49 protein-coding genes and 7 pseudogenes are annotated in these 56401 nt (G+C 71.0%); 29 read left to right on the top strand and 27 right to left on the bottom strand.

The genetic code is table 11. The annotated features are described in order from the left end of the window. The first annotated feature begins 65 nt into the window (after nt 1-65). From IEZ19_RS36045 to IEZ19_RS36030, 4 genes are read left to right on the top strand one after another with little or no spacing between them, the layout of a single operon-like run. A complete protein-coding gene (locus IEZ19_RS36045; protein WP_189315601.1) occupies nt 66-1382 on the top strand; it encodes an ABC transporter substrate-binding protein in 1317 nt (438 codons plus the stop codon). Nucleotides 1383-1387: 5 nt separating this feature from the next. Further along, nucleotides 1388-2374, top strand: a complete 987-nt coding sequence (locus IEZ19_RS36040) for a carbohydrate ABC transporter permease (protein WP_189315600.1) — start codon at nt 1388-1390, stop codon at nt 2372-2374. Between the two features lie 16 nt (nt 2375-2390). Then, nucleotides 2391-3230, top strand: a complete 840-nt coding sequence (locus IEZ19_RS36035; RefSeq protein WP_189315609.1) for a carbohydrate ABC transporter permease — start codon at nt 2391-2393, stop codon at nt 3228-3230. Beyond that, entirely contained in the window at nt 3227-4642 is a 1416-nt protein-coding gene (locus IEZ19_RS36030) for a GH1 family beta-glucosidase (RefSeq protein WP_189315599.1), read from the top strand. Before IEZ19_RS36035 ends, IEZ19_RS36030 begins: the two co-directional genes overlap by 4 nt. Nucleotides 4643-4794: 152 nt before the next feature. Here the strand turns inward: IEZ19_RS36030 and IEZ19_RS36025 are convergent, their stop codons facing one another. Next, a complete protein-coding gene (locus IEZ19_RS36025; protein WP_189315598.1) occupies nt 4795-5559 on the bottom strand; it encodes a CDP-alcohol phosphatidyltransferase family protein in 765 nt (254 codons plus the stop codon). Nucleotides 5560-5666: 107 nt separating this feature from the next. On the opposite strand from IEZ19_RS36025, the gene IEZ19_RS36020 reads away from it, so the two are divergent. The 5 genes and pseudogenes from IEZ19_RS36020 to IEZ19_RS51430 all read left to right on the top strand — a co-directional run. Further along, complete coding sequence (locus IEZ19_RS36020) at nt 5667-6650, top strand: zinc-dependent alcohol dehydrogenase (protein ID WP_189315597.1); 984 nt, start codon at nt 5667-5669, stop codon at nt 6648-6650. A gap of 183 nt (nt 6651-6833) precedes the next feature. Beyond that, nucleotides 6834-7232, top strand: coding sequence for a 6-pyruvoyl trahydropterin synthase family protein (locus IEZ19_RS36015; RefSeq protein ID WP_189315596.1), 399 nt, complete (start codon nt 6834-6836; stop codon nt 7230-7232). Continuing rightward, nucleotides 7229-8422 carry a glycosyltransferase family 4 protein gene (locus IEZ19_RS36010; protein ID WP_189315595.1) on the top strand — a complete coding sequence of 398 codons (1194 nt, stop codon included), beginning with the start codon at nt 7229-7231 and terminating at the stop codon, nt 8420-8422. The genes IEZ19_RS36015 and IEZ19_RS36010 overlap by 4 nt, the downstream gene beginning before the upstream one ends. Then, nucleotides 8419-9459: a trans-aconitate methyltransferase gene (locus tag IEZ19_RS36005; RefSeq protein WP_189315594.1), complete on the top strand. Its 1041-nt coding sequence runs from the start codon at nt 8419-8421 to the stop codon at nt 9457-9459. The genes IEZ19_RS36010 and IEZ19_RS36005 overlap by 4 nt, the downstream gene beginning before the upstream one ends. Next, nucleotides 9456-10424, top strand: a pseudogene (locus IEZ19_RS51430) (lysylphosphatidylglycerol synthase transmembrane domain-containing protein); the annotation flags it as partial. The gene IEZ19_RS36005 and the pseudogene IEZ19_RS51430, both read left to right, overlap by 4 nt. Nucleotides 10425-10495: 71 nt before the next feature. Here IEZ19_RS51430 and IEZ19_RS36000 read toward each other — a convergent pair. Further along, entirely contained in the window at nt 10496-11284 is a 789-nt protein-coding gene (locus IEZ19_RS36000; RefSeq protein ID WP_189315593.1) for a creatininase family protein, read from the bottom strand. A gap of 38 nt (nt 11285-11322) precedes the next feature. Between IEZ19_RS36000 and ribA the strand changes: the two genes are divergently transcribed. Then, the gene (gene ribA, locus IEZ19_RS35995; protein WP_189315592.1) at nt 11323-11997 is read left to right on the top strand and encodes a GTP cyclohydrolase II; all 675 of its coding nucleotides are present in this window, start codon (nt 11323-11325) and stop codon (nt 11995-11997) included. Nucleotides 11998-12058: 61 nt separating this feature from the next. Here the strand turns inward: ribA and IEZ19_RS35990 are convergent, their stop codons facing one another. Next, a complete protein-coding gene (locus IEZ19_RS35990) occupies nt 12059-13282 on the bottom strand; it encodes a serine hydrolase domain-containing protein (RefSeq protein ID WP_189315591.1) in 1224 nt (407 codons plus the stop codon). A 206-nt stretch (nt 13283-13488) separates the two neighbouring features. Here IEZ19_RS35990 and IEZ19_RS35985 point away from each other — a divergent pair, with 206 nt between their 5' ends. After that, the gene (locus tag IEZ19_RS35985) at nt 13489-13914 is read left to right on the top strand and encodes a PPOX class F420-dependent oxidoreductase (protein ID WP_189315590.1); all 426 of its coding nucleotides are present in this window, start codon (nt 13489-13491) and stop codon (nt 13912-13914) included. Here IEZ19_RS35985 and IEZ19_RS51425 read toward each other — a convergent pair. After that, nucleotides 13915-14028 (bottom strand): annotated as a pseudogene (locus IEZ19_RS51425) (NAD(P)-dependent oxidoreductase); the annotation flags it as partial. On the opposite strand from IEZ19_RS51425, the pseudogene IEZ19_RS51420 reads away from it, so the two are divergent. Next, a pseudogene (locus tag IEZ19_RS51420) lies at nt 14027-14341 on the top strand (LmrA/YxaF family transcription factor); the annotation flags it as partial. The pseudogenes IEZ19_RS51425 and IEZ19_RS51420 sit on opposite strands and share 2 nt — an antisense overlap. A gap of 19 nt (nt 14342-14360) precedes the next feature. Here IEZ19_RS51420 and IEZ19_RS35975 read toward each other — a convergent pair. Then, nucleotides 14361-16433 carry a glycoside hydrolase family 31 protein gene (locus tag IEZ19_RS35975; protein ID WP_189315588.1) on the bottom strand — a complete coding sequence of 691 codons (2073 nt, stop codon included), beginning with the start codon at nt 16431-16433 and terminating at the stop codon, nt 14361-14363. A 231-nt stretch (nt 16434-16664) separates the two neighbouring features. On the opposite strand from IEZ19_RS35975, the gene IEZ19_RS35970 reads away from it, so the two are divergent. The 3 genes from IEZ19_RS35970 to IEZ19_RS35960 all read left to right on the top strand — a co-directional run bounded on the left by IEZ19_RS35970 (nt 16665) and on the right by IEZ19_RS35960 (nt 17933). Further along, nucleotides 16665-17075: a VOC family protein gene (locus IEZ19_RS35970; protein ID WP_189315587.1), complete on the top strand. Its 411-nt coding sequence runs from the start codon at nt 16665-16667 to the stop codon at nt 17073-17075. A 51-nt stretch (nt 17076-17126) separates the two neighbouring features. Continuing rightward, entirely contained in the window at nt 17127-17468 is a 342-nt protein-coding gene (locus tag IEZ19_RS35965) for a VOC family protein (RefSeq protein ID WP_189315586.1), read from the top strand. A gap of 327 nt (nt 17469-17795) precedes the next feature. Beyond that, nucleotides 17796-17933, top strand: a complete 138-nt coding sequence (locus IEZ19_RS35960; RefSeq protein WP_189315585.1) for a hypothetical protein — start codon at nt 17796-17798, stop codon at nt 17931-17933. A gap of 63 nt (nt 17934-17996) precedes the next feature. On the opposite strand, the pseudogene IEZ19_RS35955 reads toward IEZ19_RS35960, so the two are convergent. Both IEZ19_RS35955 and IEZ19_RS35950 read right to left on the bottom strand, forming a co-directional pair. Further along, nucleotides 17997-19317: pseudogene (locus IEZ19_RS35955) on the bottom strand (MFS transporter). A 154-nt stretch (nt 19318-19471) separates the two neighbouring features. Next, complete coding sequence (locus IEZ19_RS35950) at nt 19472-20137, bottom strand: TetR/AcrR family transcriptional regulator (protein WP_189315584.1); 666 nt, start codon at nt 20135-20137, stop codon at nt 19472-19474. Between the two features lie 128 nt (nt 20138-20265). Here IEZ19_RS35950 and IEZ19_RS35945 point away from each other — a divergent pair, with 128 nt between their 5' ends. Together IEZ19_RS35945 and IEZ19_RS35940 are read left to right on the top strand one after the other, a co-directional pair. Continuing rightward, entirely contained in the window at nt 20266-21141 is an 876-nt protein-coding gene (locus IEZ19_RS35945; protein WP_189315583.1) for a shikimate dehydrogenase, read from the top strand. A 17-nt stretch (nt 21142-21158) separates the two neighbouring features. Beyond that, nucleotides 21159-22985 (top strand): bifunctional sugar phosphate isomerase/epimerase/4-hydroxyphenylpyruvate dioxygenase family protein, encoded by a 1827-nt coding sequence (locus tag IEZ19_RS35940; protein WP_189315582.1) that lies wholly within the window; start codon nt 21159-21161, stop codon nt 22983-22985. Nucleotides 22986-23093: 108 nt separating this feature from the next. On the opposite strand, the gene IEZ19_RS35935 is transcribed toward IEZ19_RS35940, so the two are convergent. From IEZ19_RS35935 to tkt, 7 genes are read right to left on the bottom strand one after another with little or no spacing between them, the layout of a single operon-like run. Further along, a complete protein-coding gene (locus IEZ19_RS35935; protein WP_189315581.1) occupies nt 23094-23687 on the bottom strand; it encodes a histidine phosphatase family protein in 594 nt (197 codons plus the stop codon). A gap of 6 nt (nt 23688-23693) precedes the next feature. Continuing rightward, entirely contained in the window at nt 23694-24575 is an 882-nt protein-coding gene (gene gnd / locus IEZ19_RS35930; RefSeq protein ID WP_189315580.1) for a phosphogluconate dehydrogenase (NAD(+)-dependent, decarboxylating), read from the bottom strand. 7 nt (nt 24576-24582) lie between these two features. Next, complete coding sequence (gene pgi / locus IEZ19_RS35925; RefSeq protein ID WP_189315579.1) at nt 24583-26235, bottom strand: glucose-6-phosphate isomerase; 1653 nt, start codon at nt 26233-26235, stop codon at nt 24583-24585. A 1-nt stretch (nt 26236) separates the two neighbouring features. Further along, on the bottom strand, nt 26237-27163 hold the full coding sequence (gene opcA / locus IEZ19_RS35920) for a glucose-6-phosphate dehydrogenase assembly protein OpcA (RefSeq protein ID WP_189315578.1): 927 nt from the start codon (nt 27161-27163) through the stop codon (nt 26237-26239). Further along, nucleotides 27160-28827 carry a glucose-6-phosphate dehydrogenase gene (gene zwf, locus IEZ19_RS35915; RefSeq protein WP_229841222.1) on the bottom strand — a complete coding sequence of 556 codons (1668 nt, stop codon included), beginning with the start codon at nt 28825-28827 and terminating at the stop codon, nt 27160-27162. The genes opcA and zwf overlap by 4 nt, the downstream gene beginning before the upstream one ends. Beyond that, nucleotides 28824-30029: a transaldolase gene (gene tal / locus IEZ19_RS35910; protein WP_189315577.1), complete on the bottom strand. Its 1206-nt coding sequence runs from the start codon at nt 30027-30029 to the stop codon at nt 28824-28826. The genes zwf and tal overlap by 4 nt, the downstream gene beginning before the upstream one ends. 19 nt (nt 30030-30048) lie before the next feature. Then, nucleotides 30049-32124: a transketolase gene (gene tkt, locus IEZ19_RS35905; protein ID WP_189315576.1), complete on the bottom strand. Its 2076-nt coding sequence runs from the start codon at nt 32122-32124 to the stop codon at nt 30049-30051. 146 nt (nt 32125-32270) lie between these two features. Here tkt and IEZ19_RS35900 point away from each other — a divergent pair, with 146 nt between their 5' ends. Further along, on the top strand, nt 32271-33158 hold the full coding sequence (locus IEZ19_RS35900) for a helix-turn-helix domain-containing protein (RefSeq protein WP_189315575.1): 888 nt from the start codon (nt 32271-32273) through the stop codon (nt 33156-33158). A gap of 50 nt (nt 33159-33208) precedes the next feature. After that, complete coding sequence (locus IEZ19_RS35895) at nt 33209-33940, top strand: type 1 glutamine amidotransferase (protein WP_189315574.1); 732 nt, start codon at nt 33209-33211, stop codon at nt 33938-33940. Here the strand turns inward: IEZ19_RS35895 and IEZ19_RS35890 are convergent. From IEZ19_RS35890 to IEZ19_RS35865, 6 genes and pseudogenes are all read right to left on the bottom strand, one after another. Then, a pseudogene (locus IEZ19_RS35890) lies at nt 33915-34358 on the bottom strand (carbohydrate-binding protein); the annotation flags it as partial. The gene IEZ19_RS35895 and the pseudogene IEZ19_RS35890 sit on opposite strands and share 26 nt — an antisense overlap. Next, a pseudogene (locus IEZ19_RS35885) lies at nt 34339-34728 on the bottom strand (MMPL family transporter); the annotation flags it as partial. The pseudogenes IEZ19_RS35885 and IEZ19_RS35890, both read right to left, overlap by 20 nt. Continuing rightward, a complete protein-coding gene (locus IEZ19_RS35880; protein ID WP_189315573.1) occupies nt 34713-35474 on the bottom strand; it encodes an IclR family transcriptional regulator in 762 nt (253 codons plus the stop codon). The pseudogene IEZ19_RS35885 and the gene IEZ19_RS35880, both read right to left, overlap by 16 nt. Before the next feature lie 67 nt (nt 35475-35541). Continuing rightward, on the bottom strand, nt 35542-36393 hold the full coding sequence (locus IEZ19_RS35875) for a hypothetical protein (protein ID WP_189315572.1): 852 nt from the start codon (nt 36391-36393) through the stop codon (nt 35542-35544). Nucleotides 36394-36501: 108 nt separating this feature from the next. Further along, nucleotides 36502-38343, bottom strand: a complete 1842-nt coding sequence (locus IEZ19_RS35870) for a LamG-like jellyroll fold domain-containing protein (RefSeq protein ID WP_189315571.1) — start codon at nt 38341-38343, stop codon at nt 36502-36504. A 37-nt stretch (nt 38344-38380) separates the two neighbouring features. Continuing rightward, nucleotides 38381-39397: pseudogene (locus IEZ19_RS35865) on the bottom strand (DUF4981 domain-containing protein); the annotation flags it as partial. A gap of 89 nt (nt 39398-39486) precedes the next feature. On the opposite strand from IEZ19_RS35865, the gene IEZ19_RS35860 reads away from it, so the two are divergent. Further along, complete coding sequence (locus IEZ19_RS35860; protein WP_189315569.1) at nt 39487-40824, top strand: 6-phospho-beta-glucosidase; 1338 nt, start codon at nt 39487-39489, stop codon at nt 40822-40824. A 166-nt stretch (nt 40825-40990) separates the two neighbouring features. Further along, the gene (locus IEZ19_RS35855; RefSeq protein ID WP_189315607.1) at nt 40991-41866 is read left to right on the top strand and encodes a sulfotransferase family protein; all 876 of its coding nucleotides are present in this window, start codon (nt 40991-40993) and stop codon (nt 41864-41866) included. A 9-nt stretch (nt 41867-41875) separates the two neighbouring features. Here the strand turns inward: IEZ19_RS35855 and IEZ19_RS35850 are convergent, their stop codons facing one another. Then, on the bottom strand, nt 41876-43561 hold the full coding sequence (locus IEZ19_RS35850) for a carbohydrate binding domain-containing protein (protein WP_189315568.1): 1686 nt from the start codon (nt 43559-43561) through the stop codon (nt 41876-41878). Nucleotides 43562-43714: 153 nt separating this feature from the next. Then, nucleotides 43715-44854 carry an ATP-grasp domain-containing protein gene (locus IEZ19_RS35845; protein ID WP_189315567.1) on the bottom strand — a complete coding sequence of 380 codons (1140 nt, stop codon included), beginning with the start codon at nt 44852-44854 and terminating at the stop codon, nt 43715-43717. Between the two features lie 458 nt (nt 44855-45312). Between IEZ19_RS35845 and IEZ19_RS35840 the strand changes: the two genes are divergently transcribed. Together IEZ19_RS35840 and IEZ19_RS35835 are read left to right on the top strand one after the other, a co-directional pair. Next, a complete protein-coding gene (locus tag IEZ19_RS35840; protein WP_189315566.1) occupies nt 45313-46221 on the top strand; it encodes a metallophosphoesterase family protein in 909 nt (302 codons plus the stop codon). Next, entirely contained in the window at nt 46169-46846 is a 678-nt protein-coding gene (locus IEZ19_RS35835; RefSeq protein WP_189315565.1) for a 4'-phosphopantetheinyl transferase family protein, read from the top strand. The genes IEZ19_RS35840 and IEZ19_RS35835 overlap by 53 nt, the downstream gene beginning before the upstream one ends. An 88-nt stretch (nt 46847-46934) precedes the next feature. On the opposite strand, the gene IEZ19_RS35830 is transcribed toward IEZ19_RS35835, so the two are convergent. Beyond that, complete coding sequence (locus tag IEZ19_RS35830) at nt 46935-47162, bottom strand: hypothetical protein (RefSeq protein WP_189315564.1); 228 nt, start codon at nt 47160-47162, stop codon at nt 46935-46937. A 257-nt stretch (nt 47163-47419) separates the two neighbouring features. Here IEZ19_RS35830 and IEZ19_RS35825 point away from each other — a divergent pair, with 257 nt between their 5' ends. Further along, nucleotides 47420-48418, top strand: coding sequence for an alpha/beta fold hydrolase (locus IEZ19_RS35825; protein WP_189315563.1), 999 nt, complete (start codon nt 47420-47422; stop codon nt 48416-48418). A 9-nt stretch (nt 48419-48427) separates the two neighbouring features. On the opposite strand, the gene IEZ19_RS35820 is transcribed toward IEZ19_RS35825, so the two are convergent. Continuing rightward, the gene (locus IEZ19_RS35820) at nt 48428-48979 is read right to left on the bottom strand and encodes a toxin-antitoxin system, toxin component (RefSeq protein WP_189315562.1); all 552 of its coding nucleotides are present in this window, start codon (nt 48977-48979) and stop codon (nt 48428-48430) included. 14 nt (nt 48980-48993) lie between these two features. After that, nucleotides 48994-49656 carry a helix-turn-helix domain-containing protein gene (locus IEZ19_RS35815; RefSeq protein ID WP_189315561.1) on the bottom strand — a complete coding sequence of 221 codons (663 nt, stop codon included), beginning with the start codon at nt 49654-49656 and terminating at the stop codon, nt 48994-48996. A 240-nt stretch (nt 49657-49896) separates the two neighbouring features. On the opposite strand from IEZ19_RS35815, the gene IEZ19_RS35810 reads away from it, so the two are divergent. Then, a complete protein-coding gene (locus tag IEZ19_RS35810; protein WP_189315560.1) occupies nt 49897-50568 on the top strand; it encodes an MmyB family transcriptional regulator in 672 nt (223 codons plus the stop codon). A 74-nt stretch (nt 50569-50642) separates the two neighbouring features. Here the strand turns inward: IEZ19_RS35810 and IEZ19_RS35805 are convergent, their stop codons facing one another. Both IEZ19_RS35805 and IEZ19_RS35800 read right to left on the bottom strand, forming a co-directional pair. Then, nucleotides 50643-51461 carry a cache domain-containing protein gene (locus IEZ19_RS35805; RefSeq protein WP_189315559.1) on the bottom strand — a complete coding sequence of 273 codons (819 nt, stop codon included), beginning with the start codon at nt 51459-51461 and terminating at the stop codon, nt 50643-50645. A 38-nt stretch (nt 51462-51499) separates the two neighbouring features. Continuing rightward, on the bottom strand, nt 51500-52255 hold the full coding sequence (locus tag IEZ19_RS35800; RefSeq protein ID WP_189315558.1) for a FadR/GntR family transcriptional regulator: 756 nt from the start codon (nt 52253-52255) through the stop codon (nt 51500-51502). Between the two features lie 95 nt (nt 52256-52350). On the opposite strand from IEZ19_RS35800, the gene IEZ19_RS35795 reads away from it, so the two are divergent. From IEZ19_RS35795 to IEZ19_RS35780, 4 genes are read left to right on the top strand one after another with little or no spacing between them, the layout of a single operon-like run. After that, nucleotides 52351-53391, top strand: a complete 1041-nt coding sequence (locus tag IEZ19_RS35795; RefSeq protein WP_189315557.1) for an ABC transporter ATP-binding protein — start codon at nt 52351-52353, stop codon at nt 53389-53391. A gap of 27 nt (nt 53392-53418) precedes the next feature. After that, a complete protein-coding gene (locus IEZ19_RS35790; RefSeq protein WP_308429044.1) occupies nt 53419-54615 on the top strand; it encodes an ABC transporter substrate-binding protein in 1197 nt (398 codons plus the stop codon). Between the two features lie 3 nt (nt 54616-54618). Then, nucleotides 54619-55518, top strand: coding sequence for an ABC transporter permease (locus IEZ19_RS35785; RefSeq protein WP_189315555.1), 900 nt, complete (start codon nt 54619-54621; stop codon nt 55516-55518). Between the two features lie 11 nt (nt 55519-55529). After that, the gene (locus IEZ19_RS35780; protein ID WP_189315554.1) at nt 55530-56345 is read left to right on the top strand and encodes an ABC transporter permease; all 816 of its coding nucleotides are present in this window, start codon (nt 55530-55532) and stop codon (nt 56343-56345) included. Nucleotides 56346-56401: the final 56 nt, after the last annotated feature.

The following is a 56401-nucleotide window of genomic DNA, read 5'->3' as shown; positions in this document are numbered from 1 at the left end:
ACGGGGTGTCGCCGCCCGCAAGCCGCCCTCGGGGTCTCGACTCCCGGAAAGGGACACCAGGAGCCATGCGCAGCATCCGAGCCGCGGCCGTAGGCGCCGTCACCATGTCGTTCGCCCTTGCCCTCACGGCCTGCGGAGGCGGTTCGTCCAGCGGCGGCGGGTCCAACGACTCGCCGAAGACGCTGACGTACTGGGCCTCCAACCAGGGCGCGAGCATCGCCGTCGACAAGCAGGTCCTCCAGCCCGAACTCGACAAGTTCGAGAAGCAGGCGGGCATCAAGGTGAAGCTGGAGGTCGTGCCCTGGTCCGATCTGCTCAACCGGATCCTCACCGCGACCACGTCGGGCCAGGGTCCCGACGTCCTGAACATAGGCAACACCTGGAGCGCCTCGCTGCAGGCGACCGGCGCGTTGCTGCCGTGGGACGCCAAGAACTTCGACAAGATCGGCGGCAAGGACCGCTTCGTCGACTCGGCGCTGGGCTCCACGGGCGCGGAGGGCAAGGACCCGGCCGCCGTACCGCTGTACTCGATGGCGTACGCGCTCTACTACAACAAGCAGATCCTCGCCGACGCCGGCATCTCCAAGCCCCCGGCCACCTGGCACGAGCTGACCGCCGACGGCAAGAAGATCCAGGCCAAGGGCAAGACGACCCTCGGCGCCGAGGGCTCGAACCTCTCGGAGAACATCCACCACGTGTTCGTCTTCGCCAAGCAGCACGGCGCCGACTTCTTCACGTCCGACGGCAAGCCCGACTTCACCAACGACAACGTGGTGGCCGCCGTCAAGCAGTACGTCGACCTCATGGCCAAGGACAAGGTCGTCCCGACCGGCGACGCCGAGTACGCGCAGAACCAGTCCGTCAGCGACTTCGCCAAGGGCAAGCAGGCGTTCCTGCTGTGGCAGTCCGCCGCCGCCAACCTCAAGTCCCAGGGCATGAGCGAGGACGCGTACGGCATCGCCCCCGTCCCGGTCCAGTCCGGCACCCCCGGCACCGGCGCCCAGGTCAACTCCATGGTCGCGGGCATCAACATCTCGGTCTTCAAGAACACCAAGAACCTCGACGGCGCCACCCAGTTCGTGAAGTTCATGACCAGCGACGACGAGCAGAAGATCCTCAACAAGGCGTACAGTTCCATCCCGCCGGTCAAGGCCGCGCAGGAGGACGCCGCGTTCAACTCCCCGTCCAACGCGGTCCTGAAGAGCACCCTGGCCACCAGCGCCGCCGCGCTGCCTCAGGTCGCCTCCGAGTCGCAGTTCGAGACGGCGGTCGGTACGGCCGTGAAGGACCTGTTCGCCGACGCCGCCGCCGGACGCGCGGTCACCACCGACTCGGTGAAGGCCAAGCTGGAGAAGGCCCAGCAGCAGATGCCGGCGGCCTGAGCACGATGACCGCAACCGCTCTCGAGGAGCCGGTGCGCAAAACCTCCCCCGGTGCGGCGCGCGAACCCCGCCGCCGCCCCGGGCGGCTCCGCCGCATCGGACTGCCGTACCTGCTGCTCCTGCCCGCCCTGCTGCTCGAACTCCTGGTCCACCTGGTGCCGATGGTCATCGGCATCGTCATGAGCTTCAAGGAGCTCACCCAGTTCTACATCCGCGACTGGGGCACCGCGCCCTGGTCCGGACTCGACAACTACAAGGTGTCGGTGGACTTCGACGCCCCCGTCGGCGAAGCCCTCCTGCACTCCTTCTTCGTCACCGTCGGCTTCACCCTGCTGTCGGTCGCCCTGTGCTGGCTGATCGGCACCGCCGCCGCGATCTACATGCAGGACACCTTCCGCGGCCGCGGCTTCCTCCGGGCACTGTTCCTGGTGCCGTACGCGCTGCCCGTCTACGCGGCCGTCATCACCTGGGTGTTCATGTTCCAGCACGACAACGGCCTGGTGAACCACGTCCTGCACGACCAGCTGCACCTCACCGACAAGCCGTCCTTCTGGCTGATCGGCGACAACAGCTTCTACGCGCTGCTCACCGTGTCCGTGTGGAAGGGCTGGCCGTTCGCCTTCCTCATCGTCATGGCCGGCTTGCAGAACATCCCGCGCGAGCTGTACGAGGCGGCCGCGCTGGACGGCGCGGGGATGCTGCAGCAGATCCGCCGCATCACCCTGCCGTCCCTGCGCCCGGTCAACCAGGTACTGATCCTGGTGCTGTTCCTGTGGACGTTCAACGACTTCAACACGCCGTACGTCCTGTTCGGCAAGTCGGCACCGGCGGCCGCGGACCTCATCTCGGTTCACATCTACCAAGCCTCCTTCGTCACCTGGAACTTCGGCACCGGCTCGGCGATGTCCGTCCTGCTGCTGCTCTTCCTGCTCGTCGTGACGGGCGTGTACCTCCTGCTCACCTCGCGCGGACGGAGGACCGCCGATGCCTAGTACCCCGGCCTCCCCGATGGCCCCGCCGCGCTCCTTCCTGTGGTCCCGGCGGATCTTCCTCACCCTGCTCACGGGCTTCGTCCTGGTGCCCGTGTACGTCATGCTCTCCAGCTCGCTGAAGCCGCTCGCGGACGTCACGGGCAAGTTCCGCTGGCTGCCCAGCGGCCTGACGTTCCGGCCGTACATCGACATCTGGTCCACGGTCCCGCTGGCGAAGTACTTCATGAACTCGCTGATCGTGGCGGGCGCGGCGACGATCTGCTCCGTGGTGATCGCGGTGTTCGCGGCGTACGCGGTGAGCCGCTACAGCTTCCGCGGCAAACGCGTCTTCACGGTCACGGTCCTGTCGACGCAGATGTTCCCGGGCATCCTCTTCCTGCTCCCGCTGTTCCTCCTCTACGTCAACATCGGCAACGCCACGGGCATCGCCCTGTTCGGCTCGCGCGGCGGCCTGATCCTGACGTATCTGACCTTCTCGCTCCCGTTCTCGATCTGGATGCTGATCGGGTACTTCGACTCGGTGCCCCGCGACCTGGACGAGGCGGCACTGGTGGACGGCTGCGGCCCGCTGGGCGCGCTGTTCCGGGTCGTGGTCCCGGCCGCGATCCCCGGCATCGTCGCGGTGGCCGTCTACGCCTTCATGACGGCCTGGGGCGAGGTGCTGTTCGCATCGGTGATGACGAACGACACCACGCGCACGCTCGCCGTCGGCCTCCAGGGCTACTCGACCCTCAACGACGTCTACTGGAACCAGATCATGGCCGCCTCGCTGGTCGTCAGCGTGCCCGTGGTCGCAGGGTTCCTCCTCCTGCAGCGCTATCTCGTCGCCGGACTGACGGCGGGAGCCGTCAAATGACCTTCCTCCCGGCCGGCAACGCCTCCATTTCCGAAGGGACTTCCGTGTCGTCCGACCCCATCGACCTCGCCGCGCTTCCCCACGACTTCCTGTGGGGCACGGCCACAGCGGCCTACCAGATCGAGGGAGCCGTCACCGAGGACGGCCGTGCCCCGTCGATCTGGGACACCTTCTCGCACACCCCAGGGAAGATCGACAACGACGACAACGGCGACGTCGCGTGCGACCACTACCACCGCTGGCGCGAGGACATCGGCCTGATGCGCCGACTCGGCACGAACGCCTACCGCTTGTCGATCGCCTGGCCGCGTGTGCTGCCCGCCGGCGACGGCGAGGTCAACCCCAAGGGCCTCGCCTTCTACGACGAGTTGATCGACGGCCTGCTGGAGGCGGGCATCACCCCGACGGCCACCCTCTACCACTGGGACCTGCCCCAGGCACTCCAGGACCGCGGCGGCTGGCCCGAGCGTGACACGGCCGAGCACTTCGCCGCGTACGCCGCGGTGGTGGCGGAACGCCTGGGCGACCGGGTCAAGCACTGGGCGACGCTCAACGAGCCGTCCTGCTCGGCGTGGATCGGTCACCTGGAGGGCAAGATGGCCCCGGGCTGGACGGACCTGACGGCGGCGGTCCGCACGTCCTACCACCTCCTGCTGGGGCACGGCCTGGCGGTCCAGGCGATCCGCGCGGCCTGTCCCGACGCCCGTATCGGCATCGTGAACAACCTCTCGACGGTGTACGCGGCCACGGACCGCCCGGAGGACGAAGCTGCGGCCCGCCGCCACGACGGCCACGTGAACCGCTGGTGGCTGGACCCGGTGCACGGCCGAGGCTTCCCGGCGGACATGCGCGAGGTCTACGGCGTGGAACTCCCGGAACACCCGGGCGACTTGAAGACGATCGCCGCGCCACTGGACTGGCTGGGCCTGAACTACTACTTCCCGGCGTACGTGGAGGACGACCCCAACGGCCCGGCGCCGTACGTCCGTTCGGTCCGCCGCCCGGACGTCCCGCGCACGGGCATGGACTGGGAGATCGACGCGAGCGGCATCGAGACCCTGCTGCTGCGTCTGACGGACGAGTACGGCGCGCGCAAGCTGTATGTCACCGAGAACGGCTCGGCCTACCCGGACGTCGTACGCCCCGACGGCACGATCGACGACCCGGAGCGCCAGGCCTACTTGATCGAGCACCTGGCCGCGGTGGCCTCGGCGGCCCGCAAGGGCGCCCCGCTGGCGGGCTACTTCGCCTGGTCCCTCCTGGACAACTTCGAGTGGGCGTACGGCTACGACAAGCGCTTCGGCCTGGTCCACGTGGACTACGACACCCAGGCCCGCACGATCAAGGGCAGCGGCCACCGGTACGCGGACATCATCCGCACCCACCGGAACCGCGCAAGCCGGGCCGCCTGAGTCCGGCCCGGACGGTGGGCGCGGGCGAGGGGGCCGCGCCCACCGTGACGGGGAACTCGCTTTTCCCGGATGGCCCAGATGACACGAAGCAAGGATCACGGATCCGGATCAGTTCTCGATCCGAGCGCTGTCCTCAGCTGATGGAGCGCCAGTCACCGCCCCGCCAACTCCAGCGCGTCCTCTACCGGCGCCTCCGGCACCCTCACCCGCGAAGCCCCCCACAGCCACCCCACATCCCGCCCGAACGACCACACCAGCGCTGCCAGGGCCCCCAGCACCACCGTGAAGTTCACCAGCCCCGGCAGCAGCTGTGATGCCGCCAGCAGCAAGCACACACCCTGTATCGCCGCCACCGTCTTCCGGGCGAACGACGGGGGTAGCGGAGCGTTCAGCCACGGGGCCACCCGGGCCGCCGCCACGAACGCGTACCGCATTGCGCCGATCAGCAGCACCCACGCACCCAGCTGCATCGACACGTACACGCTCAGGACCAGGATCAGGAACGCGTCGACCTCCATGTCGAAGCGGGCGCCCAGGGGCGTCGACGTGCCCGTGCGGCGGGCCACCTTGCCGTCCACCCCGTCGAGGATCAGGGCGACCGCTGTGAGGCCCACGAAGAGCGTCACCGGCGGTGAGCTTTCGAAGGAGTCCGCCACCAGTGCCGTCACACCGCCCACCAGGACGGCCCGGCCCAGTGTGACCCGGTTCGCCGGGCCGAAGGTGCGCAGTCCGGAGCGGTGCAGGGCCCACGAGAGGACCGCCCAGGTGGCGAACGCGAAGGCCAGGCCCGTGAGCCAGCCCGCCGGGCCCATGCCGATCGCCGTGCCGAGCAGGGCGAGGAGCAGGATCTGGACGCCCGCTCCCACCGCCGTCTCCTGCTGGACCGGCCTCGCGTCGTACGTGTTGTTCAGGGCCACCGCACATCCTCCGGCCGAGTGACAGAGTCGATCAACGCCGCGTACTGTGCGCGGCCTGTGCACATCTCCGTACGTGAACCACTTCCCGATCGTTCAGGAGGATGCCGATGAACCGCTCCGCGCGCGCGTTCTGGCTCAGCTCACCGGGCCATGGCGAGCTCCGCGACGTCACCCTTCCGGACCCCGGCGAGGGCGATGTCGTGGTGCGTGCGCTTTTCTCGGGTGTGAGCCGGGGGACCGAGACACTCGTCTTCCGCGGGGGCGTTCCCGAGAGCCAATACGGCGTCATGCGGGCGCCGTTCCAGGACGGTGACTTTCCCGCGCCCGTGAAGTACGGGTACCTCAGTGTCGGCCAAGTGGAGGAAGGGCCTGGCTCGCTCGTCGGGCGTACCGTCTTCTGTCTCTATCCACATCAGAGCCGTTACGTCGTTCCGGTGAGTGCCGTGACCGTGGTGCCGGAGAGCGTGCCCTCGGCGCGGGCCGTTCTCGCCGGGACCGTGGAGACCGCCGTCAACGCCCTCTGGGACGCCGCGCCCCTCGTCGGGGACCGGATCGCCGTTGTGGGCGGGGGCATGGTCGGGTGTTCCGTCGCCGCGCTGCTCGCCCGCTTCCCCGGCGTGCGGCTCCAGCTCGTCGACGCCGACCCCGCCCGCGCCAGGACCGCCCACGCCCTCGGCGTCGACTTCGCCTCGCCCGCCGACGCCCTCGGCGACTGCGACCTGGTCGTGCACGCCAGCGCCAGCGAACAGGGCCTCGCCCGGTCGCTCGAACTCCTCGCCCCCGAGGGCACCGTCCTCGAACTGAGCTGGTACGGCGACCGGCGCGTGTCCCTCCCGCTCGGCGAGGCCTTCCACTCCCGGCGCCTGACCGTCCGCAGCAGCCAGGTCGGCTCCGTCTCCCCGGCCCGCCGCGCGAGCCGTACCTACGCAGACCGGCTCGCCCTCGCCCTCGACCTGCTCGGCGACCCGGCGCTGGACGCCCTGATCACCGGGGAGAGCGCGTTCGACGAGCTGCCGGACGTCATGCCCAAGCTGGCCTCCGGTGAGATTCCGGCCCTCTGCCACCGGGTCCGGTACGACACCGGCGAGTGACCGACGGTACGGCGAGACGGCGCGTCCCCTACGGCAAGACGGCCTGACCTGAGAAAAAGGGTGCGGGACGGCTGAACACAGGAATGCGAAGAGCCGTACTACACGGCATCCCCGGCAGGGAACAGACAGGCACAGACAAGGATCGGCCGGGGGCCAGACGCGCCGCACCTGGAGGGTCGTCCGTTGTTCAGCATCACCGTCCGTGATCACATCATGATCGCCCACAGCTTCCACGGCGAGGTGTTCGGGCCCGCGCAGCGGCTGCACGGCGCCACGTTCCTCGTGGACGCGACATTCCGCCGCGAGCAGCTGGACGACGACAACATCGTCGTCGACATCGGACTGGCCACGCAGGAACTCGGCGCGGTCGTCAGTGAGCTGAACTACCGGAACCTCGACAACGAGCCCGACTTCGCCGGCGTCAACACCTCCACGGAGTTCTTGGCCAAGGTCATCGCCGACCGCCTCGCCGAGCGGATCGAGAAGGGCGCGCTGGGCGAGGGCGCCAAAGGGCTCGCGGGCATCGCGGTCACCCTGCACGAGTCGCACGTCGCCTGGGCGAGTTACGAGCGTGCCCTGTGACCGACACGACCATCGGCCAGAGCTCGCCCGCGCGTTCCCTGACCTATGTGCCCGCCCAGCCCTCCGGCCTCGAGAACGTCGGGATCATCCCCATGTCCCTGCGCACCGTGCACTTCGTCATGCCGGGCGGCGTCGACGACCCGGCCACGCCGAGCGGCGGCAACGCCTACGACCGGCGGGTCTGCCTCGATCTGCCGGGATTCGGGTGGGAGGTCGTACGGCACGTCGTCGACGGGACCTGGCCCCGGCCCGCGCGCGCCGACCGTGACGAACTCGGCCGGACGTTACGGGAGTTGCCGGACGGGTCCGTGGTGCTGCTGGACGGCCTGGTCGCGTGCGGGGTCCCGGAGGCCGTCGTGCCGGAGGCCGGGCGGCTGCGCCTGGCCGTCCTCGTGCATCTTCCGCTCGGTGACGAGACCGGTCTCGATCCGTCGGTGGCGGCCGACCTCGACGCCAGGGAGCGGGCCGCCCTGCGGGCGGTGCCTGCCGTGGTCGCCACCAGCGACTGGGCCGTACGGCGCCTCGTCTCCCACCACGGCCTCGCGCCCGAGCGGGTCCATGTCGCCGCGCCGGGCGCCGACATCGCGCCTCTCGCGTCCGGCGGGGACGGCGTCTCGCACCTGCTGTGCGTGGCCGCCGTGACGCCGCGCAAGGGACAGCACCGGCTGGTGGAGGCCCTGGCGGCGGTGCGGGACCTGCCGTGGAGCTGCGTCTGCGTGGGCGGGCTCGGGCACGACCCCGAGTACGTCGCGCATCTGCGGTCGCTGATCGAGACGTACGGCCTGACGGACCGCCTGCACCTCGCGGGGCCCCGCTCCGGCGCCGACCTCGACGCCAGCTATGCCGCCGCCGACCTGATGGTGCTCACGTCGTACGCCGAGACGTACGGCATGGCGGTGACCGAGGCCCTCGCGCGCGGCATCCCGGTCCTCGCGACCGACGTCGGCGGGCTGCCCGAGGCCCTCGGCCGCGCGCCCGACGGCGGGGTGCCCGGCATCCTCGTCCCGCCGGAGGACCCCGCCGCGCTCGCGGCGGAACTGCGCGGCTGGTTCGGCGAGGCCGACGTACGCCGCCGCCTCAAGGCCGCCGCCCGCGGCCGTCGCGCGGCGCTCGACGGCTGGGCCACCACGGCCCGCAGCCTGGCCGGAGTCCTGCAGAGGCTCCCCGACGAACCCCGGAGGGCGGCATGAGGAAGACGACCACGAGGCGGGCGCTTCCCGCTCAGCCGGGGCCGAAGGACGTGACGGACGCGAAGACGAAGGGGGTGTCATACGTGACGGAGAGCGCGGCGGGGGGTTCCTCGGAGGTCATCGCCGGAGCCGGCCCCGCCCCCCGTCCCGGTGAGCGGCCCACCCTGCGGCTGCGGGAGAGCATGCCCGAGGAGCCGCCGCGGTACGCGCCCGAGTGGCTGGAGCTGCGGGAAGGAGCCGACGCCGCCGCCCGGTCACTCGATCTGCTCGACCCGTTGCGGATCCGGCTCGCCGATCTGCCACGGGGCGCGGGCCGTTCGGGTGGGATCGTCGTGCACGACCTGGGCTGCGGTACCGGCTCCATGGGCCGCTGGCTGGCGCCCCGTCTGGACGGCGCCCAGCACTGGGTCCTGCACGACCGCGATCCTTACCTGCTGCACTTCGCTGCCGTAGCCTCCCCGCGTGCCGCCGCCGACGGCAGCCGTGTCAGCGTGGAGACCCGGCGCGGTGACGTCGCCCGGCTGACCCCGGACGCGCTGGCCGGAGCCTCCCTGGTGACCGCCTCCGCACTGCTCGACGTCCTCACCCGCGCGGAGGTCGAGACGCTCGCCGGCGCCTGTGTGGGCGCCGGGTGCCCGGCCCTGCTGACGCTCTCCGTCGCCGGACGCGTCGAACTCACCCCGTCCGATCCGCTGGACGCCGAGATCACGGACGCGTTCAACGCCCACCAGCGGCGTACCGGAATGCTCGGCCCCGACGCGGTCACCGTGGCCTGCGAGGCCTTCGCCGACCGCGGGGCCACGGTCGAGGTCCATCCCAGTGCCTGGCACCTCGGGCCGGACGAAGCCGCGTTGACCGCCCAGTGGCTGCGCGGGTGGGTCGGAGCGGCCGTGGAACAGCGGCCGGAGCTACGGGAACCCGCCGACCGGTATGTCCGGGAGCGGCTGGCCGCGTGCGAGGCCGGCGAGTTGCACGTCGTCGTCCACCACAGCGACCTGCTCGCCCTGGTCCGGCCGACGGACGGGACGCCGTCATGAGCGCGCAGACGGTCGCGGCCGAGGCGAGGCCCGGTACGACCCGCACCGTCACCGCAGCAGCCCCGTCCACCTCCATGCGTATCCGCACCGCCCTCCGCCCCCTCCTCGACAACCGAGCCCTCCGCACCCACTTCGGCACCGTCACCGGAACCGCCATCCTCGCCCTCCTCCTCTGGCGCCTCGGTACCGGCGTCTTCCTGGACGGCCTCGCGCGGATCGACGTCCCAGTCCTGCTCGCGGCCGTCGGCACCGGCGTCGTCACCACCGTGTTCAGCGCCTGGCGCTGGCAGTTGGTGGCCCGCGGGCTGCGGCTCCGGCTGCCGATCGGGCCGGCCGTGGCCGACTACTACCGCGCGCTGTTCCTGAACGCTGCCCTGCCCGGTGGTGTTCTGGGCGACGTGCACCGGGCGGTGCGGCACGGGCAGAGCGCCGGTGACCTCGGGCGTGGCGTACGCGCCGTCGTGCTGGAGCGGGTCGCCGGACAGGTCGCGCTGACCGTCGTCGGCTCCGTGGTGCTGCTGTCCCTGCCGTCCCCGGTCCGGGACGACGCCCGCGACTTCGCCCCGTTGGCGGCGCTCGCCGCGGCGGGCGCGCTCGCCGTGTACCTCGCCGTCCGGATGAACCGCGCCCCCTCGGACCAGCGCGGTGGCGCCCTGAGCCGTACCCTCGCCGAGGCCCGTCGCGGGCTGCTGTCCCGCGCCAACTGGCCCGGTGTCACGCTGTCCTCGGCCGTCGTCCTGGCCGGGCACCTCTCGATGTTCGTCGTAGCGGCCCGGGTCGCCGGATCCAGCGCCGGAGTGTCGGCGCTGCTGCCGATCGCGGTCCTCGCCCTGGTCGCCATGGGACTGCCGCTGAACGTCGGGGGTTTCGGCCCGCGCGAGGGCGTCACGGCCTGGGCGTTCGCCGCCGCCGGCCTCGGCGCGAGCACCGGTCTCGCGACCGCCGTCGTGTACGGCGTGCTGAGCTTCGCGGCGAGCCTGCCCGGACTCGCGGTGCTCGTCGTCCGCTGGTACGGCGCGCTGCGCGCAAAGCCGGGTCAGTTCGTGGATTCCGCTACCGCACCCTCCCCGGAGGTGAGCAGGGTGAAATACGCTGCGAAGGATTCGGTGAGGCTCGCCAGCAGATGTTTTCCCTTTTCCGCCGATCCCAGGGAAGGACGGCCGATGACACCCGATTCGGTATAGGCGGACATTCCCAGGGTGAGCAGATGACGGCGGTCGTCCGCGGTGAAATCGGCGGACTCGTAACCAGGGCGGACGAATTCGGGATGAGCGTGCAGCAGAATCGAGGTCTCGATTTCCCCCGCGTGCATGTCGGTGAGCAGCGAGGTCACGACGCCCGCCCGCTGCCGCGCCGTCTCCCAGTCCTCCGGGGCCGGGAACAGCGCCATCCGCTCCCCGCGCGCGGACGCCTCCTGGACCACGTTGCCCAGCACGTAGTTGCCGCCGTGGCCGTTGACCACGACGAGCGCGTCCACGCCGGAGAAGCGCAGCGACGCGGCGATGTCCCGTACCACCCCATGAAGGGTCGCGGCGGAGATGCTGACGGTGCCCGGCCAGGCGGCATGTTCGTGCGAGCAGGCGATCGTCACAGGAGGAAGAAGGTGCACCGGGTGCGCCGCGGCGATCTCCCGGGCGATGGCACAGGCGACGAGCGTGTCGGTCGCGAGCGGAAGGAACGGGCCGTGCTGTTCGAAGCTCCCGACGGGAAGGACGGCGACCTGTGGTGAGACGCCCGCCCCCCGCGTCCGTACGTCCTCCGCGGTGTCCGCCGGCACCAGATGGTGCGTCGCCGTACGCGCCGTGCTCGCTCCCGAACCACTCATCTTTTCACGGCCTTTCGTCTCTGCTTAGGAATCAGATCATGACAGAAAAAGTTGGCGTACTGGGCGAGAAGCAGGCACCGCGCAAAGCGGCCCGGCGTACGGGTGTGGAACGCGTCGTGAATGCCCCGCTGCCCACCGTGTACGGGAAATTCCAGGCGATCGGCTACCTGGACCACGACCGCGGTGACGAGCAAGTGGCATTGGTGTACGGCGAGATCGGCAGCGAGGACGTACTGACCCGGCTGCACTCGGAGTGCCTCACCGGCGACGCCTTCGGCTCCCAGCACTGCGAGTGCGGCGACCAGCTGGCGTCGGCGCTGCGCGCGGTCGTCGCCGAAGGCAGCGGCATCGTCGTGTACTTGCGGGGGCACGAGGGCCGCGGCATCGGCCTGCTCGCCAAGCTGCGCGCGATGGCCCTGCAGGCGGAGGGCCTGGACACCGTCGAGGCGAACCTGGCGCTCGGGCTGCCGGTCGACGCCCGGGACTACGGCGTCGCCGCCGAGATCCTGCGCGACCTGGGTGTCCGCTCCGTACGGCTGATGTCCAACAACCCGCGCAAGCGTGAGGCGTTGCTCCGGCACGGCATCCAGGTCGCCGAGGAGGTGCCGCTGCTGATCCCGCCGTGCGAGAACAACATCAGGTACCTGCGGACCAAGCGGGAGCGCCTCGACCACCGCCTGCCGCATCTGGACGCGGTGGCGCACTGGTCCTGACGTCCGGCGGGCGGCTCCTCGGACCGATGGTTCCGCCCGCGCCCCGGCCGGCGAACGCGGGTCACTCCACGACGGCCTCGTGCACCAGCCGCTTCAGCTCCGGGAACACCTTCAGCGTCTTCGGCCGCACCTGGGTCATGAACTGCACGGTGAGGTCGCGGCCCGGGTCCACCCAGAACGTCGTCGTGGCCACACCGCTCCAGCCGTACGTGCCGAGTCCGGACGGGGCCGCGGTGCGCTCCGGGTCGATCACCACGGAGACGCCGAGGCCGAAGCCGACGCCGTCGTTGCCGGGTTCCTGATGGGCCGGGGCACCGAACGCACGCAGGTCGGCGCCGCCGGGCAGGTGGTTGCGGGTCATCAGGGCGACCGAGTCCCGGCTCAGCAGCCGGGTACCGTCCAACTCGCCGCCCCGGCGCAGCATTTCGGCGAAGCGGTGGTAGTCGTACGCCGTGGCGACCATGCCGCCGCTGCCGGACAGGAAGCGGGGCCGGCCGCGCAGGGGCAGCCCGGGGATCGGTTCGATGCCGCCGTCCTCGGTCTCGCCGTACAACTCCGAGAGCCTGCCTGCCTGTTCGGGCACGATGTGGAGGCCCGCGTCCGTCATGCCCAGCGGGCGGAAGATCCGCTCGGCGTAGAACTCGTCCAGGGGCTGCCCGGACACCACCTCCACGACCCGGCCCAGGACGTTGGAGGCGACCGAGTAGTTCCACTGCGTGCCCGGCTCGAACTGCAGCGGCAGCCGGGCGTACACGTCCATGGTCTCGGCGAGGTCCGCGCCGGGCGGCACGGACGACTCCAGGCCGGCGGCGCGGTAGAGGGCGTCGACGGGATGGGAGTAGTAGAAGCCGAAGGTCAGCCCGGACGTGTGCGTGAGCAGATGCCGGATCAGGATCGGCCCGTCGGCCGGTCTGGTCCGTACCTCACTCCCGGAACCGCTCTCGTACACCCGCGGCTCGGCGAAGACCGGCAGATACCGCTCGAGCGGGTCGTCCAGGGACAGCCTGCCCTCCTCCACCAGGATCAGCGCGGCGACCGAGGTGACCGGCTTGGTCATGGAGTAGATCCGCCACAGCGTGTCCGGCTCCACGGGCAGACCGGCCGCGCGGTCGCGGTGGCCGTGTGCGGTGAGGTGGGCGACCCGGCCGCCGCGTGCCACGGCCACCAGGTAGCCGGGCAGCCGCCCCGCGTCGACGTAGTGGGCGAAGTGCTGGTCGAGGCGGTCGAGCGCCTTCGCGTCCAGCCCTGCCTCGTCGGGGTCGACTTCCTGTCGCAGTCGTGCCATCGCTCTCCTCTGCTCGCCGCGTCGTACGCGGTGCGGTCCGGCCCCCACCGCTCCGGGACGGCCCGTCGTACCTCACTGACCTCATCGTCCCGCAGAAACACGCTGTCGGACCCGCACATCGGGGTGCGATGTGATCGACGCTACGGTCCGCCGGGGCAGCGCACGGGCCGGGAATGCGCGGCTCGGCCCGCCGGGTTGTTCTGGTCATGAGCGACGACGCACTGCTGAAGCTGCTCTCCGATGTCGACGGTGGGGTCCTGGTCACCCTCAAACAGGACGGCCGGCCCCAGTTGTCCAACGTGAACCACGCGTACTACCCCGACGAGCGGATCGTCCGCGTCTCGATCACGGACGACCGGGCCAAGACGCGCAACCTGCGCCGCGACCCCCGGGCCTCGTACCACGTCACCAGCGCCGACCGGTGGGCGTACACCGTGGCCGAGGGGACCGCCGACCTCTCGCCGGTCGCGCGGGATCCGTACGACGAGACGGTCGAGGAGCTGATCCGCCTCTATCGCGATGTCGTCGGCGAGCACCCTGACTGGGACGACTACCGGGCCGCCATGGTCCGGGACGGACGCCTGGTGCTTCGGCTGCGTGTCGACCGGGCGTACGGCATCCCGCGGCGTTAGTCAGAGGCCGGCCGTGGTGCGGGCCTCGATCGCCCGCAGTACCGCCACCATGTCCTCCCCGCCGTGCCCCTGCGCCACCGTCTCCTCGAAGAGGGCATGGCAGGCGTCGAGCACCGACGAGTACGAAACGACCGGCTTCGCCACGGGCTGCCCGGTCGCCGCCGCGACCGTGGACTGCGCCGCGAGCGGGACGTCCACCGGCCAGGCCGTGGCGACGGCGTTCGCGTCCTGGCGGAACGCCGTCGCCACGGCCCTGACGGACATGGGAGTGCCCGCCGAACGGGCCGCGCGCCTGGCCACCCTGATGATCAGCGCTCTGGAGGGGGCGATCCTCATGGCCCGCGCGGAACGCGATGTACGGCCGCTCACGACCGTCGCCCGGGAACTGGGCCCCCTCCTCGACGCCGAAGTACGTCCCGCGTCATAAGAAGACGAGCGGTGCCGATCTACCGCCCCCGCAGCGCCGTCAGCGCCTTCGCCGCGCCCTCTGCGTGCAGGTTCACGAAGGCCGGGGTGACCGCGAGCGGTGTCGCATACGCCTTCAGGGTCACCGGGCCCTTGACGGTCCTGCCGCGGTTGACGTCGTACCACGTGCCGGCCGGCAGCCGGACGTCCCGCGCGGCGGACGAGGTGAGGTTGGGCGCCGCGAGGACCGCCGGGCCCAGCATCCACTCGTCATCGATCGTGTAACTCGCCCTGTCCTCGGGGAAGTCGAAGAACAGCGGCCGGACGATCGGGTCACCGGTCTTGAGAGTGCTCCGCACCTGGTCCCACAGATACGGCGCCAGGCGTTCGTGGCGGGCGATCGCCGCCCGGTAGAGGTCGACCGTCTCCTTGTCGTAGTCCACCCTCTGCCCCGTCGTCACGTCCGTCGTGCCCAGCGGCGAGGTGGAGGCGTACATCAGTGGCATGTACGACGCCGACTGCGCCCAGCGGACCAGGACTTCCTTCGCCGGCGCGGGCTGGCCGCTGGAGCCGCCGATCATGTCCGTCTCGACGAACGGGTAACCGATCGTGGACAGCGCCAGGTTCTGCGAGACGGACGCCTTCAGGGAGTTCCAGCCGGTGCCCTTGTCGATCTGCCGGATGACGAAGCCGGCCTGGTGGGCGGTGGCGCCCCAGTGGACGCGGATGCCGGCGCCCTGAAGGTCGTAGCTGTCGGCGAGTTCGGAGCCCAGCCGCTGGTAGTCGGTGCGGGTGTGGCCCTCGCGCGGTGCGCAGTGGTCGTCGAAGAAGCGGGTGTCGAACTTGAGGCCGTCCACGTCGTAGGTGTCCATCAGCTTCTTCAGGTTGGCCTGGTACCAGGCCTTCGCCTCGGGGTTGGCCAGGTCGACGATCCCGGCGGTGCCGTTCCACCAGGACACCGTGCACGGCTTCGACGGGTCGGCGGCGTCGCGCAGCAGATAGTCGTGGTCGGCCGCGTACTGGTAGTTGGTGGAGTCGAGGTTGATCCACAGCGTGACCCACAGGCCGAAGTCGTCGCCGAGCGCGTGGATGCGCTCGGACAGGCTCTTCGGGTCGGGATAGGCCTTCGGGTCGAAGGTCAGATTGCCGTAGTTCGACTCCCACTTGTCGTCGAGCTGGATGGTGTGCCCGTCGACTCCGGCGTCGTGCAGGGCGGTTGCGTAGTCGAGCAGCTTCTGCTGGTCGACGGCGGTGTAGAACTGCGCCCAGGAGTTCCACAGCGGCTTCTCGTACTGCTCGTACGTCGCGTCGCTCTGGCGCGGTTTCCCGACGATGCCGATGTAGTCGCGGTAGACGTCCCGCGGGGTCGACTCGACGAACACGGTCGCCCGGTACGGCTGTCCCGACGCCACGGTGAACCGCCCGAGGCCGTCGCCGCCCGCGTTCAGCGAGACGTCCATGGGGTCGCCGGTGTCGACGTACAGCCCGGTCGAACTCTCCGTGTACCAGAACGGGTCGACCATCTGGTACGACGCCGGGCCGAAGTCGGCCTGCTCGACCTGTCCGGCGTCCAGCGGCCAGGGCTGGTCGGTGTAGGGGCCGCCGGAGGGGGTGCTGGTCTCGCCGTGGCCGTACCAGTGCCCGGCCGAGCCGAGGTCGTAGGACAGGCCGAGTTGTTCGGCCTCCACTCCCGTGACCTGCCAGTCGAGTTGATAGCGGTCGGTGGTGGGGGTGAGGCGGGCCTCGACGCGGGTGCCGGGGAGGGTGGTGCCGGTGGTCAGGGTCAGAGTGCCGTCCTGCCAGCGCCAGCCGGTGAGCGTCGTGGCGTGCTGCCAGGTGCCGCCGGCTCTGAAGCGGAGGGCGTCGGGGCCGGTGGACAGGACCGTGTGTCCCGACTTCCGTGTCGTCAGGGCGATCTGACGGTCCGTGGGAAGGGAGACGGAGTAGCCGGGGGAGCCATGGGCGCGGGGCACGTCGACGGTGAGCGTCCCGCCGGACTCGGAGACGGTCGGTCCGGGATCGTGGGCCTGGGAGCCATGGGCGGCCGTCGGCAGCAGTGCCACCGTCAGGGCCGCCGCCGGGAGACAGCCGAACTTGCGGGAAAAGATGCGCACCACTCATGCCCTTCTGGGGAGTCGGAAACCTCGGAGTTGTCCGTGCGGTACCGTCGCGCTGTTCTTTTCTGCTCGTTTCGGCCGATGTTCTCGCAGAAAACGTCACCTGTCCACGGTGTGCCGTGCGACCACGGTCCTAGGACGTCCGGTGCAGGACGGATGGCCGATGGCCGCCGGAGCGGGGATTTCCTAGGCTGCGGGCAGGATCAGCGACGACGAGGAGAGGTCCCGATGCCCGTCAACGGCCTTAGTCACATCCGCATCGCCCGCCCGTCCCGGGACCTGGCCGCGGCCGAGCGGTTCTGGGCCGATGGGCTCGGACTGAGCGTCGTGTGGCGGGCCGAGGGGGGTGGCGAACCCGGGGAGCACGACCTGCTCATGCTCGGGTGGCCCGACGCCGGCTGGCACCTCGAACTCGTCCACGAGGCCGCCCACCCGGTGGAGCCACGGCCCACCGAGGAGGACCTTCTGGTGGTCTATGTCGACGAGGCCGTCCCCGAGGACCTCGTCGCCCGGCTGGAGGCGCACGGCGGGAAGCGGGTTTCGTCTCCCAATCCCTACTGGAACCGGTGGGGGGTCACCGTCGAGGACCCGGACGGGTACCGCCTGGTGCTGTGCGAGCGGGGTTGGTCGAACGCCTGACGGGCGGTGGCGGTGCTTGTCCGGCACCCGGCCGCCCACTAGCCTCCGCGCGTGATCGATGGAGCCCATGTGGTGCTGTACAGCCGGGACGTGGAGGCCGACCGGGCGTTTCTGCGGGACGTGCTCGGGTGGGGGCACGTCGACGCCGGGCACGGCTGGCTGATCTTCCGGGCGCCTCCCACCGAGGTCGCCTTTCATCCGACGGACGGCGAGCCCTCGCACGAGCTGATGCTGATGTGCGACGACCTTGACGAAACCATGGCGGAACTGGCCGCCCGGGACGTCGAGTTCACCCGGGCCGTCGAGGAGGCCCGGTGGGGCCGGGTCACCGCGCTGCGGCTGCCGGGCGGTGGTGAGGTCAGCCTGTACCAGCCGCGGCACCCGCGGCCGTAGTCACGGCCTTCCCCTCCTTCGCCCAGGCCTCAAGCCGCCGTGGGAGTACTGGTGGAGCTGGAACAAGCCCGCGGAACGCGCCCACTACGACGCCGTGCTGCGCCGGATGCAGACCTCGCCGCTGCTCGAAGGCGCCGTCGTCTTCGACGCGTTCGGCGCGGACGTGGCGAGCTGGCTGCGCCGGGTCGGACACGTCCTGTCCACCAGCGACGACGAGAGCTTCCACCTCGCGCCCGCCGAGGGCATGGCCTCCGGTGCCGTACCGGCCCTGCTGCCCGCGCGGACGAGAGCTACGACCGGCGCTGGATCCACCAGCACCCCGCCGCGATGGCCGAGTCGATCGCGGTGCCCGGTGACGCGGAGGTCTGGCGGTCGGCGGGGGAGCCGGCCCGCACCCAGGTGCGGGAGTCCTTCTCCCTCGACGGGGTCGCGCGCACCTGGACCGAACTTCTGGTCTCCGGCTGACATGTGGGTGGCGGTGCCGACCACGGGGATCGGCACCGCCCGGCCCGCCAGGGCGGCGGAGTCTCAGGCCGTCACCGTCTCCCGCTGCGACACCGGTCGCCCCGCCCGCTCCCCGAGCAGTTCGGTCGGCACCCGGTGGGTCTCGCGGGCCGACAGCGCGGCGATCACCGGCGGGACGCACAGCGCCGCCGTGAACAGGGCCACCGCCATCCAGTCGTCGCCCCCGGGACCCGCGATCTGCGCCGCGGAGGTGACCGCGAACCCGGCCACCGCGAAACCGATCTGCGTGCCGATCGCCATGCCGGACAGCCGTACCCGGGTGGAGAACATCTCGCCGTAGAAGGACGGCCAGACGCCGTTCGCCGCGCTGTAGACGACACCGAAGGTGACGATGCCGAGGATCAGCGTCAGCGGGTACGAGCCGGTGGAGATCGCCCACAGGTAGCCGAACATCGCCACGGCGCTGCCCACCGCCCCGATCAGAAACACCGGGCGGCGGCCGATCCGGTCCGACAGCGTCGCCCACAGCGGGATCGCGGCCAGCGCCACCAGGTTGGCCAGCGCGCCCACCCACAGCATCGCCGTACGGTCCATGCCGACCTGGTCGCTCGTCGCGTACGCCAGCGCCCACACCGTGAAGATCGTGGAGACCGACGCGACGAGGGCGCCCGCGATCACCCGCAGCACATCCGCCCAGTGCTCGCGCAGCAGCACCACCAGCGGCAGCCGTACGACACCCTCGGTCGCTGCCTGCCGCGCGAACGCCGGGGTCTCGTCCAGCCTGCGGCGGATGACGTAGCCGGCGACGGCGACCACGAGGCTCAGCCAGAACGGAACCCGCCAGCCCCACGACAGGAGTTGGTCCTCGGGGAGCTGAGCGACCGGGATGAAGACGAGTGTGGCGATCAGCTGGCCGCCCTGGGTGCCGCCGAGGGTGAAGCTGGTGAAGAAGCCGCGCCGGCGGGGCGGGGCGTGCTCCAGGCTCATCGAGCCCGCGCTGGCCTGCTCACCCGCCGCCGAGATGCCCTGGAGCACTCGGCACAGCACCAGCAGGACCGGGGCGAGGGTGCCGACCTGGGCGCGGGTGGGCAGACAGCCGATCAGGAACGTCGACAGGCCCATCAGAAGCAGGGTGAACACCATGATCTTCTTGCGGCCGAGCCGGTCGCCGAAGTGGCCCGCCGAACGTGGCCAGGGACAGCAGGGTCGCGGTGGCCGGGTCGGACTCGTCGAAGAAGACCTTCGGGAAGATCAGCGCGGCGGCGCTGCCGTAGATGAAGAAGTCGTAGTACTCGAGGGCGCTGCCGATCCAGGCGGCCAGGGCGGCCTTCTTCGGCTGGCCGGGTGGGGCTTCGGGACCGGCGGGGACGGCGGGGACGGACACGGTGGTGCTCCTTCGGGGGGCTGCAACGTAAGCGGAGTGAGCGGCGGGGGGAAGGCCGGATCGACGGCTAATTAACCCACTGGATAGTTAGTCGCGGTGCCAACGGATGGTGCGCCCGCGTCTGCCCGGTGTCAAGAGGCCGGGCGCGACCCGCTCAGTCCGCCGCGCGCTCCGCCGTGAGATAGGCGATCACCAAGTCGCCGAGCATCGCCCGGTAGTGTTCGCGCTGCGCCGGGTCCACCAGGTCACGGCCGAACAGGGCGCCGAACGTGGCCCGGTTGGCGACCCGGAAGAAGCAGAACGAGCTGATCATCGCGTGCAGGTCGACCGCGTCGACGTCGGCCGTGAACAGGCCCGACTCCTTTCCCGCGGTCAGGATTCGGCGGATCACCTCGAGGGCCGGCGAGCCGATCCTGCCGAGTTTCTCGGAGGCGGCGATGTGCTCGGCGCCGTGGATGTTCTCGATGCTGACCAGCCGGATGAAGTCCGGGTGCCGCTCATGGTGGTCGAAGGTCAGCTCGGCCAGGCGCCGGATCGCCGCGACCGGGTCCAGGTGCTCCACGTCCAGCTGCTGTTCGGCCTCGCGGATCACGCCGTACGCCCGCTCCAGGACGGCCGTGAAAAGCTGCTCCTTGCCGCCGAAGTAGTAGTAGATCATCCGTTTCGTGGTGCGGGTGCGGGCGGCGATCTCGTCGACGCGGGCCCCGTCGTAGCCGGCCCGGGCGAACTCCTGGGTGGCCACCTCGAGGATCTCGGCCTGGGTGCGTGCGGCGTCACGGATGCGCCCGTTGCGCGGTGCCGGTTCGTCGATGCTGGTCATCGGGTTCCTTATCGGCCAGGGGCAGGTGCCGAGATTCTAAGAGCTGGGGGGCCGGGGGCTTCCCCTGTCCGTGGACGCCTGCTATAGCTAACGTACTAGTTCGTACATTAGCTGGCAGGAGGATCCCGGTGGCCAAGGACTCGTATCTCGTCGGACTGATCGGCGCCGGCATCGGCCCCTCCCTCAGCCCGGCCCTGCACGAGCGCGAGGCCGACCGGCAGGGCCTGCGCTGTGTGTACCGGCTCATCGACATCGACGCCCTCGGTGTGCCGCCCGAGTCCGTGGGCGACCTGGTGCGCGCCGCCCGTGACCTTGGGTACGACGGGCTGAACATCACACACCCCTGCAAGCGGCTCGTCATCCCTCACCTGGACGGACTGGCTCCGCAGGCGGAGGCGCTGGGCGCGGTCAACACCGTCGTCCTCGACGGCGGACGCGCGATGGGCCACAACACCGACGTCACCGGCTTCGCCGCGTCCTTCGCACGCGGGCTGCCCGACGCCCCGCTGGAGCGGGTCGTGCAGCTCGGCGCCGGGGGCGCGGGTGCGGCCGTCGCCCACGCCATGCTCACCCTCGGCGCCGGGCGGGTCACCGTCGTGGACGCGCTGCCCGAGCGGGCCGCCGACCTCGCGGACTCGCTCGTGGCCCACTTCGGCGACGGCCGCGCCGACCACGCGACCCCGGACCGGCTGCCCGAGCTGCTCACCCCCGCCGACGGCCTGGTCCACGCCACCCCCACCGGCATGGCCGCCCACCCCGGACTGCCCCTGCCCGCCGCCCTGCTGCACCCCGGACTGTGGGTCGCCGAAGTCGTCTACCGCCCCCTGGAGACCGAACTGCTGCGCACCGCTCGTGAGATCGGCTGTGCCACGTTGGACGGGGGCGGGATGGCGGTCTTCCAGGCCGCGGACGCCTTCCGCCTGTTCACCGGGCGGGAACCCGACAGCACCCGCATGCTCGCGGACATCGCCGAGCTGGCGGGCGCCGTTGGCACCCGGAGCTAGGAAGAAGAGGTACCGCCGTGCGTACGTCCATCGCCACCGTCTCCCTCAGCGGATCCCTCACCGAGAAACTCACCGCCGCGTCCCGGGCCGGCTTCGACGGCGTCGAGATCTTCGAGAACGACCTGCTCACCGGCCCCCTCGCGCCCGAGGAGATCCGCGCCCGCTGCGCCGACCTCGGCCTCAGCGTCGATCTCTACCAGCCGATGCGCGACATCGAGGCCGTGCCCGAGGCCGAGTTCGCCCGCAACCTGCGCCGCGCCCGGCACAAGTTCGAGCTGATGACGCGGCTCGGCGCCGACACCGTCCTGGTCTGCTCCAGCGTCTCCCCGCTGGCCGAGGACGACGACGACCTCGCCGCCGAACAGCTGAGCCGACTGGCCGGCCTGGCCCGGGAGTTCGGCGTCCGTGTCGCCTACGAGGCGCTCGCCTGGGGGCGGCACGTCAGCACGTACGACCACGCCTGGCGCATCGTCGAGGCGGCCGGCCACCCCGCTCTGGGTACCTGCCTGGACAGCTTCCACATCCTCTCCCGGGGCTGCGACCCCCAGGGCATCGAGGACATCCCCGGCGAGAAGATCTTCTTCCTCCAGCTCGCCGACGCCCCACGGATCGCCATGGACGTGCTCCAGTGGAGCCGCCACCACCGCTGCTTCCCCGGACAGGGCGGTTTCGACGTCGCCGGGCTCGTCCGGCACGTGCTGCGCACGGGATACGACGGGCCGCTCTCCCTGGAGGTCTTCAACGACGTCTTCCGGCAGGCCGAGGCCGGGCCGACGGCGGTGGACGCCCACCGCTCGCTGCTGCTGCTCCAAGAGGCGGTCGGCGCCGTGGAGTTGCCCGCACCCGTGGTCCCCACCGGGGTCGCGTTCGCCGAACTCGTCACCCCGGACGCCGAACCCGTCACAGCCGTCCTGGACGCCCTCGGCTTCAACCGCGCCGCCCGCCACCGGGGCAAGCCCGTCGACCTCTGGCAGCGGGGCGAGGCCCGGATCCTCGTCAACACCGGTCCGGCCGCCCGCCGCGACGGCGCCCGGCTCGCCGCGATCGGCCTGGAGTCCCCGGACCCGGCGGGAGCCGCCCGCCGCGCCGAGGTCCTGCTCGCCCCGGTCCTCCCGCGCCGCCGCGCCCCCGAGGACACCCCGCTCGACGCGGTGGCCGCGCCCGACGGCACCGAACTCTTCTTCTGCGCCACCGGCCGCCCCGAACTGCCCGACTGGCGCGCCGACTTCCCGGACGTCACCGGCCAGGAGCCGGCCGCGAACACCACCGGGAAGGCCATCGAGGAAACGGCCCGGGACGCCACCCGCATCGACCACCTCTCCCTCACCCAGCCCTGGCACCAGTTCGACGAGGCGGCCCTCTTCCACCGTGCCGTGCTCGGCCTGCGGCCCCAGGAGAGCGTCGACGTCGCCGATCCCTACGGACTCCTGCGCAGCCGCGCCGTCAGCGACGACGACGGCAGGGTGCGTATCGCCCTGACCGTCGGCGCGGCGCCCACCGACGACACCGCGCACGCCCAGCACATCGCCCTGGCCACCGACGACGTGGTCACGGCGGCCCGCCGCTTCCTCGCGGCGGGCGGCCTGCTGCTGCCCGTCCCGGTGAACTACTACGACGACCTCGCGGCGCGGTACGAGTTCGCGGAGGGGGAGTGGGAGACGTACCGCGAACTCGGCATCCTCTACGACCGGGACGCGGGCGGAGCCTTCCGGCACTGCTACACGCGGACGATCGGCCGGGTGTTCTTCGAGCTGGTCCAGCGGGATCCCGGCTACCGCGGGTACGGCGCCCCGAACGCGCCGGTGCGGCTGGCGGCCCAGCACGCGGGCAGGCCGCCGCGCTGACGACCGGCGCGGCGCCGGTCGGTCCTGCGCCCTTCAGCTCCCGTACGCACGGCCGCGGCCCGGGTCACACAGGGTGTGACCCGGGCCGCGGCCGTCGTCGTCAGGCCGTCACGCCATGCGGTTCCACTCGGCGATCACGGGGCGCCCGTGTTCCGTCGACAGACGGCTCACGGCGCCGGTCGCCAGCTGGAACAGGCGGCCGTCCGAGGGCGGCAGGCCCAGGCGGCGGGCCGTCAGTACGCGCAGGAAGTGGGCGTGGGCGACGAGGACCACGTCACCGGTGCGGTTGGCGAGCGCCGCGTCCACCTTGGCCAGCACCCGGTCGGCACGCGCGCCCACCTCGGCCGGTGACTCACCGGGGTGACCGGCAGGACCGGGCGGGACGCCGTGCAGCCACAGATTCCAGTTCGGTCGGGTCCGATGGATATCGACCGTGGTGACGCCTTCGTAGGCGCCGTAGTCCCACTCGTGCAGATCGGGGTCGGTCCCGGCCCCGGTCAGGCCCGCGAGGTCGGCGGTGCGGATCGCGCGGGCGAGCGGGCTGGTGAGGGTGAGCGCGTAGGTCCGGCCGGACAGGAGCGGAGCGAGCGACTTGGCCTGCTCCTCGCCGTGCTGGGTGAGGGGCAGGTCGGTCCAGCTGGTGTGCTGGCCCGACACGCTCCACTCCGTTTCACCGTGGCGGACCAGTATGAGGTCCCCCATGGCCGGTTACTCCGTCTTCGACTCGACGGCGTGGCCGCCGAACTGGTTGCGCAGGGCGGCGATCATCTTCATCTGCGGCGAGTCGTCCTGGCGGGACGCGAACCGCGCGAAGAGGGAGGCGGTGATCGCCGGGAGCGGCACCGCGTTGTCGATGGCCGCCTCCACGGTCCAGCGGCCCTCGCCGGAGTCCTCCGCGTAGCCCTTCAGCTTCACCAGGTGCTCGTCCTCGTCCAGGGCGTTGACCGCGAGGTCGAGCAGCCAGGAGCGGATGACGGTGCCCTCCTGCCAGGAGCGGTACACCTCGCGCACGTTCTCCACCGAGTGGACCTTCTCCAGAAGCTCCCAGCCCTCGGCGTACGCCTGCATCATCGCGTACTCGATGCCGTTGTGGACCATCTTGGAGAAGTGCCCGGCGCCGACCCGGCCCGCGTGGACGTAGCCGTACGGGCCCTCCGGCTTGAGCGCCTCGAAGATCGGCTGGAGCCGGTCGACGTTCTCCTTGTCGCCGCCGACCATGAGGGCGTAGCCGTTCTGCAGGCCCCACACACCGCCGGAGACGCCGGCGTCGACGAAGCCGATGCCCTTGATGGCGAGTGCGGCGGCGTGCTTCTCGTCGTCGGTCCAGCGGGAGTTGCCGCCGTCGACCACCGTGTCACCGGGCTCGAGCAGGTCGCCCAGTTCGTCGATGACGGTCTGGGTGGCGGTGCCGGCCGGGACCATCACCCAGAGCGTGCGCGGCGCGTCGAGCTTTTCTACGAGCTCCGCCAGGGACTTGACGTCGGAGACCTCGGGGTTGCGGTCGTAGCCGAGGACGGTGTGGCCGGCGCGGCGGATCCGCTCGCGCATGTTGCCGCCCATCTTGCCGAGGCCGATGAGTCCGAGCTGCATGGTGCGTTCACTTCCCAATCTGACGGTAGGCGGAGACGAGGGCGGCGGTGGAGGCGTCCAGACCGGGCACGTCCGCGCCCTTGGTCAGGGCCGGTTCGACGCGCTTGGCGAGGACCTTGCCCAGTTCGACGCCCCACTGGTCGAAGGAGTCGATGTTCCAGACCGCACCCTGCACGAACACCTTGTGCTCGTAGAGCGCGACCAGTTGGCCCAGCACCGACGGGGTCAGTTCCGTGGCCAGGATCGTGGTGGTGGGGTGGTTGCCCCGGAAGGTGCGGTGCGGCACCTGGGCCTCGGACACGCCCTCGGCGCGGACCTCGTCGGCGGTCTTGCCGAAGGCGAGGGCCTGCGTCTGGGCGAAGAAGTTGGCCATCAGCAGGTCGTGCTGGGCCTTCAGGCGGTCGCTCATTTCATCGACCGGGCGGGCGAAGCCGATGAAGTCCGCCGGGATCAGCTTCGTGCCCTGGTGGATCAACTGGTAGTAGGCGTGCTGCCCGTTGGTGCCGGGAGTGCCCCACACCACCGGACCGGTCTGCCAGTCCACCGGATGGCCGTTCCGGTCCACCGACTTGCCGTTGGACTCCATGTCCAGCTGCTGCAGGTAGGCGGTGAACTTGGACAGATAGTGCGAGTACGGCAGCACCGCGTGCGACTGGGCGCCCAGGAAACCGCCGTACCAGATGCCCAACAGGCCCAGGATCAGCGGGGCGTTGGCCTCGGCGGGGGCGGTCCTGAAGTGTTCGTCGACCAGGTGGAAGCCGTCGAGCATCTCGCGGAAGCGGTCCGGGCCGATGGCGATCATCAGGGAGAGGCCGATCGCCGAGTCGTAGGAGTAGCGCCCGCCGACCCAGTCCCAGAACTCGAACATGTTCTCCGGGTCGATGCCGAACTCGGTGACCTTTCCGGCGTTGGTCGACAGCGCCACGAAGTGGCTGGCGACCGCCTTCTCCTCACCGTCGAGGCCGGCCAGCAGCCAGGCGCGGGCGGAGGTGGCGTTGGTGATGGTCTCGATCGTGGTGAACGTCTTCGACGCGACGATGAACAGCGTCTCCGCGGGGTCCAGGTCGCGCACCGCCTCGTGCAGGTCGGCGCCGTCCACGTTGGACACGAACCGGAACGTCAGGTCCCGTGCCGTGTACGGCCGCAGGGCCTCGTACGCCATCGCCGGGCCCAGGTCGGAGCCGCCGATGCCGATGTTGACGACGTTCCTGATGCGCTTGCCGGTGTGGCCGGTCCAGGCGCCCGAGCGGACCCGGTCCGCGAAGTGCGCCATCTTGTCGAGGACGGCGTGCACGCCCGGGACGACGTTCTCGCCGTCGACCTCGATCACCGCGTCCCGCGGGGCGCGCAGCGCGGTGTGCAGCACGGCGCGGTCCTCGGTGACGTTGATCCGCTCGCCGCGGAACATGGCGTCGCGCAATCCGAACACGTCGGTGGCGGCGGCGAGTTCGCGCAGCAGGGCCAGCGTCTCGTCGGTGATCAGGTTCTTGCTGTAGTCGATGAGCAGGTCGCCGACCCGGACGACGTACCGCTCGGCACGCTCCGGATCCGCCGCGAACAGCTCACGCAGGGTCGGCTGCCCCTCGGCGCGGTGGTCGGCCAGGGCCGTCCACTCGGGCCGACGGGTGAGCAGGGGGGAAGAAGACGGGGTCTCGGCCATGTCAGACGTTCTCCTTGGTGCCCTCGCCCCGCAGGGCGACGGCGTACATCTCGTCGGCGTCGAGGCGGCGCAGTTCCTCGGCGATGAGTTCGGAGGTGGCGCGGACCTTCAGCGCGAGGGTGCGCGGCGGCTGGCCGGGCAGGCTCAGCGTGGCCAGCGGGCCCTCGGGGCGGTCGATCACGATCTCGCCGTTCGCGGTGCCGAGCCGGACGGCCGTGACGACCGGTCCGGCGGTCACCGCGCGCTGCACCGGGACCCGGAGACGGGCCTCGAGCCAGCGCGCGAGCAACTCGGCGCTGGGGTTCTCGGCCTCGCTCTCCACGACCGCGGACGTCACCTTCACCCGGGCCTGGTCCAGGGCCGCGGCCAGCATCGAGCGCCACGGGGTGAGCCGGGTCCAGGCCAGGTCGGTGTCGCCGGGCGCGTAGGAACGCACCCGGGTCTCCAGGGCTTCCAGCGGGTGCTCGACGGCGTACAAGTCGGTGATCCGGCGCTGTGCGAGGGCACCCAGCGGGTCCTTGGCCGGGTTGTCGGGCGCGTCCACCGGCCACCACACGACGACCGGCGCATCCGGCAGCAGCAGCGGGAGCACCACGGAGTCGGCGTGGTCGGAAACCTCGCCGAAGGTCCGCAGGATCACCGTCTCGCCGGTGCCCGCCTCGGAGCCGACGCGGACCTCCGCGTCCAGCCGCGAGTGCGTGCGCTCGCGCAAGGTGCGGGCGTGCCGCTTGATGACGACCAGGGTGCGCGAGGGGTGCTCGTGCGAGGCCTCCTCGGCCGCCTTGATCGAGTCGTACGCGTTCTCCTCGTCCGTGACGATGACCATCGTCAGGACCATGCCCACGGCCGGGGTGCCGATGGCGCGGCGACCCTGCACGAGGGCCTTGTTGATCTTGCTTGCCGTGGTGTCGGTCAGGTCGATCTTCATGGCCTGCGCCAGCTCCGTCCGTCTCGTGCGAGCATCTCGTCGGCTTCCTCGGGACCCCAGCTGCCCGACGCGTACTGCGCCGGCCTGCCGTGCGCCGTCCAGTGCTCCTCGATGGGGTCGAGGATCTTCCAGGACTCTTCCACTTCCTGGTGACGGGGGAACAGGTTGGCGTCGCCGAGCAGTACGTCCAGGATGAGCCGCTCGTACGCCTCCGGGCTGGACTCCGTGAACGACTCGCCGTAGGCGAAGTCCATCGTCACGTCCCGGATCTCCATCGACGTGCCGGGCACCTTGGAGCCGAAGCGCACGGTCATGCCCTCGTCGGGCTGGACGCGGATGACGATCGCGTTCTGCCCGAGCTCCTCGGTGGCCGTGGAGTCGAAGGGCGAGTGCGGGGCCCGCTGGAAGACGACCGCGATCTCGGTGACCCGGCGGCCCAGTCGCTTGCCGGCGCGCAGGTAGAAGGGGACGCCCGCCCAGCGGCGGTTGTCGATCTCCAGCTTGATCGCGGCGTAGGTGTCGGTCTTCGACCTGGGGTCGATGCCGTCTTCCTGGAGGTAGCCGATCACCTTCTCGCCGCCCTGCCAGGCCTCGGCGTACTGGCCGCGCACGGTGTGGGCGCCCAGGTCCTCGGGGAGCCGCACCGACTTGAGCACCTTGAGCTTCTCGGTGAGCAGCGCCTCCGCATCGAAGGCGATGGGCTCCTCCATCGCGGTGAGCGCCATCAGCTGGAGCAGGTGGTTCTGGATGACGTCACGGGCGGCGCCGATGCCGTCGTAGTACCCGGCGCGGCCGCCGATACCGATGTCCTCGGCCATGGTGATCTGCACGTGGTCGACGTACGAACGGTTCCAGATCGGCTCGTACATCTGGTTGGCGAAGCGCAGCGCCAGGATGTTCTGGACAGTCTCCTTGCCGAGGTAGTGGTCGATCCGGAACACCTGGTCCGGCTCGAACACGTCGTGCACGATCGCGTTCAGCTCGCGGGCGCTGGCCAGGTCGTGGCCGAACGGCTTCTCGATGACCGCCCGGCGCCAGGAGCCCTCGGGCGGGTCGGCCAGACCGTGCTTCTTCAGCTGCTGTACGACCTTGGGGAAGAACTTCGGCGGTACGGAGAGGTAGAACGCGAAGTTTCCGCCGGTGCCGCGGGAGGCGTTCAGCTCGTCGACGGCCTTGCCCAGCTGCTCGAACGCCTTGTCGTCGTCGAAGTCGCCCGGAATGAACCGCATGCCCTCGGCGAGCTGCTGCCAGACCTCCTCGCGGAACGCGGTGCGCGCGTGCTCCTTGACGGCGTCGTGCACCACCTGTGCGAAGTCCTGGTCCTCCCAGTCCCGGCGGGCGAAGCCCACCAGCGAGAAGCCCGGCGGCAGCAGACCGCGGTTGGCCAGGTCGTAGACGGCCGGCATCAGCTTCTTGCGGGACAGGTCGCCGGTGACACCGAAGATGACGAGCCCGGACGGGCCGGCGATGCGGGGCAGCCGGCGGTCACGGTCGTCGCGCAGCGGGTTGTCCCAGTCGGCGGCGGGATCGAGGGGCACCCGCACGGCGTCCGCAGCTTGTGGCGCGGTTGTCGTGGAGGAGGTCTCGGCCTGCGCCGTCGGGGCCGCGGCCTGCGGCGCGGGTGCCGCCGGAGGCTCGGCCCCGGCCGAGCGGGTCTTGCTCATCGTGCGTCAACTCCCTTGCTCTCGAGGGACTTGGTGACGGCGGCCAGCAGGTCGTGCCACGCCACCTCGAACTTGGCCACACCTTCGTTCTCGAGCTGCCGCACGACCTCGTCGTAGGAGATCCCGAGCCGCTCGACGGCGTCGAGGTCGGCGCGTGCCTGGGCGTAGCCGCGGGTCACCGTGTCGCCGGTGATCTCGCCGTGGTCGGCGGTCGCGTTCAGCGTGGCCTCCGGCATGGTGTTGACCGTGCCGGGGGCGACCAGCTCGTCCACGTACAGGGTGTCCTTGTACGCCGGGTCCTTCACACCGGTCGAGGCCCACAGCGGGCGCTGCTTGTTCGCCCGGTCGCCGGCCAGGGCGGTCCAGCGCTCACCCGGCTGCGTTTGATTGCCGGCAGAGCCGAACACCTCTTCGTACGCCTCGTACGCCAGCCGGGCGTTGGCGAGCGCCGCCCGGCCCTTGAGCGCGAGGGCCTCGGGGGTGCCGAGGACGGTCAGGCGCTTGTCGATCTCGGCGTCGACGCGGGAGACGAAGAAGGACGCGACGGAGTGGATCTCCGCCAGATCCAGACCCCGCTCGCGGGCCTTCTCCAGCCCGGCCAGATAGGCGTCCATGACCTCGCGGTAGCGCTCCAACGAGAAGATCAGCGTCACGTTGACGCTGATGCCGAGGCCGATGACCTCGGTGATCGCCGGGAGACCCGCTTCGGTGGCCGGGATCTTGATCATGACGTTGGGGCGGTCGACGAGCCAGGCGAGCTGCTTGGCCTCGGCGATCGTGGCCGCCGTCTCGTGGGCCAGGCGCGGGTCGACCTCGATGGAGACCCAGCCGTCCCGGCCGCCGGTGGTGTCGTACACCGGGCGCAGGACGTCGGCGGCGGCGCGGACGTCGGCGGTGGTCATCATCCGGACGGCTTCGTCGACGGTGACGCCGCGCACGGCCAGGTCGGCCAGCTGCTCCTCGTACCCTCCCCCACTCTCGGCTTCGCTCGAGCGGGGGGACCCCCACACCGAGCCGATGGCGGCCTGGAAGATCGACGGGTTGGTGGTGACGCCCACGACGTGCTTGCTCTCGACGAGTTCGGCGAGGTTGCCGGACTCGATCCGGCGGCGCGAGAGGTCGTCCAGCCAGATCGACACGCCCTCGTCGGAGAGGAGCTCGAGTGCTCCCGCGGTCGCGGTTGTTTCGGTCACTGTGATCATCTTCTTTCTGGCGATCGGATCAACCGCGGGCGGCGGCCAGGGATTCCCGGGCGGCGGCGACGACGTTCTCGGCGGTGAAACCGAACTCGGCGAACAGGGTCTTGGCATCGGCGGAGGCGCCGAAGTGTTCGAGGGAGACGATGCGTCCTGCGTCACCTGTGAACCGGTACCACGTGAGAGCGATGCCGGCCTCGATCGCGACGCGTGCTCGCACGGACGGCGGAAGGACGCTCTCGCGGTACTCGCGCGGCTGCTCCTCGAACCACTCGACGGACGGCATCGAGACCACCCGGGTACCGACGCCCTCGGCCTCGAGCAGTTCCCGCGCGGCGACGGCGAGCTGGACCTCGGAACCAGTTGCGACGAGCACGACGTCGGGGGTCTCGGTCGACGCTTCCTGAAGAACGTAACCACCCTTGGCCGCATCGGGGTTGGGGACGTACGTCGGCACACCCTGCCGGGTGAGGGCGAGGCCGTGCGGGGCGGGGTTGGTGCTGTGCCGGCGCAGGATCTCGGCCCAGGCGATCGCGGTCTCGTTGGCGTCGGCGGGGCGGACGACGTTCAGGCCCGGAATCGCGCGCAGCGACGCCAGGTGCTCGACCGGCTGGTGCGTGGGGCCGTCCTCGCCGAGGCCGATGGAGTCGTGCGTCCACACGTACGTGACCGGCAGCTGCATCAGCGCTGACATGCGGACCGCGTTGCGCATGTAGTCGGAGAACACCAGGAACGTACCGCCGTAGACACGGGTGTTGCCGTGCAGGGCGATGCCGTTCATCTCGGCGGCCATCGAGAACTCGCGGATGCCGAAGTGGATCGTCCGGCCGTACGGATCGGCCTCGGGCAGCGGGTTGCCCTTCGGCAGGAAGGACGACGTCTTGTCGATGGTCGTGTTGTTGGAGCCGGCCAGGTCGGCGGAGCCGCCCCACAGTTCGGGGACGATCGCACCGAGCGACTGGAGGACCTTGCCGGAGGCGGCGCGGGTGGCGACGGACTTGCCCTCCTCGAAGACGGGCAGCGCGTCCTCCCAGCCGTCGGGGAGCTGACCGGCGACGATCCGGTCGAACAGCTTCGCGCGCTCGGGCCGGGCGCCGCGCCACTCGGCGATGCGCTTGTCCCAGGCCGCGTGGGCCTCGGCGCCCCGGTCGAGGGCGCGGCGGGTGTGGGCGAGGACCTCGTCGGCCACCTCGAAGGACTGCTCCGGGTCGAAGCCGAGGACGCGCTTGGTGGCGGCGATCTCCTCGGCGCCGAGCGCAGAGCCGTGGGAGGCCTCGGTGTTCTGGGCGTTCGGGGCCGGCCAGGCGATGATCGTGCGCATCGCGATGATCGAGGGGCGCTCGGTCTCGGCCTGCGCCGCCTTCAGCGCCGCGTACAGGGCGTGGACGTCGATGTCGCCGTTCTCGGCGGGCGCGATCCGCTGCACGTGCCAGCCGTACGCCTCGTACCGCTTCAGCACGTCCTCGGAGAACGCGGTCGCGGTGTCGCCCTCGATGGAGATGTGGTTGTCGTCGTAGACGAAGACGAGGTTGCCGAGCTTCTGGTGACCGGCGAGCGAGGAGGCCTCCGCGGAGACGCCCTCCTCCAGGTCGCCGTCGGAGACGATCGCCCAGATGGTGTGGTCGAAGGGGGAGGTGCCCTCGGGGGCGTCCGGGTCGAACAGGCCGCGCTCGTAACGGGCGGCCATCGCCATGCCGACGGCGTTCGCGAGGCCCTGGCCGAGCGGACCCGTGGTGGTCTCGACGCCTGCCGTGTGCCCGTACTCGGGGTGACCGGGGGTCTTCGAACCCTGGGTCCGGAACGCCTTCAGGTCGTCCAGCTCCAGCTCGTAGCCGGAGAGGAAGAGCTGGGTGTAGAGGGTCAGCGAGGTGTGGCCAGGGGACAGGACGAAGCGGTCACGGCCGGTCCACTCCGGGTCCGCCGGGTCGTGACGCATCACCTTCTGAAAGATCGTGTATGCGGCTGGGGCCAGGCTCATCGCCGTCCCGGGGTGCCCGTTCCCGACCTGCTGCACGGCATCGGCCGCCAGGAGGCGGGCGGTGTCCACGGCACGCCGGTCGAGCTCGGTCCACTCGAAGTCGTCTGATGTCTGCGTGCTCATCTTCAAGAAGTCCTCGATCGATACGGAATGGCTGGTGGGACGCGTTCAAAAGTAAAAGTCTGACTTTTTGGAGGGAAGGTGGAGGTGTGTCAGCCTGTGGTGAAAGTGGGACACCGGCAGCACGACAGAGGCGGCACGAGAAGGACATGACGGGCAGAACAGTGCAAGGCGACGGCGGCGACGGGATCAGAACCTTCCGCTTCCCGGTCGACCGGAGCGTGTGCGGCGTCGGCATGCAGGTGGCCCGCATGGGCGACCACACCTGGCACACCGACGCCCCGCTGCACCGCGTGCACCGCATCGACTTCCATGTGGTCATGCTGTTCGCGGGCGGCCCCGTGCGCCACATGATCGACTTCGCGGAGTACGAGGCGGGGGCCGGCGATCTGCTGTGGATCCGGCCCGGCCAGGTCCACCGCTTCACCCGGACCAGCGAGTACCGCGGGACCGTCCTGACCATGCAGCCCGGTTTCCTGCCCCGCGCCACCGTCGAGGCCACCGGCCTCTACCGCTACGACCAGCCGCCCCTGCTGCACCCCGACCCGGCCCAGCTCGGAGCCCTGCGCGCGGGCCTTGGCCAACTGCAGCGCGAGTACGAGGACATCACCCTCCCGCTCAGCCTGCACACCGCGGTCCTGCGGCACTCCCTGACCGCGTTCCTGCTGCGCCTCGCGCATCTCGCGGCCAGCTCCGCCGAGGCGGCGCGGCAGCAGGCCGACACCACGTTCACCCTCTTCCGGGACGCGGTCGAGAAGGGCTTCGCCACCAACCACAGCGTCAGCGCCTACGCCGACGCCCTCGGTTACTCCCGCCGCACCCTCGTGCGCGCCGTCCGCGCCGCCACCGGTGAGACGCCCAAGGGATTCATCGACAAGCGCGTCGTCCTTGAGGCCAAACGGCTCCTCGCGCACACGGACCTGCCGATCGGCCGCGTCGGCGTGGCCGTCGGCTTCCCCGACGCGGCGAACTTCTCGAAGTTCTTCCAACTCCACACCGGGCTCACCCCGGTCGGGTTCCGGGCTGAGCTGCGCTGAGCCGGCCCCTTCGTCTGCGGGGCGCGGACCGGTTCCTTAGGCTTCCGGTCATGGGTCTCATGGGGAGTACGGCCACGGCGCTGGTGGTGCAGAACGGTCCGGACGGGGGTCCGGGGCGGTGGGCCGCCTGGCTGGCGGAGGGCGGCATCGGTCTCGACGTGGTCCGGGCGGACACGGGAGAGGCGTTGCCGGAACGGCTGGCGCACCCGGCGCTGATCGTGCTGGGCGGCGCGTATCTGCCGGACGACGACGAGCGCGCGCCGTGGCTGGCGCGGACGCGGGCGCTGATGGTCCAGGCGCTGGAGCGGGATGTCCCGGTCTTCGGGATCTGCCTCGGGGGACAGATGCTGGCCCAGGTCGCGGGCGGGGAGGTGAAGGGGGAGCACGGTGAGCCGGAGTTCGGGAGCACGGAGCTGACCCTGCTTCCGGAGGCCGCCGGGGACCCGTTGTTCGGCGGACTGCCCGAGCGGCCGACGGCCGTCGAGAACCACGTGGACGCGATCGTACGGCTGCCGGAGGGGGCACGCTGGCTGGCCCGCAGCGAGCGCTGTCCCTATCAGGCCTTCCGGGTCGGGGAGTCGGCCTGGGGTGTGCAGTTCCACCCCGAGGTCGCCCCCGAACGCGTCGCGCGCTGGTCACCGGAGCGGCTGGCCCGCCATGGAGTGGACCGGGAGGAACTGCACCGGGCGGCGGAACGCGCGGACCCGTCCGCCGCCCGGGTGTGGAGAGAGGTGGCGCTGCGGTTCGCCTCCCGCGTCAGTGACCGAAGCCGAACCAGTTGACGTTCACGAAGTCGGCGGGCTGGCCGCTGGCGAAGGTCAGATAGACGTCGTGCGTGCCGGTCACCGAGCTGATGTTGGCCGGGACCGTCCGCCAGGACTGCCAGCCGCCGGTGTTGGACAGGGAGAAACTGCCGATGGGTGCGTTCGTACGGTTGTCCAGGCGCACTTCGACCAGGCCGCTCACCCCGCCGTCGGCTCCGCTCGCCACCCGCGCGTTGAACTGGGTGGCGGGCGTGGAGCCGAAGTTGACGCCCTTGTAGAGCGCCCAGTCTCCGTTCGCGAGCCAGCCGATGTTCTGCCCGTCGCCGGTGTCCGACGTCGACTCGGTGCTGATGCCGGACTGGCTGTCGTACGACTCGGCCTGTATGGCGCTGTACGCGTCCCGGTTGCCCGTGGGCGGAGGCGTCGTACCGCCGCCCCCGCCGCCGCAACGGTGCCGGCGACCACCATGCCCGCCGCCCGAGCAGCGTCATCGTGGCCGGCACGAGCAGCATCCGTACGACCGTCGCGTCGATCAGTACGGCGAAGGTGAGGCCGAGGCCGATCTGCAGGATGGGCGAGAAGCCGCCCGTCATGAAGGCGCCGAAGACGACCGCCAGGAGCAGGGCCGCGCAGGTGACCACCCGGCCGGAACGGCGCAGACCCGTCACCACGGCCTCCCGGTCGTCCGCGTGCGCCTGCCGGGCCTCGCGCATCCGGCCGAGGATGAACAGCTCGTAGTCCATGGCGAGTCCGAACGCGATCGCGACGATCAGCGGCGGGGCCGTCAGACTCAGCGAGCCACCGCCGGTCGTGGCTGCCAGCCCAGCGCCCGGGAGATCCCACGCGCCGCCATCCGCACCGCCGGTATCAGCACCGGTACCTGTGCGTCCGCCTCCGGTACGACCACCGACACCGCCGCGACCACCGAGCCGGTCCGCCCCCGTACCGGCGCCGCCACCGACAGCGCGTCGTCCGTCACCTGACGGGTGCTCACCGCGGCGCCGGTGCGCCGTACCTCCGCCAGTGCCCGGCGCAGCCGCGTGGGGTCCGTGATCGTGTACGGGGTGAACGACGCCAGGGAACCGGCGCAGTACTCCTCCTGGAGTCCCGGTTCTCCGTGTGCGAGGAGCACGAGGCCGACTCCGGTGGCGTGCAGCGGCCAGCGCGCGCCAACCCGGATGTGCACGCCCACCGCCGAACGCCCGGACAGCCATTCGATGTAGACGACGTCAGACCCGTCCCGCACCGCCAACTGCACGTTTTCGTGGGTGGCTTCGTACAGGTCCTCCAGGTACGGCAGCGCGACCTGCCGCAGTGCCAGACCCCGGGGCGCGAGCGCCGCCAGCTCCCACAGCCGCAGCCCCACGTGGTAGACGCCGTCCGTGTCCCGCTCCAGCGCGCCCCACTCGGTGAGCGCGCCCACCAGCCGGTGGGCCGTGGTCAGGGTGAGCCCGGCCCGCCGGCTGATGTCGGTCAGGCTCAGCGCCGGATGCCCGTGGTCGAACGCGGAGAGAACGGAGAGCAGCCGGTCGGGCGCGGAGCGGGTGGCCATGGCCGACAGCATGGCATCGGTGGGCCGCTGTCCCCAGAGGCCCGGCACGGCTCCGCGCCCGATCTCCTCACTGCAGCCGGTACCAGTACACCGTGGTCGCCACCGCGCACACGCCCGGCGGGATCACCTCGGCCCGCAGGGTGCCGCTCTGTCCGTCGTAGTCGACGCCCTCGGCCTCGAACGTGCCCGAGCACACGCTGCTCCGGGGCAGCCCGAACAGGCTCTTGACCGTGCCGGTGACCGGCTGTCCGTCAAGCTTGTGCGGCAGGTCGACCTGGAGCAGCGGGCGGCTCTGTGGGAACAGCGTGCCCGAGCCGTCGTCCGAGGCGCACAGCAGCCGGGTGTCGGTGACGAAGTCGCAGCCCTGGATGTCTCGCACGGGCCTGTCGAGGCTGATCTGCCCGGCCTCCGCCAGGGTGCCGCCGCGCCGCGGGGTGGACGGGTTCAGCAGCGGGGCGGGGAAGACCTGGAGCCGGTTCTGGTCGCCCCACTCGCCCGACACCAGCCACTGCCCGTCGGGCGAGACGGTGGCGAAGGAGTTGTTGACCTTCTCGCCCGGGTTCAACTGGTGGACGTAGTCGAAGCGTTGTCCCGACGGCGTGGTGACCGCGTACATCTTGGACGTGGCGTCGTCGGCGCCCTGGTAGGCATCGAAGACATGGCCCTGGGCGATGTCCGGGTCGCCGACGTGGTTCCAGCCCTTGATCCGCAGGTCCAGCGGGATGTCCAGGAGCCCTCGGTACAGCAGCGAGCCGTCCGCCCGGCTCGCCAGGCCCTGCCCGCCGCCCGGCGTGTCCGTGTACGACGTCCCGGTCCGCACCCACTGCGGCTCATCGGCCGCGAACGCGCTCGGCGCGCCGAGCACGAGGGCACCCAGTAACGCGGCGAGAGTGACGAATGTACGACGCTGACGCTTCATCAAGAATCCTTCATCTTCGAGGAGATGGGGTGGAACTGATGGAACTCGTGGAGCGGACGGAACCGATGTGACGGGACGATCCTCGCAGCCGGGCCAAGACGTCGGTGGTCAGTGGTTCATGAACGACGTGACCGGCAGTGCCCGTTCGACGATGCGGACGTCCCCGAGGCGGGCGTGCAGGATCTGGTCGATCCGGCCGCCGTACTCGTAGCCGCCGAGCAGCCACGGCAGTCCGAGCGAGGTGAGTCCGAGCGCGGGCGCCTTCGGGTTGCGGACGACCGGGCAGCCCTGGACGTACAGCGTGGTGTGTGTGCCGTCGTTGACGACCGCGAGGTGCCACCAGGTCTCCAGCGGCGTCTCCTGGCCCCAGTTGGTGGCGATGCCCTCTTGATTGAGCGGCCGTACGGCCCACTGCGGCTCACGCCCACCGGACAGCGACAGCGTGACGAGCGGCTCGTCCGGGTCGTCGGCGGTCTTGCCCGCGGCGCCGCCGGTGCCGGTGCGGCTGAGGATGCCGGCCCAGGCGTGGTGGGAGGAGTCCCAGTCGGCGGGCAGTCGGTAGAACGCCTCGATGGTGTAACCCGACTTGAACGTTGCCGAGTTGAGGGGCGATCCGTCGACGGTCCGCAGATAGGCGCCCTTCAGCGGCGACTTGTAGCCCTGGAACTCCAGGCTGCCGTGGCCGGGCTGGTCGGGGTGATGGTCGGCCGACCAGGTCAGGGTGCCGCCGCCGACCGTGACCGGGGTGAGGTCGTTGCCGCGTCCGGAGAGGTCACGGACGGTGCCCGACACGGCCGTACCGTTGTCGTGTCCGTCGAACCGCCAGTAGGCCACTGTGCCGGGGACGAGCATCTTCGACACCGGCCGGGCCGGGCGCGCGGGTTCCGGCGCGAAGCCCGAGAAGCGCTCGGCGAAGTCGACCGGCACCGAGAAGCGGTCCGCGTCGCCGCTCAGCTCGATCTCCTGGCGCTCCAGTTCGTCGAGACCCTCGGCGGCCCGGCCCAGGAACCACGGGGAGACCGTCTCCACGTCGACGACGTCCCGGTCCAGGTCGAAGCGGTACAGGCGGATCATCGCCGCGCCGCCGTAGTAGCGGTTCTGGTAGTTCGTCAGATGCATGTGGACGTCGTTGCCCGCGGCGTTGCGGCGGATCGTCCGGCCGGCGGGCCAGAAGTGGCCGTTGAGCGTGAGGAAGATCTGGTCGTGGTCCTTGATCAGCTGATCCCACAGCTGCTCGCCGTACGCGGACAGGGAGTCGTCCCCGGCGACGAGTTCGTGCGTGGTGAGGACGACCGGGGTCCTCGGGTGCCGGGCGAGGACGTCCTCGGCCCAGGCGTACCCCTGCGCCGACAGCCGCCAGTCCAGCGCGAGCACCAGCCACTCCCGCCCGGCGGCCCGGAACAGGTGGAAGGTGTTGTAGCCGTCGGGGGAGGCGCCGCCGAACGTTTGCCGGCCCCGGAAGCGGTCCGGCCCGAAGGTGTCCAGGTACGGTGTCGGGCCGCGCTGGTCGTCGCTGGCGGACCCCACGTCGTGGTTGCCCGCGAGGACGCTGTAGCCGACGCCCCGCCGGTCCAGGATGCGGAATGCCTCGCCGATCGCCGCGCATTCGGCCTGCGCGCCGTTCTGGGTGAGGTCGCCGAGGTGGGACAGGAAGACGATGTTCTCGTCCCGGCCGTGTTCGAGGAGATAGCGCAGGGACGCCTCGAAGGGCTCCCTGGTGATGCTCGGCCCGTCGAAGAGATACTGGGTGTCGGGCATCACGGCGAGCGTGAAGCGGCGGCTGTCGGGGTCCGGCCGCCAGTCGCCCGACGGTGCCGCCTCGGCGACGGCCGGGAGGGCGACCCCGGCCGCGGCTGCCGCGCCGAGCAGCGCGGTGGCCCTCAGGAAACCGCGTCTTCCGGCAGCGGCCTGTGCGGCCTCGCCCTGGTCGTGCTCATGCGACGTACACACGTGTGCTCCATGACGGGACTCGGGTGGAAAGAAGGACTCAGAGGTCGCGCAGGGTCCAGGTCCAGCGATGGGCGCCCGGCGGGTCGAGGCGGGTGGGTGACGTGCGGGCGCCGTGGTGCGCGGCGTCCAGGTGGACCACGTAGCCGGTGCGCGGTACGAGCGTGTCGTGGTGCGCGGCGGCGGTCGGCGGCTGCTCGGCGCGGTGGTGGGTGACGGACACCAGGCACGACTCGCCCGGCTCCACCGCCAGGCCGGCCACCGTCTCCAGCACCGAGCCGACGCGGGTCACGTCCCGGAACTCCTCGGGCAACTCGGCGGATTCGGCGACCCGGATGCCGTCCGGGACGGGAGTGAACTCCTGTCGATGGCGGACGACACCGACGGCACCGGCGTACTCCGCGAGCACGCTCACCCGTTCGCCGTCCCACTCGACGGAGACGACCTTGCGGACGAGAGCGTCCGGGACACCCGACGTGCCGTGGAGGGACAGCGTGGGGGCGGCCGTCAGTGCCGGATGGACCAGCAGCCCGTCGGCGTCCACCTCGACGGCCGGCGCGCCGATGCGCAGCCGTACCCGCGGGGCGCACATCTGCGTGCCCCGCGGGGCCCACGGCTCGTCCCGCGCCGTCGTCACCCGCAGCGTCAGCCATGCGTCGCCGCCGTCGCGCGGCAGGGCGAAGGGGAGGGGGACCACGGCCGTCTGGCCGGGGCGGAGGTCCGGCAGCGCGGCGGGCGCGGTCAGCGTACGGCCGTCCGCCAGGACCAGCTCCCACCGGGCCGCCAGCCCGTCCAGGCCCCGGGAGCGCTGCCGGTTGGCGAGGACGATCCCCTCGTGACGGTGGCACGCGATGCCCACCGGGGCCGTGCTCTCCAGGCGCTCGTGGAGGGCCGCCTCGGACGCGCCGCCGGGGAGAAGGACCCCGTCGGCGAACAGGCCTGTTCCGGCGCGCCCGGCCGGTCTTCCGTCGCTCACGCGCTGGACAATGCCGTGGTCCCAGAACTCCCGGATGAAGCCGTCCTGAAGAGCCGGGGTGGACTCGATGGCAGCCCAGTGGCCGACGACGTCCGGCGTCCGGTCCGGTCGATCGCCGGGCAGAAGTGAGAGAAGATCATGACCAGCGTTCGTGGCATGGGGGTGCAAGCGTGAGACTCACGATTCTGGGCGGCGGCGGATTCCGGGTTCCGCTCGTGTACGGCGCGCTCCTCGGCGACCGCGCCGAGGGCCGCGTCACCCGGGTCGTCCTGCACGACCTGGACCCGGACCGGCTGACCGCGGTGACGCGGGTGCTCGCCGAGCAGGCAGCGGGCGTGCGGGACGCGCCCGAGGTCACCGCCACCACCGACCTCGACGAGGCGCTGCGGGGCGCCGACTTCGTCTTCTCCGCGATCCGCGTCGGCGGCCTGGAAGGACGCGCGAACGACGAGCGCGTGGCCCTCGCGGAGGGCGTCCTCGGCCAGGAGACGGTCGGCGCCGGAGGCATCGCCTACGGTCTGCGGACGGTCCCGGTCGCCGTCGACATCGCGCGCCGTGTCGCCCGTCTCGCCCCCAACGCCTGGGTCATCAACTTCACCAACCCGGCGGGCCTGGTCACGGAGGCCATGTCCCGTCATCTCGGCGACCGCGCCATCGGCATCTGCGACTCGCCGGTCGGCCTCGGCCGCCGTGTCGCCCGGGTCCTCGGCGCGAATCCGCGGGAGGCCTTCATCGACTACGTCGGCCTCAACCACCTCGGCTGGGTGCGCGGCCTGCGCGTCGCCGGACGCGACGAACTCCCGCGGCTGCTCGCGGACCCCGAACTGCTCGGCTCCTTCGAGGAGGGCAGGCTCTTCGGCACCGACTGGCTGCGGTCGCTCGGCGCGATCCCCAACGAGTATCTGCACTACTACTACTTCAACCGGGAGGCCGTGGACGCCTACCAGCGGGCCGAGAAGACGCGCGGCGCCTTCCTGCGCGACCAGCAGGCCGGGTTCTACGCCGAGGCCGTACGCCCCGACGCGTCGGCGCTGGAGCTGTGGGACCGCACCCGGGCCGAGCGCGAGGCCACCTACATGGCCGAGAACCGGGAGACCGCGGGCGCCGGTGAGCGCGAGGCCGACGATCTGTCCGGCGGTTACGAGAAGGTGGCGCTGGCGCTCATGCGGGCCATCGCCCGGGACGAACGGACGACCCTCATCCTCAACGTCCGCAACAGGAGCACCCTGTCGGTCCTCGATGCGGACGCCGTCATCGAGGTGCCCTGCCTGGTCGACGCCAACGGCGCGCATCCGGTGACCGTGGACCCGCTGCCCGGCCACGCCACCGGCCTGGTCTGTGCGGTCAAGGCGGTCGAACGCGAGGTGCTTGCCGCCGCCGATTCCGGGTCCCGTACGACGGCGGTGAAGGCCTTCGCGCTGCATCCGCTCGTCGACTCGGTGAATGTCGCCCGCCGACTGGTCGACGGCTATACGGCCGTCCACCCCGGTCTGGCGTACCTGACGTGACCGGGTTCCCATGAAGAATTAAGAGAAGGGTAAATGGCCTGGTCGCGGTGGGTTTTCCGGCCGTCGTGACGATTTTCGTTCGCCTGCTGGACGCCTGAGGTTCACCTGTCGCGCCTGGGATGCGAGGACAGGTCGAGAGAGAGGTGTCACCGTGCGAGACCAGCGCATGTCCGCGATCGGCAGGGGGCTCAAGCGCCGGGGGAGGCTCATGGCACAGGCGGTGAGCCCGCCGCGCCGCGTGCTGGACGCGATGCCGTCCCCGCGCCCGGCCGAGCACGGATACGTCGCCCCGCGCGCTCCGCGCCTGGTGGAGTCGCCGGTCTTCGTGCTGTCCTCGGTGCGCTCCGGCTCGACGCTGCTGCGGGTCCTGCTCAACAGCCACAGCCGGGTCCGGGCCCCGCACGAGATGCATCTGCGCACGGTCCATGTCCAGCTGTCGCGCGAGTTCACCGGGGACGCCATGCGTGAACTCGAACTCGACAAGGAGGAGTTGGAGCACGTCCTGTGGGACCGGGTGCTGCATCTGGAGCTGACCCGCAGCGGCAAGGACGTCATCGTCGACAAGACCCCGCCCAACGCGCTCATCTGGCCCCGGCTGCACCGATGTTGGCCCGGCGCCCGCTTCATTGTGCTCCTGCGACACCCCGCCGCGGTCATCGAGTCCCTCACGGCCCGCCGCGCCGACCCGAAGAGCGACGAGATCCACGCCGAGGTCCTGAACTACTGCGAGAAGCTGGAAGAGGCCCGCACCAGCCTCGACGCCCATGTGATCACGTACGAGCGGCTCACCGCCGACCCGGAGGAGGTCACCCGCGGAGTCTGCGCGTACCTCGGGATCCCGTGGGAGAGCCGGATGCTCGACTACGGCTCCCACGACCACGGCACGTTCCGGCCCCAACTGGGCGACTGGAGCAGCGAGATCAAGTCCGGCCGCATCCAGGCCGCACGCCAGGCCGACCCCGCCGCCGAACTGCCGCCCCGGCTCGCGGAGCTGGCACGGGCGTGGGGGTACCCGGCGGTCGGGGCACCCCCACGCGGTTAGCCGGACGGCTCAGCCGGTGAAGCCGGCCGTGATCGAGGTGAACTGCCAGTTGTTCTGGCTGATGCCGGAGCAGTTCTCGGCCACGCCGCCGCCCGGGCACGGGCGGTCACGGTTGACGGACCAGAACGCGAGCCGGGCGAGGTGGTGCGCGTTCGCCCAGTCACGGATCTGGGTCCAGATCGCCGTGGTGGTGGTCTCCTGCTGATCCGACAGGCCGTTCATGCCGGAGATGCCGATGTGGGAGTACGCCGTCGCGTCGTCCCAGCCGAAGGTCGACTTGAGCTTGTTCTTCAGGCCCTCGGTGGCGTTCACCGTGTTGCCGTACATGTCGGAGCCGCCGCCGAAGTCGAACGGCATGATCGTGAAGACGTCGATGTTCGCGCCGAGTGACTGCGCCTGCTCGATGAGCCGGTTGCCGTAGTAGGTCGGGCCGGTCGTCGAGGTGCCGAAGGTGACGATGGTCTTCAGGCCGGGGTTGTTCGCCTTCACCGTCTTCAGCGCGGTGAGGATCTTCGCCTGCACGGCCTCGTTCTCGAACTCGTCCGTGTTCTCGATGTCCATGTCGATCGCCTTGAGGCCGTAGGCGGCGATCACCTTCTGCAGGGCCCCGGCGAGCGCGCCCGCGGAGGAGCAGTTGGCGCCGAGCTTGCTGCCCTGCCAGCCGCCGAAGGACGGGACGATGTCGCCGCCCGCGGAACGGATCTGGTTGATGGCGGTCTGGTCGACGCCGCCGGTCAGCGGACGCTGGCCGTCCCAGGACGGGGTGCAGCCGCCGGAGTCGAGCACGAACGCCATCGTGAACCACTTGATGCCGGTCGCGCTCATGACGGTCGTCGGGCTCGGCGGGTCGCCCCAGCCCTCGTACAGGTACGGAGCGGCCTGCTTGAAGCCGGTGCCGCCACCGCCGCCCGCGTCCGTAGTCACGGTCACGGAGTTGGAGGCCGCGGAGGTGTTCCCGGCGGCGTCCCGCGCCTTCACGCTGAAGGTGTAGGCCGTGCTCGGCGACAGCCCGCTGACCGTGGCCGACGTACCCGAGACGGTCAGCACCTGGCTGGAGCCGCTGTAGATGTCGTAACCGGTCACGCCGACGTTGTCCGACGAGGCGTTCCACGACAGCGACACGCTGGAGGAGGTCTTGCCCGTGGACGTCAGACCCGTGGGCGCGGTCGGCGCCTGGGTGTCGGAGCCGCCACCACCGCCGGGGCCGTCCAGGCTGATGTCGTCGGCGTAGTAGGTGCCCTGCGCGTACCAGCCGTGCACGTAGATCTTGGCGCTGGTCTGCGAGGCACCGGTGGTGAAGGAGACACTCAGCTGGCTGTACGTCGACGGGGACGACGTCCACGTCGACGCGCCGCCGTCCACGCCGAGGTAGACGTAGGAGCCGCGCACCCAGCCGGTGAGCGCGTACGTCGTGTTCGGCTGGACGGAGACGGTCTGGCTGCACTGGGCGTTGTCGCTCGAACTCACGGCACCGGCCAGGGCCTTGGAGCCGGTGTGCACGGGGGAGGAGACGACCGAGCCGAGGTTGCCGGTGCAGCTCCAGGGGGAGAGGCTGCCGGACTCGAAGCCGGCGTTGGTCAGGACGTTGGCCGCCTGGGCCGTGCCCGGCAGGGCGATGGCTCCGGCGAGCGCGAGGGCCGCGGAGCCGAGCAGGGCGAGGATCCTGCGTCTGGAACGACGGAATGTGTTGCGCACACGATCTCCCTGGGGAAGTGGGGGTGTTCGGGAGTGCGGGGATGTGCGGAAGGTGCGCAACCAAGTTGGTATGGACCAATCGTTGGTGTCAAGGGGGTGAGCCACGATTGGTCCAGACCGGTGGACTTCGGTGCGGAGATGTGGAGTTGTGGTCTAAGCCGGTGCGGTGGCGGGGGCGCCGGCCTCCGTCGTGACCTCCGCGGTGCGTCCGGGGGCGGGGACGGCGGACAGCAGCGGCTCGGTCTCCTCGACGCGCTGGGCCGGGAGCGACACCGGGCGTACCGGACGTGGCCCGGAGACGACCGTGTAGTCCTGGCCCAGGAAGGGCGGCACGAGTTCGCCCGGGTCCTCGCCGAGCGCCAACTGCACGGCTGCCCAAGGGGCGTTGACGCCGCACAGCGACAACTGGTGCAGACCGCCTGCCGGACGCGCGTTGACGTCGAGCAGCACGGGGCGGTCGCCGTACATCCGGAACTGGATGTTCGACAGGTGGTGCAGGCCGAAGCCCTCCGCGATCAGCCGGGCCGGCTCCAGCCACTGCTCGTGCAGGGTGAACCCGCGCCGGCGGCCGTCCTTGGTACGGCCCACGGCCAGGCGGACGCGGTTGTCGGGGCCGGTGAGGCAGTCCACGGACACCTCCGGCTGCTCCAGCCGCGGCATCACCAGCCAGTCGACCGGGTGGCCTGCGCGCTCCAGGGCGTCCACGACCAGGTCGAGTTGGACGTGGGGACCCGGGAAGCCGTTGAGGTGGAGGAGCGAGAAGGGGGCGCGTGTGATCACACGGAAGCCCACGCCGCCGGCGCCGGCGGCGGGCTTGAAGCAGGCCTTGTGCCCGGCCTCCTCCAACTCCTCGACGGCGGCGATGAGTTCGGCCGCGGTGCGAACCCGCCACCAGGGCGGCACCGGAACGCCGACCGAGCGGACCGCCTCGTAGGCCGTCGCCTTGTCCTCGAAGACGGCGACCGCCTCCGGCGTCGGCGCGAGCAGGACCGTACCGGCGGCCTCGAACTCGGCGCGGTGCGCCACGATCGCCGCCTGGTGCAGACGGGGCACGAACACGTCGATGCCGCGGCGGGCGCACTGGTCCAGGGCGTACTCGACGTACGCGGCCGGGGACAGGTCCTCGGGCTCCGGCTCGGCGGTGTCGGCGGCGGCCAGCACGGGGGAGTCGGGGTCGCCGTGGGTGGCATGGATCTCGACCGCGCGATCACTGGGATTTCTGCGCAGCTGATCCATGAAGAACACGTTCTCCGCGTACGTGCGGTTGAGCCAGACGCGTACGCGAGAGTGCATGCAGTCCACCTTTCGGGGTTTCCGGGCACGGCAAACCAGGGCCGGGCCCGGCCAGGGAGGTTGGAGGTACACCAAACCGCCCTGCTCGAAGGGAGGTTCGGGGCGGTGGTGTTGGGGTGATCATACGGCTTTCGAAGGACCCCGCGTGCAACGCGCATGTTACGGATTTCCGAATCGCGTACATCGACCTGGTGAGGGTGCCGGGAACGTGAAGATCGACGGGTAGGGGTGGCGGGGTGAGGTGGTGGGAGTGCCGACGGTCGTCGTGGTGCCCGGCCCGCTCGGCAGCCCCCAGTCACCCGAACGGCTCCGTCTCACCTGTCCCATGATTTCGGGTCGTCGCGCTCCGCCTGGCCCCGCCTCCTCGGTGCCTGCCTCCGGGCGGCCGGGTTTCACCTTGTTCGGGGCGTGTGAATGTGTTCTCGTGTTGACCATTGACGTGGCGGAAGGGATGACGGGTGGAGTCGATGGCCGGTGGTGACGCGCAGTTGCTGGCCATCAGCGACCTGCACATCGCGTACGCCGAGAACCGCACGCTCGTCGAGCGGCTGCGGCCCGAGACCGACGCCGACTGGCTCGTCGTGGCCGGTGACGTCGCCGAGACCGTGGCCGACATCAGATGGGCGCTCGAGACGCTGACCAGGCACTTTCGCAGAGTGCTGTGGGTCCCCGGCAACCATGACCTGTGGACCCACCCCAAGGACTCGGTCACCCTCCGAGGCGTCCCCCGCTACGAGCACCTCGTCGCGATGTGCCGCGAGCTGGGCGTGACCACGCCCGAGGACCCGTATCCCGTCTGGGACGGCCCCGGCGGCCCCGTCGCCGTCGCGCCGCTGTTCCTGCTGTACGACTACTCGTTCCTGCCCGCCGGCTGCGACACCAAGGAGGAGGGGCTCGCCTACGCCCACGGCACGGGCATCGTGTGCAACGACGAGTACCTGCTGCACCCCGACCCCTACCCGACCCGTGAGGCGTGGTGCCACGCGAGGGTCGAGGAGACGCAGCGCCGGCTCGCCGGGCTGCCGGACGACCTGCCCACCGTGCTGATCAACCACTACCCGCTGCACCGGCACCCGACCGACATCCTCTGGTACCCCGAGTTCGCGATGTGGTGCGGCACCGCGCTCACCGCCGACTGGCACCGCAGGTTCCGCGTGGACACCATGGTCTATGGTCATCTCCACATCCCCCGGACCACCTGGCTCGACGGCGTCCGCTTCGAAGAGGTCTCAGTGGGGTACCCCCGCGAGTGGCGCAAGCGTCCGGAGCCTCCGGGCCGGCTGCGTCGCGTACTGCCGATGGAGGTCGGATCCGGTGATCGAGGAGCTGCTCCCGGACTCGGTCGTGGCCGTGGAAGCACACGGTGACGAGGTCCGGGACGCCCCGCTCTACCCCGAGGAAGAGGCACTGATGACCCGCGCGGTGGCCAAGCGCCGCCGCGAGTTCTCGGCCGTACGCGCCTGTGCGCGTCGCGCCATGGACAAGCTCGGTGTGCCCCCGCAGGCCGTCGTCACCGGAGCGAGCGGTGCGCCGGTCTGGCCGGCCGGACTGGTCGGCAGCATGACCCACAGTGACGACTACTGCGCCGCCGCCCTGGCCCGCGCCACCGACCTCGCCTCCCTGGGCATCGACGCCGAACCGCACAGCCCGCTCCCGGACGACGTCGCCTCCTTCGTCTTCCTGCCCACGGAGGCCGAGCGGCTGCGCGGGCTCGCCGCGGACCACCCCGCCGTCCACTGGGACCGGATCCTGTTCAGCGCCAAGGAATCCGTCTACAAGGCGTGGTTCCCGCTCACCGGCAAGTGGCTGGACTTCGCGGAGGCCGACATCGAGGTCCTCCCCGACCCCGAGGGGAGCCCGCACGGCCGGCTCAGCGCCGGACTCCTCGTCCCCGGTCCCCGGGTGGGCGGCCATCGGCTGCAGTCGTTCGAGGGACGGTGGAGCGTCCGGCGCGGCGTCGTGACCACCGCCGTCGTGGTGCCGCACGCCTGACGGGCGGATCGGCCAGGATTCTGCGCCGCACGGTTGGCGGCGGCCGGCACCGCCGTCGTCGTACCGCACTCCTGACGGCGGCGGTCGGTCAGGGCTCGGCGCCCCACGTCTGCAGCAGCCGGAAGAAGGCCTCCTCGTTGCCCTTCACCCCCGCCCGGGTCAATGCCTCCTCCGCCTCGGCGAGAACCGCGGGCGGGACGACGACGGGGCGGCGGCCGTCCGGTGGGCCGTCGAAGGCGGCGCGCACCGTATGCAGCAGCCGCAGATAGGCCTGGACGGCGGTGCGCTCGCGGTCGGTCAGTACGGCGGTGGGCATCGGTCGGCTCTCCCCGGTCGGCTTCACGGTCCCGCGCCCGTGCGGCGCGTACGCCACCCGAAACGGCGGCGCACTCCCAGCTTGCCTGCCGCCACTGACAACGCCCTCCCTCCGCCGCTGCCGCGAGGGACCGTGGGGCGACGTACGTCCGATCAGCGGAGGCGAAACCTCCCCGAAATCCCGTGGGGGAATCCCGTCCTACTCTGGAGACAACGCAGGGCGGCCGCCCGGGCCGCCCTGGAACGGGAGGCTCAGGCGTGGTCGACGTCCCGGGACGCACCCCGGCCCGCGCAGCACGGCTGCGCGTGGTCGGCGCATCGGAACTCGCACTGCGGTACCGCGTCGTGCACGGCTACCGACGCGCCTTCCGCATGGCCGGCGAGGGTCCGGCCCTGGTCCTCATCCACGGCATCGGGGACTCCTCGGCGACCTGGGCCGACGTCATCCCCGACCTGGCCCGGACCCACACTGTGATCGCCCCCGACCTGCTCGGCCACGGCGCCTCCGACAAGCCACGGGCCGATTACTCCGTGGCCGCGTACGCCAACGGCGTGCGGGACCTGCTCACCACGCTCGGCATCGAGTCCGCGACGCTGGTCGGGCACTCGCTGGGCGGGGGAGTGGCGATGCAGTTCGCCTACCAGTTCCCGGACCGCACCGAACGGCTCATCCTGGTCAGCGTGGGCGGCGTCGGCCGCGAGGTCAACCCGGTGCTGCGCCTGGTGTCGCTGCCGGGCGCCGATCTGCTGCTCGCCGCGCTCCGGCTGCCCGGCGCGCGCCTCCAAGTCGGCCTCTGGGCACACCTGATGCACCTGCTCGACACGGACCTTGGCCAGGATGCCTCCGAACTGCTCACCCTCGTCGACGCCCTGCCGGACGAGACCTCCCGCAACGCCTTCATCCGCTCCCTACGCGCGGTGGTCGACTGGCGTGGCCAGGTGGTGACGATGCTCGACCGCTGCTACCTCACCGAGGGCATGCCGACCATGCTGCTGTGGGGCGACCGCGACAGTGTGGTGCCGGTGCGGCACGCGTACGGCGCCCACGAGGCCATGCCCGGCAGCCGCCTGGAGATCTTCGAGGGCGCTGGGCACTTCCCCTTCCACACCGACCCGGCCCGCTTCCTGGCCCTGGTCGAGGAGTTCACGTCCACCACGCCCCCCGCCGACTGGAGCCGCGACCGCTGGCGTGAACTCCTGCTCGGGCAGGAGCACGAGAGCGAGCTGAGAGAGGCGAGCGAGCGCAGCGCGACGTGAGGACGTCCGTCAGGGGCCGAGATAGCCCAGTGACGCCTCGATGCGTCCCGCCAGATGGTCCCGCTGCACCGGGCCGCGCAGCGCCGAACCCGCTAGCCAGGTACGGCACTTGCTGGCCAGGAGCAGGCCGAAGGTCTCAGCCTCGCGCTCCTCGGCCAGGTCGAAGTGCGTGCGTGCGGCGACCTTGCGGACCGCCGCCTGGAGGGCCGCCTGGTCCGGGTCCTCGTCGAGCAGCCGGGTGGCGACCGCGACACCTTCCACGTGGCGGCCGCTGTGGTCGGACTTCATGTGCCACAGCTCATGGCCGAGGATCACCAACTGGTGGTCGGGCGCGGTGCGTTCCTCGACCACGATGAGGTCCCGGTCGGCCATGTCCAGCCACAGCCCGCTGGCCGTCCCGGGCGGGAACGTGGCCGCGCGGACGTGGACCGGGCGGCCACGGCGCCGGCTCATCCCGTCGCACAGCGCGGTGTACAGGTCGTGCGGACGGGCCGGCGCGGGCAGTGTCAACTCCCCGACCAGCTCGCCGCTCAGCCGTCGCATGTCCCTGCCGATGCCCACCGTTCTCCCCCGGTTCACGACTCGGGCCGCTTGACGCTCTCCAGGAGCATGTCGAGCCACTCCGCGACCTTGTCCCGGTGCTGGTCGGTGGGCAGCTGCGCGGCCCGCCAGGCGATGCCGCGGACGCCGTGGTCCTGCAGCAGCCGCTCCAGCGGATCCGCGGCCTCGGCCGCCCGGTCCGCGGCGCGCTCACGGTCGGCGAGCCTCTGCAGCAGGTCCTGCTCTGTGCGTTGGAGCGCACCCGAGAGGGCCTCGGGGTCCTCGGCGGTCAGGAAGCCCGCGTGGACGCGGAAGAAGCGCTGCAGGGCGTCGCAGTGCTCCATGGTGGGCCGGCGGTCGCCGTTGATGAGCGCGCCGGCCTGCTGCCGGGACATGCCCGCGCCGTCGGCGATCTCCTGCTGGGTGTGCTTGCGGCCGTTCGGCTTGAGCCGGGTACGGCGCAGCAGGTCGAGGCGCTGCAGGAAGCGGGCCTGGACATCGGGTTCGCCCGCGGGCCGCCCGCTCAGCAGGGCCCTGACCACGGGTTCGGGGACGCCGCTCGCGACCGAGAGCCGTGTCACGTCGAAGACCTCGGTGAGCGGCACCCCGAGCCGGTCGGCGAGCGCGGTGACACGGGCGGCGACGGCCGGCAGCTGGGCGGTCGCCGTGGCGCCCGGATCCTCGTAGCCATCCGTCACCGACAGAACTCCTACGTCTCTCATGACTTCAGGGGGCTCTCAGCGTCTTCACAAGCGATTGCCGTGAACGTCCCGGAGAGTAGCGGGTGCCTCGAACTCACATCCAGGTCTCGCCACAACTGTGGCCAATTTCAGCCGTCAACAGGCATGAAATGCCACGATAGTTGACACGGCTCTTGCCTGGGCAGGAGGATCACAGGGCCGCGTGAAGGCCGCATAGGCAAGAGGGGTGACCTCCCGATGGCACATCAGGCAGGTGGACAGTGGCCGGCGCCGCGGCCCGTCCCCGAGGGGCTCGAGGCCCAGGCGTACCTCCAGGACTACGCGACGCTGCTCGAAGCCGTGCCGTTCCCGTCCCTCGTGGTGGACCACAGTTGGGACGTGGTGCTCGCCAACAGCGCGTTCGAGACACTTTTCCGCGGTGTCGGCCCGCATCCCACGGCCATGCCCGGTGACAACTTCCTCCGGTTCGTGCTGTTCCACCCGGACGCGGGCTCGGTGCTCGCGGACCACGAGGCGAGCTGGTGCCTGCCGATGCTGGCCCACTTCAAGGCCGCCGTGGAGCGGTTCGGGCACGAACACGGGCTCCAGGCGATCCGCCGGGAGATCGCCCAGGACCCGATCATGGAGGCGGCGTACCGTCAGGGCCTGCCGCACTGGATCCGCGTGGTCGGCGAGGCGGCGGCGGAGCACGACGGAGCGGTCCGGCGGCTGCTGCACCCCGATCCGCGCTGGGGCGCGACGGACTGCCGCATCGTGGGCGAGACCCCCAAGACCCTTCAGGACATGGGCTACACCCGGCTCACGCTCGTCCTGCGCGACTCTCGCCGCCCCGCGGCGACCGCGCGCCACCCGCGCCGTACGTCCGGCTCGGCCGGCCATCTGACCATCGTGCCGACCGCGGAGGCCTGACCCGGCACCGCCGGCGTTCAGGTCGCCGACGGCGCCGGGCGGGCCCACCGCGGGCGGCACCAGCCCCGCACTCCTCACCGGGCGCTCGTCGCGCGGGCCACCGTGCCCGCGGTCGTCGCCGGGACCACCAGCACCAAGGGCACGCCCCGGCAGGGCACCAGGCGCACCCCCTCGAAGGTCTCCACCCGCCCGTGCTCCAGTACGGCCGCGAAGTCCGGGCCCCTGGTGAGCGAGCCCGCGAGATGCGCGGGGTCCGCGGAGGCCGCCACCCTGCCGCGCGCGTTCACCAGGTGTGCGGGGCCCGGGAGTTCGCGCAGCAGGGGCAGCGCAGCCGCCTCGAAGTGCCGTAGATACACGTCCGCCGCGGCCACCCCCGCGAACCGGCCCGCCACCCGCACCGGCGCGGACAGGGTGAGGCTGTACTCCTCGGAGCAGAGATAGTCGACGTACGGCCCGGCCACGGCCCGCCGGCCGGTGTCACGGGGCAGCGCGAACCAATCCCAGTGCGTGTAGTCCGAGTACGCCGACCGGTCCGGATCGAGGTCGGGCGCCAGCGGCCGTACGTCACCCTCGGCGTTCGTCTGCCACCACTCCAGCCAGGCCGGCACGTCCGCCAGCAGTCCCGGCACGGCCACGAAGCCGACCCCGGAGACCAACTCCTCGCGCGCGAGCCGGGCGTGCAGTCCGGGCCGGAGTCCGGCGAGGTCGACGGTCGCCGGCCGGCGCCGCTCCTCGGCCACCCGGGCGAGCAGGGCCGCCGTGTCGGCGCGGGTCTGCGCGACCGCGTGGAACACCGCCTCCAGCCAGCGCCCGATCTGCGCCGCGACGCGTTCCTCGGCGGTCACGTCGAGCGTCGTGGTCACCGCGCCGACGAGACCGGGGCTCCTGCTCATGGCGCACTCCAGCGGACGGGGGCCCGGACGGCCGCGGCCTACAGGGTCAGACGCAGCGCGATGAGCCGCGCCGTCGACTCCCGGACGCACCGCTCGCCCTGCGTGCGGGCCGATTCGTGGGCCCCATCCTGCACGGCCGAGATTACGGACCGATGACGCTCTGCGACTTCTTCACGATATTCGTCGTCCCCGAGCAACAGGCACAGCAGCGCTCCCACTTCCGTCTGCAGCGCGACCTGCTCCCGGGTGAGCCGGGCCGACTGCGCCGCTGCCGCCAGCTCCACATGGAAGCGGCCGTACACCCGGCTGCGCGCGGCCGCGTCCGCCGCGAGGTCCAATTCCTCTGCCGTACACCGCAGTTGGATGAGATCTTCCGGCTCCGTGCGCTGCGCCGCGAGCAGGGCCGCCGTACCCGACAGGGCGGCCCAGTGGTCGCCGAGGTCGCGCAGCTCCTCCGTGCTCCAGCCGCGCAGCCGGGTCCGCAGCCGCTCCTCGCCGGGGATCTCGGGCAGGGAGACGAAACTGCCGCCGCCGCGGCCCCGGCGGGTGGTGACCAGACCCTGCTGGCGCAGCGCCATCAGCGCCTCCCGCAGGGTCACCGTGGACACGCCCAGCTGCCCGGCCAGTTCGCTCTCCCCGGGCAGCTGCTCCCCGTCGGCGAGCAGCCCGAGTTCTATGGCGTCACCGAGCCGGCGCACGACCGCCTCGACGCGCGCCCGGTTGTCGACGGGGGCGAAGACGGCCCTGCGGGCCCCGCCGTCGGTCGGTTGCTTCACGGCCACCACCTTGCGCATTGACTCAAGCTTTACCCCGAGGGGGACTTGAGCTTTGAACTATGACTTCATATCTTTCCGTTCAACCTTCAAGAACGCCAGAAAGGTTCCCCTAGATGGAGGGAAGTGCGATCCGGCTGGAGGGCCTGCGGAAGTCGTTCGGGGAGACGGCCGCGGTCGCCGGGGTCGACCTGGAGATCCGCGACGGCGAGTTCTTCTCGATGCTCGGCCCGTCCGGCTCGGGCAAGACCACCGTCCTGCGGCTGATCGCCGGCTTCGAGACCCCCACCGAGGGCCGGATCGAGCTCGCCGGACAGGAGGTCACGGGCCTCGCCCCGTTCGAGCGTGATGTGCACACCGTCTTCCAGGACTACGCCCTCTTCCCGCACATGACGGTCGAGCAGAACGTCGCCTACGCCCTCAAGGTCCGCAAGGTACCCAAGGCCGAACGCCTCGTCCGCGCCCGCAAAGCGCTCGCCGAGGTGCGGCTGGAGGGCTACGGCAAGCGGCGCCCCGCCCAGCTCTCCGGCGGCCAGCGCCAGCGTGTCGCCCTCGCCCGTGCCCTCGTCGGGCGCCCGCGTGTGCTGCTCCTCGACGAACCGCTCGGCGCCCTCGACCTCAAGCTGCGCGAGCAGATGCAGGTCGAACTCAAGGCGCTCCAGCGGGAGGTGGGCATCACCTTCGTGTTCGTCACCCACGACCAGGAGGAGGCCCTGACGATGAGCGACCGCATCGCCGTCTTCCAGCAGGGCCGCATCGAACAGGTCGGCACCCCGGCCGAGATCTACGAACGCCCCGCGACCTCCTTCGTCGCGTCGTTCGTCGGCACCTCCAACCTGCTCACCGGCGAGTCCGCCCAGCGCGTCGTCGGCGCCCCGGGCACCTACAGCGTCCGCCCCGAGAAGATCCGCGTGCTCAAGGAGTCCGCCACCGCGGACGAACCCGAGCACGCCACCGCCACGGGCACCGTCGCCGAGGTCGTCTACCTGGGCGACTCGACCCGCTTCCTGGTCGACCTCGACGCCGGCGGCCGGCTCACCGCACTCCAGCAGAACCTGGAGACCTCCGCCGAGGACGTCGCTGCCTACCGCGGTACCCGGGTCCGTCTCCAGTGGCACCGCAGGCACACGGTCCAGGTCCCCGACGCCGCCCGCTGACCCCCCTCATCCCGTATGGAGAACGTCGTGCGCCTCACCCGAACCCTCCAGGTAGCGGCCGCCGCCGCGCTGCTCCTCGCCGCCACCGCCTGCGGCTCCTCCGACTCGGGCGGCGACGCCGCCACCGGACTCAACCCCCCCGACATCAAGGCCCCCACGAAGCTCGGCAAGACCGAGGGCGCGGTCAACCTCATCGCCTGGGCCGGATATGTCGAGGACGGTTCCAACGACCCCAAGGTCGACTGGGTCAGCGACTTCGAGAAGCAGACCGGCTGTCAGGTCAACCCCAAGGTCGCCGCCAGCTCCGACGAGATGGTGAAGCTGATGAAGACCGGGGAGTACGACGCAGTCTCGGCGTCCGGCGACGCCTCCCTGCGCCTCATCGCCTCCGGCGACGCGGCCCCCGTCAACACCGACCTCGTGCCGAACTACAAGGACGTCTTCCCCGACCTGAAGATGCAGGCCTGGAACTCCGTCAAGGGCAAGGCGTACGGCATCCCGCACGGCCGCGGCGCCAACCTGCTGATGTACAACACCCAGAAGGTCACGCCCGCCCCGACGTCCTGGGCCGCGGTCTTCGACGACGCCGCCCGGTACAAGGGCCATGTGACCGCGTACGACTCGCCGATCTACATCGCCGACGCCGCGCTCTATCTCAAGGCCACGAAGCCCGAGTTGGGCATCAAGGACCCCTACGCCCTGGACCAGAAGCAGTTCGACGCCGCCGTGGCCCTGCTGAAGAAGCAGAACGCCGATGTCGGCGAGTACTGGGGCGACTACCTCAAGGAGGTCTCCGCCTTCAAGAGCGGCGACTCCGTCGTCGGCACCACCTGGCAGGTCATCGCCAACCTGGCCACCGACGAGGGTGCCAAGGTCAAGGCCTTCGTGCCCGAGGAGGGTTCGACCGGCTGGTCCGACACCTGGATGGTCTCCGCCAAGGCCAAGCACCCCAACTGCGCCTACAAGTGGCTCGACTGGATCGTCTCGCCGAAGGTCAACGCGCAGGTCGCCGAGTACTTCGGCGAGGCACCCGCCAACGCCAAGGCCTGCGACATGACCAGCGACAAGAGCTTCTGCACCACCTACCACGCGGGCGACACCGCCTACTGGAAGAACGTCGCCTTCTGGAACACGCCCATCGAGCAGTGCCTGGACGGCCGTACCGACGTCAAGTGCGTGCCGTACGCCAAGTGGGTCCAGGCCTGGACCGAGATCAAGGGCTGACCGATGACCGTCGTCGCGCAGACCGCCGGACGGCGCCCCGAGGGCGTCGTCCGGCGGCTCGCCGGGTTTCTGCACCGCCGCCCCCGGCTCCGGCTCGCCCTGCTGCTCACCGCCCCGCTGCTGTGGCTGGCCGTGCTCTATCTCGGCTCGCTGACCGTGCTGTTCGTCTCCGCGTTCTGGACGACGAACTCCTTCACCTCCGAGGTGGTGAAGGTCTGGTCGACCGACAACTTCCAGGCGCTGTTCACGACTCCGGTCTACCGGCAGGTGATCCTGCGCAGCGTCGGTGTCGCCCTCGCGGTGACGGCGCTGTGCGCGGTGATCGCCTTTCCGGTCGCCTTCTACACCGCGCGCGTCGCCCGGCCGAGATGGCGCCCGCTGCTCGTCGTCGCCATCCTCACCCCGCTGTGGGCGAGTTACCTGGTCAAGGTGTACGCCTGGCGGCTGATCCTGTCCCAGGGCGGGCTCGCCGACTGGATGCTGGAGCCGTTCGGGATCGGCGGCCCCGGGTTCGGTCTCCCGGCGGCCGTGCTGACCCTGACGTACCTCTGGCTGCCGTACATGATCCTGCCGGTGCACACCGCGCTGGGGCAGCTGCCCGCCCACCTCCTCGACGCGTCCGCCGACTTGGGCGCGAGGCCCGGACGCACCTTCCGCTCCGTGGTCGTGCCGATGGTGCTGCCGTCCCTCGCCGCCGGATCGATCTTCACCTTCTCGCTGAGCCTCGGCGACTACATCACCGTGCAGATCGTCGGCGGCAAGACCCAGCTGATCGGCAACCTCGTCTACTCCAACATCGAACTCAACCTGCCCATGGCCGCCGCGCTCGGCACGGTCCCGGTCGTCGTGATCGTGCTGTACCTGCTGGCGATGCGCCGCACGGGCGCCCTGAGCAGCCTCTAGAGGAGCCGGCCGTGCAACTCTCCCGTTCCGCGCGCGTCGCGCTGCGCATCGCCGCCGGGTTCGGCTTCGCCGTGATCTACGTGCCGCTGCTGCTGGTCGTGGTCAACTCCCTGAACCCGGACCGCAGCGCGAGCTGGCCACCGCCCGGACTCACCCTGCACTGGTGGTCGGTGGCCTGGGACAACTCCGGTGCACGCAACGCCCTTTGGGTGTCGGTGAAGGCGGGCCTCGGCGCCACGGTCGTCGCGCTGGTGCTGGGCACGCTCATCGCGTTCGCGGTGGCCCGGAACCGGTTCTTCGGCCGGGACACCGTCTCCTTCGTGGTCGTCCTGCCGATCGCGCTGCCCGGCATCGTCACCGGCATCGCCCTCAACTCGGCGTTCGGCACGGTCCTCGAGCCGCTCGGTGTGGGGCTCGGCCTGTTCACCGTGATCGTCGGACACGCGACCTTCTGCATCGTGATCGTCTTCAACAACGTCGTCGCCCGGCTGCGCCGCACCTCCGGCTCGTACGAGGAGGCCGCGATGGACCTCGGCGCCAACACCTTCCGGGCCTTCGCCGACGTCACCTTCCCGCTGGTGCGCTCGGCTCTGCTGGCGGGCGGACTGCTCGCCTTCGCGCTGTCCTTCGACGAGATCGTGGTGACGACGTTCACGGCCGGCCCCGGCGTCGAGACACTCCCCATCTGGATCTTCAACAACATGACCCGGCCGCAGCAGGCGCCGGTGGTGAATGTGGTGGCGGCGGTGCTCGTGTTGTTGTCGGTGATCCCGATCTACGTCGCACAACGGCTGTCGGCGGACACGGCGACGGAGAGCAGGATCTAGTAGGGCTTTGTTAGGTCCGGTGGTGGGGTTCGGGGGTTGGTGCGGGTTGGCCGCAT

The organism is Streptomyces brasiliensis (genome assembly GCF_014647875.1).
In the GTDB taxonomy this organism is placed as follows: Bacteria; Actinomycetota; Actinomycetes; order Streptomycetales; family Streptomycetaceae; genus Streptomyces; species Streptomyces brasiliensis.
This window is presented reverse-complemented; position numbering and strand designations above follow the sequence as displayed.

What these genes read in the sequence shown, in the direction of transcription:
- IEZ19_RS35785 (WP_189315555.1), top strand. Translation starts at nt 54,619, where the DNA reads ATGACCGTCGTCGCGCAGACCGCCGGACGGCGCCCCGAGGGCGTCGTC.
- tal (WP_189315577.1), bottom strand. Translation starts at nt 30,029, where the DNA reads ATGATCACAGTGACCGAAACAACCGCGACCGCGGGAGCACTCGAGCTC.
- IEZ19_RS35900 (WP_189315575.1), top strand. Translation starts at nt 32,271, where the DNA reads ATGACGGGCAGAACAGTGCAAGGCGACGGCGGCGACGGGATCAGAACC.
- IEZ19_RS35805 (WP_189315559.1), bottom strand. Translation starts at nt 51,461, where the DNA reads ATGAGCAGGAGCCCCGGTCTCGTCGGCGCGGTGACCACGACGCTCGAC.
- IEZ19_RS35875 (WP_189315572.1), bottom strand. Translation starts at nt 36,393, where the DNA reads ATGAAGCGTCAGCGTCGTACATTCGTCACTCTCGCCGCGTTACTGGGT.
- IEZ19_RS36035 (WP_189315609.1), top strand. Translation starts at nt 2,391, where the DNA reads ATGGCCCCGCCGCGCTCCTTCCTGTGGTCCCGGCGGATCTTCCTCACC.
- opcA (WP_189315578.1), bottom strand. Translation starts at nt 27,163, where the DNA reads ATGAAGATCGACCTGACCGACACCACGGCAAGCAAGATCAACAAGGCC.
- IEZ19_RS36040 (WP_189315600.1), top strand. Translation starts at nt 1,388, where the DNA reads ATGACCGCAACCGCTCTCGAGGAGCCGGTGCGCAAAACCTCCCCCGGT.
- IEZ19_RS35985 (WP_189315590.1), top strand. Translation starts at nt 13,489, where the DNA reads ATGAGCGACGACGCACTGCTGAAGCTGCTCTCCGATGTCGACGGTGGG.
- IEZ19_RS35935 (WP_189315581.1), bottom strand. Translation starts at nt 23,687, where the DNA reads ATGGGGGACCTCATACTGGTCCGCCACGGTGAAACGGAGTGGAGCGTG.
- IEZ19_RS36000 (WP_189315593.1), bottom strand. Translation starts at nt 11,284, where the DNA reads ATGAGTGGTTCGGGAGCGAGCACGGCGCGTACGGCGACGCACCATCTG.
- IEZ19_RS35960 (WP_189315585.1), top strand. Translation starts at nt 17,796, where the DNA reads ATGGCCGAGTCGATCGCGGTGCCCGGTGACGCGGAGGTCTGGCGGTCG.
- IEZ19_RS35855 (WP_189315607.1), top strand. Translation starts at nt 40,991, where the DNA reads ATGTCCGCGATCGGCAGGGGGCTCAAGCGCCGGGGGAGGCTCATGGCA.
- IEZ19_RS35795 (WP_189315557.1), top strand. Translation starts at nt 52,351, where the DNA reads ATGGAGGGAAGTGCGATCCGGCTGGAGGGCCTGCGGAAGTCGTTCGGG.
- IEZ19_RS36030 (WP_189315599.1), top strand. Translation starts at nt 3,227, where the DNA reads ATGACCTTCCTCCCGGCCGGCAACGCCTCCATTTCCGAAGGGACTTCC.
- IEZ19_RS35970 (WP_189315587.1), top strand. Translation starts at nt 16,665, where the DNA reads ATGCCCGTCAACGGCCTTAGTCACATCCGCATCGCCCGCCCGTCCCGG.
- ribA (WP_189315592.1), top strand. Translation starts at nt 11,323, where the DNA reads ATGACAGAAAAAGTTGGCGTACTGGGCGAGAAGCAGGCACCGCGCAAA.
- IEZ19_RS35950 (WP_189315584.1), bottom strand. Translation starts at nt 20,137, where the DNA reads ATGACCAGCATCGACGAACCGGCACCGCGCAACGGGCGCATCCGTGAC.
- IEZ19_RS35895 (WP_189315574.1), top strand. Translation starts at nt 33,209, where the DNA reads ATGGGTCTCATGGGGAGTACGGCCACGGCGCTGGTGGTGCAGAACGGT.
- tkt (WP_189315576.1), bottom strand. Translation starts at nt 32,124, where the DNA reads ATGAGCACGCAGACATCAGACGACTTCGAGTGGACCGAGCTCGACCGG.
- pgi (WP_189315579.1), bottom strand. Translation starts at nt 26,235, where the DNA reads ATGGCCGAGACCCCGTCTTCTTCCCCCCTGCTCACCCGTCGGCCCGAG.
- IEZ19_RS35845 (WP_189315567.1), bottom strand. Translation starts at nt 44,854, where the DNA reads ATGCACTCTCGCGTACGCGTCTGGCTCAACCGCACGTACGCGGAGAAC.
- IEZ19_RS35800 (WP_189315558.1), bottom strand. Translation starts at nt 52,255, where the DNA reads ATGCGCAAGGTGGTGGCCGTGAAGCAACCGACCGACGGCGGGGCCCGC.
- IEZ19_RS36045 (WP_189315601.1), top strand. Translation starts at nt 66, where the DNA reads ATGCGCAGCATCCGAGCCGCGGCCGTAGGCGCCGTCACCATGTCGTTC.
- IEZ19_RS35880 (WP_189315573.1), bottom strand. Translation starts at nt 35,474, where the DNA reads ATGGCCACCCGCTCCGCGCCCGACCGGCTGCTCTCCGTTCTCTCCGCG.
- IEZ19_RS35830 (WP_189315564.1), bottom strand. Translation starts at nt 47,162, where the DNA reads ATGCCCACCGCCGTACTGACCGACCGCGAGCGCACCGCCGTCCAGGCC.
- zwf (WP_229841222.1), bottom strand. Translation starts at nt 28,827, where the DNA reads ATGAGCAAGACCCGCTCGGCCGGGGCCGAGCCTCCGGCGGCACCCGCG.
- IEZ19_RS36020 (WP_189315597.1), top strand. Translation starts at nt 5,667, where the DNA reads ATGAACCGCTCCGCGCGCGCGTTCTGGCTCAGCTCACCGGGCCATGGC.
- IEZ19_RS35810 (WP_189315560.1), top strand. Translation starts at nt 49,897, where the DNA reads ATGGCACATCAGGCAGGTGGACAGTGGCCGGCGCCGCGGCCCGTCCCC.
- gnd (WP_189315580.1), bottom strand. Translation starts at nt 24,575, where the DNA reads ATGCAGCTCGGACTCATCGGCCTCGGCAAGATGGGCGGCAACATGCGC.
- IEZ19_RS35990 (WP_189315591.1), bottom strand. Translation starts at nt 13,282, where the DNA reads ATGGCACGACTGCGACAGGAAGTCGACCCCGACGAGGCAGGGCTGGAC.
- IEZ19_RS36005 (WP_189315594.1), top strand. Translation starts at nt 8,419, where the DNA reads ATGAGGAAGACGACCACGAGGCGGGCGCTTCCCGCTCAGCCGGGGCCG.